The organism is Hylemonella sp. GW821-FHT10B10 (assembly GCF_059415585.1).
In genome coordinates, this window is record NZ_JBWKNN010000002.1 from 164,109 (window position 1) to 219,099 (window position 54,991).

Below are 54,991 nucleotides of genomic sequence, written 5' to 3' on the forward strand. Positions count from 1 at the left end.
CCCGACCAGTCCATCCTGGTGAACCTCTCGGGCCGGGGCGACAAGGACATCGGCACCGTGGCCGACCTGAGCCAGGCTGACTTCTACTGCCGCCCGAGTTGCAAGGGACAGGCCGTCAAGGGCGGTACCGAACAGAAGATTGAGCTGAAGAAATGAGCCGCATCGCCTCCACTTTCGCCGCGCTACAAACCAGCAAGCGCAAGGCCCTGATCCCCTTTATCACGGCAGGCTACCCCTACCCCGACATCACACCCGAGCTCATGCACGGCATGGTGGGGGCAGGCGCCGACGTGATCGAACTGGGCGTGCCCTTCTCCGACCCCAGCGCCGACGGCCCGGTGATCCAGGCAGCTGGCGACAAGGCCCTGGCGGCCGGCATCGGCCTGCGCCAGGTGCTGGAGATGGTGCGTGTCTTCCGGCGGAAGAACAACACGACGCCCGTGGTCCTGATGGGCTACGCCAATCCCATCGAACGCTACGACCAGCTGCACCAGAGCAGCGGCCCCAACGCCTTCGCCCGGGACGCTGCCGCGGCCGGTGTGGACGGCGTGCTGGTGGTGGACTATCCGCCTGAAGAGTGCGAAAGCTTCGCCGCCGCGCTGAAAACACACGGCCTGGACCTGATCTTCCTGCTGGCACCGACCAGCACGGACGAACGCATGGCCCAGGTGGCCCGTGTGGCCAGCGGCTACGTCTATTACGTCTCGCTCAAGGGCGTAACCGGTGCCGGTACGCTGGACACAGCTGCCGTGGAAGCCATGTTGCCGCGCATCCGCCAGCACGTGAAAGTACCTGTGGGCGTCGGTTTCGGCATACGGGATGCGGCCAGCGCCAAGGCCGTGGGCCGGGTGGCCGACGCCGTAGTAATCGGCAGCCGCATCATCCAGCTGATCGACCCCCTGCCCCGGGCACAAGTCGTTACCGTGGCCTCGGACTTCCTGCGGGAGATCCGACTGGCTTTGGATACATAATGCCGGTCTTGCGCCTGACCGTCGTTGGAATCTGACCCCAATTAAAGGAAGCATCCATGAGTTGGCTCGAAAAACTTCTGCCCCCGACCATCCAGCACACCGACCCGGCGGATCGCCGTAGCGTGCCTGAAGGCCTGTGGATCAAATGCCCGAGCTGCGAGTCCGTGCTCTACAAGACCGATCTGGAACAGAACCAGAACGTCTGCCCGACCTGCAGCCACCACCACCGCATCGATGCGCGCACGCGCCTCAACCTCTTCCTGGACAACGAAGGGCGCTTTGAAATCGGCCAGGAAGTGCTGCCGGTCGATGCCCTGAAGTTCAAGGACAGCCGAAAGTACCCGGAACGCCTGAAAGAGGCCCTGGAAGCCACGGGCGAGACCGATGCGCTGGTCGTCATGGGCGGCGCCGTGCATGGCATCAGCCTGGTAGCGGCCTGCTTCGAATTCGGCTTCATGGGCGGCTCCATGGGTTCGGTCGTCGGCGAGCGCTTTGTGCGCGGCGTCGAGACCGCCATTGAACAAAAGGTGCCCTTCCTCTGCTTCACCGCCACCGGCGGTGCGCGCATGCAGGAAGGCCTGCTCTCCCTGATGCAGATGGCCAAGACCAATGCCGCACTGACGCGCCTGGCCAAGAAGAAGCTGCCCTACATCAGTGTGCTGACCGACCCGACCATGGGTGGTGTGAGCGCTGGGTTCGCCTTCCTGGGGGACGTGGTGATCGCCGAGCCCAAGGCACTGATCGGCTTTGCCGGCCCGCGTGTGATCGAGTCCACCGTACGCGTAAAGTTGCCCGAGGGCTTCCAGCGCGCAGAGTTCCTGCAGGAAAAGGGGGCCGTAGACCTTATCTGCGACCGGCGAGAGTTGCGCAAGACCGTGGCCAACACCCTGGCCATGCTGCAGCGCCAGCCGGCCGATGCCGTGATCTGAAGCGCACCCGTTCCAGCAGAAGCCGGCCTCGCGCCGGCTTTTTCTTTACAGCAGCGCCAGCCCCTGCAGGTGATTCAGCACGATGGCCGCAACCTGCAGCAGCACCAGCAGCACAAGAGGCGACAGATCCACCCCACCCACCAGTGGCACGAAACGGCGGATTGGCGCCAGGAAGGGCGCCACGAGGCGCTCGATGATGTCGGACAAGACGGTATGCGACTGCACCCAGGACAGCACAGCGTAGACGATCACCAGACCGGTCAGGCCTGAGATCACGAGACGCACCACGCCAAAGGCGGCCAGGATCAGCACCGAGACATAACTGGCCACAAAGCTGGTGAACACCCAGATCAGCGAGAACATGGCCAGTTCAACCAGCCAGGCGGCCACCAGGCTGGCCAGGTCCCAGCGGCCGGCGGCTGGCACAAAACGCCGCAGCGGCAGCACCAGCCAGTCGGTCAGGGCAAAGACAAAACGACCCAGGGGGTTGCCAGACCGCGCCGACATGGGGATGCGCTGATGCTGCATATACAGACGCAAGAGACAGGCGCCGCCGAGCACGCCAGCCACGACTTCGAGCAAGAGAGAAAAGATCTGGAACAGCATGACAGGCCCGGACAGAAGGGAAAAAGCTGAAGGGATGATAGCGTCATTAAAATAGCGGGTTCTGGCCCTCTCTCAGGACCACCCCCAACCCGGCTCTCTCATGTCTGAACACAACACCGTTGCCCCCGCCCAGGACGAAAACCAGCTGATCGCCGAGCGGCGCGAAAAGCTCAAGGCCATCCGCCAGCGGCAGGCCGAAGGCAAGGGTCCAGCCTTCCCCAACGACTTCAAGCCAGCCAACCACGCCGCCGACCTCTTTGCCGCCCATGCCGGCCAGACGCCCGAGGGTCTGTTGGAACAGGCCAGCCGCGCCAGCGTGGCCGGTCGCATGATGCTCAAGCGCGTCATGGGCAAGGCCAGTTTCGCCACCCTGCAGGACAGCAGCGGGCGCATCCAGATCTACGTGAAGCGCGACGAGATCGGCGAGGAGGCTTACGAGGCCTTCAAGCACTGGGACCTGGGCGACATCGTGGCCGCTGAAGGCCTGGTCTTCAAGACCAAGACCGGTGAGCTTTCCATCCAGGCCAGCAGCGTACGTCTGCTGACCAAGAGCCTGCGGCCCATGCCCGACAAGTTCCATGGCGTGGCCGACCAGGAAGTGAAGTACCGCCAGCGCTACGTGGACCTGATGACCGACGAGGAGGCGCGCAAGCGCTTCGTGGCGCGCAGCAAGGCTGTCAGCTCGATCCGCGAGTTCATGGTCACCCACGGCTTCCTCGAAGTCGAGACGCCCATGCTGCACCCGATCCCCGGCGGTGCCAACGCCAAGCCCTTCGTGACGCACCACAACGCGCTGGACCAGGAGATGTTCCTGCGCATCGCGCCCGAGCTCTACCTCAAGCGCCTGATCGTGGGTGGCTTCGAGCGCGTGTTCGAGATCAACCGCAACTTCCGCAATGAAGGTATCTCGGTGCGCCATAACCCCGAGTTCACGATGATGGAGTTCTATGCAGCCTACTGGGACTATCAGGATCTCATGACCTTCACCGAGGGCCTGGTGCGCCACGCCGCCCAGCAGGCCACCGGAACCCTGCAGCTCAGCTATGGCGGCAAGCCGGTGGACCTGGCCCAGCCCTTCGAGCGCCTCACCATCCGCGAGGCCATCATCCGTCACAGCGAAGCCGGCAGTGCCTATGTCGACGACAGCGACTGGCTCGTCAAGGCGTTGCGCAAACTCGGCATGAGCGAAGAGAAGCACAAACTATCGGCCCGTTCGCTTTCTTCGCTGCAAGTGCTGTACTTCGAGGAGGTGGTGGAAGAAAAGCTCTGGCAGCCCACCTTCATCTGCGAACACCCGGTGGAAATCTCGCCGCTGGCGCGTGCCAGCGATACCCGTCCGGACGTGACCGAACGCTTCGAGCTCTACATCACTGGCCGCGAATTCGGCAACGGCTTCTCCGAGCTGAACGATGCTGAAGAGCAGGCTGCTCGCTTCCAGAGCCAGGTGGTCGCCAAGGACAGCGGTGACGACGAGGCCATGTTCTTCGACCACGACTTCGTGCGGGCGCTAGAGTACGGCATGCCCCCTACGGGTGGTTGTGGCATCGGCATCGACCGTCTCATGATGCTGCTGACCGACAGCCCCAGCATTCGCGACGTGATCCTCTTCCCCGCGCTGCGTCGCGAAGGCTGAGCGCGGCCGGGTGAAATACCTTACGGGCTACCCCGAGCCCATCCTGGTCCAGGTGCGACAGCTGCTGGCTCAGAACCAGTTGGGCGAGTTGCTGCGCGGCCGCTATCCTGCGCGCCACGACGTCCGCAGCGACCGGGCCCTGTTCGACTATGTGCAGGCGCTCAAAACCGAGTTCCTGCGCAGCGCCGAACCATTGAACAAGGTGTGCTTCGACAGCAAACTGCACGTCATCCAGCACGCCCTGGGCACGCACACCAGCGTGTCACGCGTGCAGGGCAGCAAGCTCAAGGCCAAGCGGGAAATCCGCGTCGCCACCCTGTTCAAGGACCTTCCTCCCGAGTTTCTGAAAATGATTGTGGTGCACGAACTGGCCCACCTCAGGGAGAAGGCTCATGACAAGGCCTTCTACCAGCTCTGTACCCACATGGAGCCGGACTACCACCAATATGAGTTCGACCTGCGCCTCTACCTGACGCAAGTGGAGATGGCGGGGCCGATGGATTTGGCCGCATCCGGGGCGGGCTGAAAGCAGCGCAACACACCCCGCCACCGCTTCGACCCAGGCTTCAGGGAAGCAGATCCAATGCGTGCATATAGGCAGGGCTGACCATCAGTTCGTCCCAGGCAGGTGCTGGCGTCTGCGGCAGCAGGGCTTGGCGGCGGGATTCACCCGCCTCGTCCGGTTGCCACCTGCCCTTGACCTGTGCCTCGGTCATGCCGGTGATCAACTCATCCACCGCCAGGCCGCCATCCAGCGACTGGTTGCACAAGAGCACCATGTCGCACCCGGCATTCAAGGCCGTCACGGCGGCTTCGGTGTAGCTGACTTGGCGGCCATCAATCAGGCGTGCCCCCGCCATGCTGAGATCGTCACTGAATACGGCGCCCTGAAACTGCAACTGGTGGCGCAGGATGTCACCCAGCCATTTCTGCGAAAAACCGGCAGGTCGCTCATCCACCCTGGGATAGATCACATGCGCCGGCATCACGCTGTCCAGTGAGGTGGTGAGCCAGCCGTAAGGGGCAGCATCATCGGCCAGGATGGCCTTGAGACTGCGCTTGTCTACCGGGATCTCGGTGTGTGAATCGGCCTTGACATACCCGTGCCCAGGGAAATGCTTGCCACAGCTGGCCATGCCGGCCAGACGCAAGCCATGCATCAGGCTTTTGGCCAGCAGGGTCACCACGCGAGGGTCACGGCCGAAGGCGCGGTCACCGATCACGCCACTCCCGCCATGGTCCAGATCGAGCACTGGGGTGAAACTGAAATCCACACCACAGGCCCGCAGCTCGCTGGCCAGCACCTGGCCGCAGGCGGTGGCGGCATTGGTGGCACCCAGCTGATCTGTCATCCAGCGTTCGCCCAGTGCACGCATGGGTGGCAAATGGGTAAAACCGCCCGACCTGAAGCGTTGTACGCGACCGCCTTCATGGTCCACACAGATTAGCAGGTCATCGCGCAGGCTCTTGATGTCGGCACAGAGTGCGGCCAGCTGGAAGCGATCCAGCCAGTTACGGCTGAACAGGATCAAACCGCCCACCAGGGGATGGGACAGGCGACGACGGTCGTCGGCGCTCAAGGCCGTACCGGCGATATCGATGATCAGGGGGGCATGCTGGCTCATACGTTTCTCTTCAGTGATGGGACGGCGCCTCGGGCATTTTCTCGACCACCACGAAACTGGCTGCGTAGTCTGCCTCGTCGGTGACGGTCACATGGGCACTCAGGCCTCGTGCCTCGAACCAGGCCATGAGCTCCCCGTGCAACACGATGACGGGTTTGCCGCTGGGCAGGTTGCTTATCTCGCAGGAGCGCCAGGTCATGGGCATGCGCATGCCCAGGCCTATGGCTTTGGAGAAAGCCTCCTTCGCCGAAAAACGGGTGGCCAGGTAGCGCAAGCCTCGCTCGGGCCAGCGCACACTGCGTGCCTTCCAGACAGCGAACTCTGCGTCGCTGAGCACACGTTGGGCAAAACGCTCTCCGTGACGCTCGACACTGAGGCGGATGCGCCGTACGTCACAGATATCGGTACCAATGCCGTAAATCATCTGGAAACTTCGGCGATGCAGCGCAGGTAGTCCTGGACCGTGGCACTGTAGCCCAGCTCCAGCGCTTCGGCGACGAGGGCGTGACCGATCGAGACCTCGGCCACGCCAGGCACCTGGCGCAGGAAGGCGCTCAGGTTATCGCGATTCAGGTCATGGCCGGCATTCACACCCAGACCGGCGTCGAGAGCCGCCCGGGCTGCCTTGGCGTAGCGCTGCAGCTGAGCGGCCTGACCGGCCTGCCCCCAGGCAGCGGCATAGGGTTCGGTATAGAGTTCGACACGATCCGCGCCCGCCGCCCGGGCTGGCGCCATCTGTTCAGGCACGGGATCCATGAACAGGCTGACGCGCACGCCCAGGGCATGGCATTCGGCAATCAAGGGCTTTAGTCGCTGGGCATCCTGGGGGAAACTCCAGCCGTGGTCGCTGGTAAACTGGCCTTCAGCATCGGGCACGAAGGTGGCCTGCTGCGGCCGCACCCGCCGGATGAAGTCCATCAGGTTGTGGAAGGGATTGCCTTCGATATTGAGCTCGCGGTCTGGCCAGTCCTTCATGAGGACAGCCAGATCGAAGACATCCTGGGCCCGGATGTGCCGCTCGTCGGGTCGCGGGTGCACGGTGATGCCATGCGCGCCTGCCTGCAGGCACAGGGCGGCAGCCCGCGTGACACTGGGGATACCCAGGTGCCGTGTATTACGCACCAGGGCCACCTTGTTGACATTGACTGAAAGTGCGGTTTTCATTTTCATAGGGACTGGATGTCCACCATCATCTGACGGGTTCGCAACGTGGACACCCCGCAATGGTAGTGGAGCAATGTGCGCAGCTGTGGCTTCAGCTCGTTCATGGCCGCCGCGCAGGCACGCAAGGTATCCGTAAAGGGCGCTCCGGATTCCAGCACCCCCTGCAAGGCCAGCCATTGCACGCCGCTCAGGCCTGCACGGTCCGATCCGCTGCGCGTACGCAGACCGCCTTCAGGCACCAGCACGTACTGGACATCGGGCTGCAAGGGCGCCAGCGTCAAAGTCTGGACATCCAGCCGCGGCAGGAGGCCGATTTCTCTGAGCAGCAGCAGCTCAAAGGTCCGCAGGGCCGCCTGCAGGATTTCATCATGTTCGGAGGCCAGCACGCGCACCACATTGGCATAGACATCGAAGAGGGCTGGGTGGGGATCGTCGCGCGCCAGCAGTTGCAGCAGCAGCTCGTTGAGGTAGTACCCCGACAGCAGGGATTCACCTGTGGGCATGACATGCCCCCCCATCCATTCCGCGCCCTTGAGCGTGCGTATCTCGGCCTCGCCGCCGTAACTCAGTTGCAGCGGCTGCAGCGGTAGCAATATGGGACGGAAACTGGAACTCGGACGCTTGGCACCCTTGGCCACCAGGGCAATACGGCCGTGGTGGCGCGTGAACACTTCCAGGATCAGGCTGGTCTCGCTCCAGTCGTAGCGGTGCAGCACATAGGCTGGCTCTTCGGAAATGCGTTTCGTCGCCATTGCGCTAGCCGGCCTGGCGACCACTCACTCGTAGCCGAAACTGCGAACGCGAGCCTCGTCATCCGCCCAGCCGGAGCGAACCTTGACCCATAGCTCCAGGAAAACCTTGGCGTCGGCCAGCTTCTCCAACTCCACCCGGGTTTCCATGCCGATGCGCTTGATGCGCTCGCCCTTGTCACCAATGACCATGGCCTTGTGGCCGTCGCGCTCCACCACGATGGTGGCAGCAATGCGCAGCAGGCGCTTCTGCCCTTTCTTCTGCGGCGGTTCTTCTTCAAACTTGTCGATGACCACGGTAGAGGTGTAGGGCAGTTCGTCGCCCGTGAGGCGAAACAGTTTTTCGCGCACCAGCTCGCTAGCGAGGAATTTTTCACTGCGATCAGTCAGCTCGTCTTCGGCGTACCACCAGTCCTGCTCGGGAAGATATTTTTCGCAAATACCCAGCAGGCGCTCGATGTCCTTGGGGTTCTTGGCCGACATGGGCACGAACTCGGCGAAGGTATGTTTGGCCTGCATCTCCTGCAACCAGGGGGCGATGTCACCGCGACGATGCACGTTGTCAAGCTTGTTGGCCACGAGCAGCGTGGGGATACCTTGCCCTATGAGAGACAGCACGCGCGCATCCGCAGGGGTGAAGCTGCCGGCCTCCACGACCAGCAAGATCAGGTCCACATCGGACACTGCGCCCACTACCGCCTTGTTCAGCGATTTGTTGAGCGCATTTCCGTGCACTGTCTGGAAGCCCGGCGTATCCACAAACACGAACTGGGTCGCGCCCTGGGTCCGCATGCCGGTGATGCGATGACGCGTGGTCTGCGCCTTGCGCGAGGTGATGCTGATCTTCTGCCCGACCAAGGCATTGAGCAGCGTAGATTTGCCGACATTGGGCTTGCCGACGATGGCCACGAGGCCACAACGGCGCGGCGACCCGGAAGACGGGAGTTCAGCTGTGTTTTCCATGGCGTCAGCCCTTGTCCTGCGTCTTGAGGGATTGCAGCATGGCGGCAGCTGCTGCCTGCTCACCAGCGCGGCGGGAGTTGCCGATGCCGCGCTCGTTGAGGTTCAACTCGGCAACCTCGCATTCGATATCGAAAGTCTGCCGGTGGGCCGCACCCAGTGTGCCCACCACACGGTACAGGGGCAGTTTGAGCTTGCGCGCCTGCAGCCATTCCTGGAGTTCCGTCTTGGCATCCTTGGCGCTGGCCTGCATCTGCGGATTGATTTCCACGGCCTGGAAGAGACGGTGCACCAGCCCCTGGGCCGCGGCATAACCGGCATCAAGGTAAACCGCGCCAATCAACGCCTCCAGGGCATCAGCCAGGATCGACGGCCGGCGGCTGCCGCCGGAGCGGACCTCGCCTTCCCCCAGCCGAACGACATCTGGCAAGCCCAACTCTACGGCCAGTTGATGCAGGGTTTCCTGCTTGACGAGATTGGCCCGGATACGTGAAAGATCGCCTTCAGGCAAGGCGCTCAGGCGCTGGTACAGCAGGTCCGCCACGGCCAGGTTGAGGACAGAATCCCCCAGAAACTCCAAGCGTTCGTTGTGATCGGCCGCGAAACTGCGGTGCGTCACCGCGCGCGCCAGCAGTGCTGGGTCAGAAAAATGATGTTGCAGGCGCTCCTGCAACGCGGTCAATCCATCAGCCACGCTATTTGGTGCTTCCTTCGTACTTGAGAGTGAGCCAAGCCGGACCGGCGAGATGGATTTCGCGCTCGTAAGCAAAGCTGACGACCACCTTGTCACCGACCTTGGTCACAGTCAAATCCTTGCCTTCGACAGACTTGATGTCATCAATTTGGGCCGCCTTGTTGAAAACAGCTTGCACCTCCGCGACGGTTCCGCCCTCGGTTGCTGCCTTCTTGGCCGCCTTGTGGATCGCCTGCAGTTCGATCAGAGTCGGAACGACTTGCGCGAAAACCACGCCGGTCACCGCCAGGATGCCCCCTATGAAAAGCAGGCCGATAAAGGTAATACCTTGCTGTCCCGACTTCAGTTGCCTTGCCATAGTTTCCCCCAAATTGGTATTTTCGATGTCAGTTGAATGCCCCAATGCGTTTCAGGTTGCCGAAATTCATCCAGACAAAAAAGGCCTTGCCGACGATGTTCTGGTCAGGCACAAAGCCCCAGTAACGCGAATCCAGCGAATTATCGCGATTGTCACCCATCATGAAATAGTGACCCTCGGGCACCTTGCAGACTACTCCTTCGACGCTGTAGCGGCAACTCTGGCGGTATGGAAAATCACCGATTTCGGCCTCTGAAAAACCGCCACGTCGCTCACTGTCGACAATCATGCGGTGCGGATTCTCACCCAGAATCTCACCGTACTGCTTGAAGTAGCGCATGGCCTCCTCGTCGAAGAACTCGGGCAGTTCACTGGTCACCACCGGCTGGCCATTGATGGTCAGGCGCTTGTTCATATAGGCCACCTCGTCACCTGGCACGCCAACGACGCGCTTGATGTAGTCCTGGCTGGGTCGCGGGGGATAGCGGAACACCATGACGTCACCACGCTGGGGCTTGTTGCCTTCGGTGATCTTGGTGTTGAGCACCGGCAGGCGGATGCCATAGTGGTACTTATTGACCAGAATCAGATCGCCCACCAGCAGGGTCGGGATCATGGAGCCCGAAGGAATTTTGAAGGGTTCGAACAGGAAAGAGCGCAGCAGGAAAACCACCACGATCACCGGAAACAGGCCGGCCGTCCAGTCCAGCCACCAGGGCTGCATCAGCAGGCGCTCACGTGCCTGACTCAATTCCCCGCCTTCGTCCACGGCGATACCCTGCTCCTGCAAGCCCGCACGGCGCGCCAGCGTCTCGGCCTCCAGCCTGGCCGCCGCCGCCTGGCGTTGCGGCAGAAAATAGAAGCGCTCGGCCAGCCAGTACAGGCCGGTGACAACCGAGGCCAGGAAGAGCAACAGTGCGAAATTGCCTTCGACGGCGCCAAAATACCAGGCACCGATATAGCTGGCGAAAGCCGCCAGCACCATGGAGGTCAGGATCTGCATCACTCCTCCACCTGCAAAATCGCCAGGAAGGCTTCCTGGGGCACCTCAACGGATCCGATCTGCTTCATGCGCTTCTTGCCTGCCTTCTGTTTTTCGAGGAGTTTCTTCTTGCGACTGATGTCGCCGCCGTAGCATTTTGCCAGCACGTTCTTGCGCAGCGCCTTGATGTTCTCGCGCGCGATGATGTTGGCACCGATGGCTGCCTGGATGGCCACGTCGAACTGCTGCCGGCTGATGATCTCGCGCATCTTGGCAGCCACAGCCCGGCCGCGATACGGGGCCTGGCTGCGATGCACGATGATGGACAGGGCGTCGACCTTCTCGCCATTGAGCAGGATGTCGACTTTCACCACATCCGACGCGCGGTATTCCTTGAACTCGTAGTCCATGCTGGCGTAGCCGCGACTCACCGACTTGAGCTTGTCAAAAAAGTCCAGCACGATCTCGCCCAGCGGCAGCTCATAGGTCAGCATGACCTGGCGGCCGTGGTAAGCCATATTGAGCTGTACGCCGCGCTTCTGATTGGCCAGGGTCATGACCGGGCCCACATACTCCTGCGGCATATAAAGATGCACGGTCACAATGGGCTCGCGGATCTCCTGGATCTGGCTCTGGTCCGGCATCTTGGAAGGGTTCTCGACCATGATGACCTCGCCATCACCCCTGAGCACCTGGTAGACCACGCTGGGCGCTGTGGTGATCAGGTCTTGGTCGAATTCGCGCTCCAGCCGCTCCTGCACGATTTCCATATGCAGCAGCCCCAGGAAGCCGCAGCGAAAGCCGAAGCCCAGAGCCTGAGACACCTCGGGTTCGAAATGCAAGGAAGCGTCGTTGAGCTTGAGCTTCTCCAGACTGTCGCGCAGGGCTTCGTACTGGTTGGCTTCGGTCGGATACAGGCCGGCGAACACCTGCGGCTGGATCTCCTTGAAACCGGGCAGCGCCTCGGTGGCAGGACCGGCATTGTTGGGCAGCTTCTTTTCCAGCGTCACGGTATCGCCCACCTTGGCAGCCTGCAGCTCCCGGATACCGGCAATGATGTAGCCCACCTCGCCAGCCCGTAGCGATTCGCGCGGCTGGTTGGCCGGGGTGAACACGCCCAGGCTGCCGGCTTCGTAAACGGCATTGGCGGCCATCAGCCTGATGCGCTCGCCCTTGAGCAACCGACCGTCGACCACTCGCACCAGCATGACCACCCCCACATAGCTGTCGAACCAGCTGTCGACGATCATGGCGCGCAGCGGGCCGTCCGGGTCACCTTTCGGAGCCGGTATCCGGGCCACGATGGCCTCCAGAATGTCGTCCACGCCCATGCCGGTCTTGGCCGAACAGGGGATGGCCTGCGACGCATCAATACCAATGACGTCCTCAATCTCCTCCTTGGAGCGATCCGGATCGGCCTGCGGCAGATCCATCTTGTTGAGAACCGGTACCACCTCCACCCCCAAGTCCAGGGCGGTGTAGCAGTTGGCCACCGTCTGCGCTTCCACGCCTTGGCTGGCATCGACCACCAGCAGCGCGCCCTCACAGGCCGACAAAGAGCGGCTGACCTCGTACGAGAAGTCCACATGGCCGGGTGTGTCGATCAGATTCAGGTTGTAGACCTGACCGTCACGGGCTTTGTATTGCAGCGCAGCGGTCTGCGCCTTGATGGTTATCCCACGCTCTTTCTCAATATCCATGGAGTCGAGCACCTGCTCCTCCATCTCACGATCTTCGAGCCCGCCGCAGCGCTGGATCAGCCGGTCTGCCAGCGTCGATTTGCCATGATCGATGTGCGCGATGATCGAAAAATTTCTGATGTGCTTCATCAAGGGAAACGCTTAAGTGGTTGAATTTAAAAAGGCGCGGGCAAGAAAAAAGGGCGCGTCGGGTAGTGACGCGCCCTGAACCAACAATCTATGGCAACTGCGATAGTTGGAGCTTCATTGTAGGCAAAAAGGTCAGGCCGTACAGCGCCAAAAATCGCAAATTTCCGTCGTTGCGACGTCACAACAGGATTTTATTAACAGTTTATCAACAGATTCAAAGGCGTGAGGCCTGAACAACTTGTGGGTGATCTGTGGATCCCTCTGTATAGAGGTCCAAAGATCCCGCATGGTGGATTTGGAGCCAGACTATATGCACCTAATGTGCGTCTTAGCCCCTTGCATTCTAACCAAACTGTCCTTTTTTGGCAATTAAGTCAGTGAATACAAACTTATTTTCCTCAAAGGGTTCGCAGAAAAATTTTTGGGAAAATTTTTCTGCCCAGGGTAAAAAATAAAAACCCCCAACCCGAGTCGGGATGGGGGCCTGGCCAGCCAGATCTCAGCGTTGCGGGCGGATCACCGCATATTGAGCCCACTCCCCCCGACGGAACAGCACGTGCACAGGCTTGCCCTTCTCGAGCTTGCCGAGCAGAGCTTCGAATTCGCGCACATTGCTCACCTCGACATTGCCCAGCGCCATGATCACATCCCCTTCGCGCAGGCCGGCACGGGCAGCGGCCTCGACAGCCGACTCGACGCGCACACCTCCCTTGAGCTTGAGTTCCTTTTTCTGCGTCTCGCTCAGATCGGTCACGGTCAGCCCCAAGGCCGGCGCGGCACCGGAGCGCGGCTTGTCTTCACGCTCCTTGCGCGCCACCGGCTTCTCGGCCTCGAATTCACCGATGGTGACCGACAAGTCCTTGCTGGCGCCACGGCGGAACACCGTCAGGACGCTGCGTGTGCCAGGTTTGAGACCCCCGACCATGCGCGGAAGATCCGTCGATTTATCGATCGCCTTGCCGTCCACCCGGGTGATGATGTCGCCAGCTTCCACACCGGCCTTCTCGGCCGGCGAGCCAGTCTCCACCCCGCGCACCAGCGCACCCTGCGGCTTGCCCAGGCCGATGGCCTCTGCCACCTCCTTGGTCACCTGATCGATCTGCACGCCAATGCGGCCGCGCGTCACGCGCCCGCTGGCGCGCAGCTGCTCACTCACGCGGATAGCCTCGTCAATCGGGATGGCAAAGGCAATGCCCATATAGCCCCCGGAACGCGAATAAATCTGGCTGTTGATGCCCACGACCTCGCCACGCAGATTGATCAGCGGCCCGCCCGAGTTGCCGGGGTTGATAGCTACGTCGGTCTGTATCAGGGGCAGGTAGTCACCGGTGTCGCGCTGCTTGGCGCTGACAATGCCTGCCGTCACGGTGTTTTCCAGACCGAAGGGCGAACCGATGGCCATGACCCATTCGCCCACCTTGAGACGGTTCACGTCGCCCACCTTGATGGCCGGCAGTCCCGAGGCCTCGATCTTCACCACCGCAACGTCGGTGCGCTTGTCGGCCCCCACGATCTTGGCCTTGAATTCACGCTTGTCGGTCAGCGTAACCACAACCTCATCGGCGCCATCAACCACGTGCGCATTGGTCATGATGTACCCATCGGCCGACAGGATGAAGCCCGAGCCCACGCCACGCGGTTGCTCTTCGGGCTGCGGCCGGCCGGAACGTGGTGTCTGACGCGGCACGTTCGGCGGCACCGGCAAGCCGAAACGGCGAAAGAACTCCAGCATCTCTTCGTCCACGCCACCGTCTTCAGCCGCGCGCGCACTGGGCTTCTCCAGTGTCCGTATATTGACCACCGAAGGCCCGACCTGATCGACCAGTTCGGTAAAGTCCGGCAAGCTGCGCCCCTGAGCGGCGGCCGTGCCGCTCAGGGCATAAGCTGCCATCGCCAGCAACAGGCCTAGCCCCAGTGTGAACAGTTTGCGCCTGGACTGTGCAGGCATCGGTAATACCATCGCAGACATCTTGAACCTCATGTGATGAAACGATAAAAGAGAAACGGAAAGCAAGCCTTCACGCCTCATGGAACGCGCTCCAACGCCTGGGCAAAGGCTTGCAGGGTCTGGGGCGGAACCTCCCCCACAAGAGTCAGCCACCAGGCAGCGTTGCCGCCTTGGACACGACGCACCAAGGCTTGGGTAGCGCCGATAGCCTGCTGCCCTTCCTGACCATGCCGACGAGGATCGTAGGCCTCGATAAAGAACGAGACCGAAGCCAGCCCATCGGAAAATACCCATTGCACAGCCTCCCCTCCCGCAGCCGACGGGCGGCGGTAGCAGCTCATGGCACGGAAGCCTGGCACCTCCTGGGCCAACCGCCAGCCCTCGGCGCCCGGCGTGGTCTTTACCAGGGCGGGGGTTTCAACCTTGTAACCCTCGGTATTGCCCATCATGCGATTGAGCTTGTCCATGCTGACCGGCGCGTCCAGCTGCAGTTCGGAGAATGCCACCTGCTCCAGCACCCGACCCTGGGCATCCAGCGTCTGAAGCTTGACCACAAGGCCCGTGCGTTTTTCGCTCCAGATGCGGTAACCGAAACGCAGACTGTCCCTGGGCTGCAAATGGACGACGTCGGCCTCGAAACCGGCCACCCGCTCACTGCCCTGCGCGCTGGCGCTGTAAAACTGCTCGATCGCCGCATCCACGGACTTGAGCAGATGCGGAAACAGGCCGAGTGCCTCCCGCTTCTCCGCCACGACCACGCGGCTCTGCGGTGAAAAAGTCATCACCTCATCATTGCGACGGAAGGTCGAGCGTGGCGCGCCGGTCAGCGACTCCACGCGCTCCATCTGCTGCTGACCGTCACACACGTGCCAGACACGCGAACTGGCCATGCTGCCGCCGGAAGACACCACTAGCGTACCGATGTAGGCACGTCGGCGCGAAGCCTCGTGCATGCGCAGCAGCCAATCGGAAATACTGCGCTCTTTCGACGCCGCCTGGGCTGGAATCGTTGCCGCCTGATCTGCCTGAGCCTGCAGCGTCAGCCCAGAAAGCAGGAACGCCAACAGCAGCAGACGAGGCCAGAAAGAGAGCAACATGCGCAACGTCATCATGGCGGGTTCAGCGGGCTGGGCGCTCGTAGGTGGCGTTGCGCAGGAAACCCGCAGGCATCTGCAGGGCGGATGTGCCTCCGAACTGCTGGTGCGCAGCGATCAGCTGGTCCAGCCTCGGGTCACGGATCATGACAGGCGCCTCGCCACTGGAATGTGCGATAGAAACCTGCGGCGCCAGCGGCAGCGGCCCAGGAGTCGCCAGCTGGACGGCCTGCGGCGATGGCAGCGCCAATTGCCAGGCCAGCAAGGCCACCACAGACAGCGAACTCAGCCCAGCCACCAGCTTCCAGCGCCAAACGCTGTCGTTGGCACTGTCCCGCGGGAGCATCTGAGCAAGCCGGACCTCGGTTTGCGGTCCGCCGACCTCGGCCAGCAGACGCTCATGCAAACGCGCCATGAAGGCGGGATCGTGCGCACCCAGGGCCGCACCGCCCCCCGCACGCATCACATCACCCACCAGGTGATAGCTGTGCCAGCAGGCTTGCGCTTCGGCGCTGGACTGCAGGACAGCCAGGGCCCGTACCAGTTCCTCACCCTGCAACTCGCCATCGGCCAGCGCCGAGACCAGTTCATGGGTCGGATCCGCGTGCTGAATTTTGCTTTGTTGCATTTCTGTTCCTACCAACGTTTACCTGTCTGGCGCTCGAGCATCGGGCGCACACGCGCCGAAATCGCCTCGCGCGCACGGAAAATGCGTGAACGCACCGTGCCGATCGGACACGCCATCACGGCGGCGATATCCTCGTAACTCAAGCCCTCGATCTCGCGCAGCGTCACGGCCTGGCGCAGATCCTCCGGCAACGCCTCCAGTGCCTCCTGTACGGCAACAGCGATTTCGCGTGCAGCCAGCAGGGTTTCCGGCGTTTCCTCTGCTATTGGTTCATTTCCTGGCTGAAAAGTTTCATCCTCATCGCCGGCCGGCCGTAGCGCCGCTTCGGTCACCAGGGGGTCGTTCTTGAGGTCAAGCAGGGTCTTCTTGGCCGTATTGACGGCGATGCGATACAGCCAGGTGTAGAACTGGGCCTCGCCGCGAAACTGGTGCAGCGCCCGATAGGCCCGGATGAAGGTTTCCTGCGCGATGTCTTCGACCAGATCGACGTCACGCACCATGCGAGCAATCAGGCGCTGGATGCGTCGCTGGTATTTGAGCACCAGCAGTTCGAAAGCACGGGTATCGCCGGCGAGGCTGCGCGCCACCAGTTGGGCGTCGCTATCGCCGTGCGGAGTCGGCAGGTCCTTCATGTTCCAGCCCCCTGGGCGGTCGAAGCCGAAGCCGGTGCAGCGGGGGCGTACAAGGCGCGCCGCAGCCCATCCCACAGTCGTGGCGCCATCCCACGCTCTATCCACAGCCAGACACCCGCCCCATCCAAAGGCCGGAACTCCAGCACCACACCTTGCTGCCAGTCAAGCCGCAGACGCAGCGCACCAACATATCGCCGCCCGCCCGCCTCCCAGACCCAGGACTGACCATCCCAAGCGAGCAGCCCTTCGGTCGGGCGGCGCAGCTCTGCCTGGACCAGCCAGGCCCCGCTCAGCCACAGGAGCAGCCCCAGACCATGGGCAGCGTAGAACTGCTCAGACTGCAAGGCCCAGACGGCACAGACCAGGCCTGCCAGCAGCCAGGGCAACAACAGGCAGGCTTCGCGCACGAAAGAACGCCCCACCGGATAGGAAACCGCTGGGGCGTTGTGCATGTCGCGAGGAGATCCGGCGCGTCAGGTGCGCTTGAAAACCAGGGTACCGTTGGTTCCGCCGAAGCCGAAGTTGTTCTTCACCGCGACGTCGATCTTCACATCACGCGCGGTATTGGCGCAGTAATCGAGATCACATTCGGGATCCTGGTTGAAAATGTTGATGGTCGGCGGGCTCTTCTGGTGGTGCAGCGCCAGCACCGTGAAAACCGACTCGATGCCACCAGCGCCACCCAGCAGATGCCCCGTCATGGACTTGGTCGAGTTGACCAGGGTCTTCTTGGCGTGATCGCCCAGGGCCGCCTTGATGGCGTTGGTTTCGTTGAGGTCACCCAGGGGTGTGGACGTGCCGTGGGCGTTCAGGTAGTCCACCTGATCGGCGTTGACGCCGGCATTGCGCAGCGCGCCCAGCATGGCACGGCGCGGGCCATCCATGTTCGGCGCCGTCATATGACCGGCGTCGGCACTCATGCCGAAACCAGCCAGTTCGGCATAGATCTTGGCACCGCGCGCCTTGGCATGCTCGTACTCCTCGAGCACCATGACACCGGCGCCCTCGCCCAGCACGAAGCCATCGCGGTCCTTGTCCCAGGGGCGCGAAGCCGTCTTGGGATCATCGTTGCGGGTGGACAGCGCACGCATGGCGGCAAATCCGCCGACGCCCAGGGGCGACACCGTGGCTTCGGAGCCACCGGCAATCATCACGTCGGCGTCGCCATACTCGATCAGGCGTCCGGCCTGGCCGATACTGTGCAGGCCCGTGGTGCAGGCCGTCACGATAGCCAGGTTCGGGCCCTTGAAGCCGTACCGCATCGAGACATGGCCGGAGATCATGTTGATGATGGATGCCGGTACGAAGAAGGGCGAAATACGGCGCGGGCCGCGGTTGGTGTACTCGGCATGTGTCTCTTCGATCAGCGGCAGGCCGCCGATGCCCGAGCCAATCAGACAGCCGATGCGCACCGACAACTCTTCCCCCAGCGCCTCGCCGGTAGGCAGGCCCGAGTCTTCCACCGCCTGCATGGCCGCAGCGATGCCGTAATGGATGAAGGTGTCCATCGTGCGCGCTTCCTTGGCGCTGATGTACTTCTCCAGTTCGAAACCCTTGACCTCGCCGGCAAACTTGCAGGCGAAAGCGCTGGCATCGAATTTGGTGATCAGATCAATGCCGGAGCGGCCGGCCAGCAGGCTGGACCAGGACTCGGCCACGGTATTACCGACCGGGCTGATGCAGCCCAGGCCTGTGACGACAACGCGACGACGGGACATAGATGGATGTGCTGGCTAGGAAAGAGGAACCACCGCAAGCGGGAAGTGCCATCTCGTTGGGCAGGCCGCTTGCAGGGTGGGCGACACGTCTCGGAGGTGCCGCCGGACGGCCATCAGGCCTTCTGGTGCGCCTTGGCGTAGTCGATGGCGTTTTGCACCGTCGTGATCTTCTCGGCGTCTTCGTCCGGGATCTCGATGCCGAATTCGTCTTCCAGTGCCATCACCAGCTCGACGGTGTCCAGGGAGTCGGCGCCCAGATCAGCCACGAAAGCCTTTTCGCTGGTCACTTGGGACTCTTCCACACCGAGTTGTTCGGCAATGATTTTCTTGACGCGTGCTTCGATATCGCTCATGTTTCCCTCAGAGGGTTGTAAATGAATCCGTGATTTTAGCTGGCTTGGGAAAAGGGTTTTCCCAGGCCGTCGGCCGTACGGATAAATCGGCTTGAACCTTGCTCGCTAATTTACATATGCATGCCGCCGTTGACGTGCAGCTCCTGCCCCGTCACATAGCCGGCCTGCGGTGAGGCCAGGTAGGCCACGGCATGCGCAATATCGGCCGGCTTGCCCAGATGCCCCAGCGGGATCTGGCCCAGCAGGGCTTTTTGCTGTTCATCAGGCAGATGGGCCGTCATGTCGGTTTCGATGAAACCGGGCGCCACGCAATTGACCGTGATGTTACGCGAACCGAGCTCGCGCGCCAGCGCACGTGTCATGCCAGCCACGCCGGCCTTGGCAGCAGCGTAATTGGCCTGGCCTGCGTTGCCCGAAGCCCCCACCACCGAAGTGATGCTGATGATGCGGCCATACCGCTGCTTCATCATGGTGCGCATCACGGCGCGGCTCATGCGGAAGACCGCCTTGAGATTGGTGTCCAGCACCTCGTCCCATTCGCTGTCTTTCATGCGCATGGCCAGGTTGTCACGGGTAATGCCGGCGTTGTTGACCAGCACATGCAAGGCACCATGCGCCTTGACGATGGCATCTATCGCGGCATCGCACCCCGCAGCGTCGTTAACGTTGAGCTTGATACCCTTGCAGCCATTGAAAGCAGCCAGGGTGGCGCTGATCTTGGCGGCGCCTTCATCGCTGGTGGCAGTACCAATGACCTTGAGGCCGAGGTGCGCCAGCTCATGGGCAATGGCAGCGCCGATGCCACGCGAAGCACCGGTGACCAGGGCCACCTGACCGTCGAATTTCATGTCGCTCATGCGAGTTGTCCTTTCACTTCCGCCAGCGTAGCAGGGTCCAGCAGGGGCAGGCCGGTCAAGTCCGGGTCGATGCGCTTGACCATACCGGCCAGCACCTTGCCCGGGCCACATTCCACGATATGGGTGATGCCATGCGCCTTGATGGCCTGCACGCACTCCACCCATCGCACCGGGCCGAAAGCCTGGCGGTACAAGGCGTCGCGGATGCGGTCGGCATCGACCTCGATGGCAACGTCGATGTTGTTGATCAGCGTGATCTGCGGCGCGCCAAACTCCACCTCTTCCAGGCGTTCACGCAGCTTTTCGGCTGCGGGCTTCATGAGACTGGAATGGAAAGGTGCGGACACGGGCAGCGGCAAGGCGCGCTTGGCACCGTTGGCCTTGAGCACCTCGCAAGCCTTCTCGACCGCTGCCTTGGAGCCGGCAATCACGGTCTGGGCCGGGTCGTTGAAATTGACGGCTTCGACCACCTCGTTCGAGTTCGACCCAAAGGACTGAACCGCCTCGGCGCAACCTGCAATCACCTTGCCAGCATCCATGCCCAGGATGGCCGCCATGGCGCCGGTTCCTACGGGCACCGCCTCCTGCATGGCCTGGGCGCGAAAGCGCACCAGCGGCACGGCCTGCGACAGGGTCAGCACGCCGGCAGCCACCATGGCCGAGTACTCGCCCAGGGAGTGACCGGCCACGGCCGCCGGGGCTACACCCGTTTCGCTCATCCAGACACGGTAGGCGGCCACACCGGCCACCAGCATCACGGGCTGGGTATTGGTGGTGAGCGCCAGGGCCTCCTTGGGCCCCTCTTTGATCAGCTGACCCAGGTTTTCACCCAGGGCATCAGAAGCTTCCTGCAGTGCTTCACGCACTTCGGGGTGCTCACCCCAGGCGTCGAGCATGCCGACCGACTGCGAACCCTGGCCAGGAAAGACAAAGGCAAACGGTTTCATGGTGTGGATTGGATGTTTTGCTTTGGAATGGAACTGCTCGTGGGCAGCTCCTGTCTACATTTTCAGCAGGACGGCGCCCCAGGTGAACCCACCGCCCACGCCTTCGAGCATGACCAGTTCCCCTGGTTTGACACGACCACTGCGCACACCGGCGTCCAGGGCCAGCGGAATCGAGGCGGCCGAAGTGTTGCCGTGCTGGTCCACGGTGACGATCACCTTGTCCATGGGCAGCTTGAGCTTCTTGGCCGTGCTTTGCATGATGCGGATATTGGCTTGGTGCGGGATCAGCCAGTCGATGTCGCTTTCCTGCTTGCCAGCCTTGGCCAGCACGGCGCGTGCGGCGTCTTCCAACACGCCCACGGCGAGCTTGAAGACAGCCTGGCCGTCCATCTTGAGGAACGGATCGCCCAACACCTGCCCGCCAGACACATGGCCCGGCGTGCAGAGGATGCCCACGTGCTTGCCGTCGGCGTGCAGATCGCTGGCCAGGATACCCGGTTCATCCGAGGCCTCCAGCACCACGGCGCCGGCGCCATCGCCAAACAGCACACAGGTGGTGCGGTCCTTGAAGTCGATGATGCGCGAGAACACCTCTGCCCCCACCACCAGCGCCTTGCTGGCCGAACCGGTCTGGATCATGGCATCGGCCACGGTCAAGGCATACACAAAACCGCTGCAAACCGCCTGCACATCAAAGGCCGGGCAGCCATTGGCACCAAGCTTGTTCTGGAGAATGCAGGCAACCGAAGGGAATACCATGTCCGGCGTCGACGTCGCCACGATGATCAGATCGATGTCCTTGGCGGCCACACCGGCCGCGTCCAGCGCACGGCGCGCAGCCTCGAACCCCAGGTCGCTGCTGGTCACACCAGTCTCGGCGAAGTGACGGGCACGGATACCGGTGCGTTCGACGATCCATTCGTCCGAGCTTTCAATGCCATCGGCAGCCAGTTGGGCCACCAGATCGGCATTGCTCAGGCGCTTGGGCGGCAGAAAACTGCCAGTACCGGTGATGCGGGAATAACGTCTCATGGATTGTTCTGTTTGGGTTCCGGAGCCGGCCTGTCGGCCCGCTTCGGTTACTGCGCGTCGGCCACGCCAGCCAGCAGGGGAGCGGCGTGCGCGATGCGGGCTTGGACTCGTTCAAGCAGCTGGTTCCGGGCTGCATCATACGCGCGGTTCAAAGCGTGCTCAAAAGCAAGCTCGTCGGCCGAGCCATGGCTCTTGAAGACCAGGCCACGCAGGCCCAGCAAGGCCGCACCGTTGTAACGGCGGTAGTCCATCCGCTTTTTAAGAGCAGAAAGAGCAGGATAAGCACAAATAGCCGCCAATTTTGTGAAAATATTGCGAGAAAACTCCTGCTTAAGGAACCCGCCTATCATCGTGGCCATACCCTCCACCGATTTCAAGGCCACATTCCCCACGAAACCGTCACAGACCACGATATCGGCAGTGCCCTTGAAAATGTCGTTACCTTCGACATTGCCATAAAAATTCAAATCACCGGAATTGGCGGCAGATCGAAGCAATTCGCCCGTCTTTTTAATGACTTCATTGCCTTTGATGACTTCTTCACCAATGTTCAGCAGGCCCACCGTGGGATTGGGTATGTCACGCAGCGCCGACACCAAGGCCGAACCCATGACGGCAAACTGCAGCAGATGCTCGGCGGTGCAATCCACATTGGCCCCCAGGTCCAGCACCGTGGTCGCCCCGCCTGCGGCATTGGGAAGCTGAGTAGCAATGGCCGGGCGATCGATACCCTCCAGAGTCTTGAGTACATAGCGGGCGATGGCCATCAGGGCGCCGGTATTACCGGCCGAGACGGCCGCTTGGGCGACGCCGGCCTTGACCTGCTCAATGGCCACACGCATCGACGAGTCCTTCTTGCGGCGCAGGGCCACTTCGATCGGGTCGTCCATGCCCACCACCTCGGTAGCCGGGACAAGCCGGGCACGCGCATGCGCAAAGCCGGCCAACTGGTCAGGCAGGCCGACCAGCAGGAGCTCTGCCTCTGTATGGCGCTCAAGAAAATGGCGGCACGCGGCCAGCGTAACGCGGGGGCCGTGATCGCCCCCCATGCAGTCCACAGCGATGGTGATCATGGGCAGGCAGCGCGATCAGGCGCAACAGGAACCGAAAAGAGGATCGGCATCAAGACAAAGGCCCGAGCTACATGCTGTGTAGCGTCGGGCCCTCTGGAACCTGAGATGGTCAGGCTTCGGATTTGGTCTTCAGCACCTTGCGGCCACGGTAGAAGCCGTTGGGGCTGATGTGGTGACGCAGGTGGGTTTCACCCGTGGTCGGCTCGACAGCGATGCCGGGCACGTTCAGGGCGTTGTGCGAACGGTGCATGCCGCGCTTGGAGGGCGACTTCTTGTTTTGCTGGACTGCCATGGTTGGCTCCTGGTAATCAGGCCGCGCGCAGAACGCTCGGCACGGGTTGTTCAAGGGTTGGACGGAATCGGCACAGGTTGGGACTGCGCGAAACCGTGAATTATAGCCTAACTTGTTGATTTGACGCCAGTTTTACAAAATGCCCCGGGCCTCAGCCCTTCTTGGCGCCTTTCAGGCCCGCCAGAGCGGCAAAAGGGTTGGGCTTGGCCGCACTGGCCGCCTCGAACCCATCATCCTGGGCGACCAGCTTGACCTCGGTCGGGCAGGCCTCATGGCGCGGAACCACGGGCAGCTCCATCAGCAGCTCGTCCTCGATCAGCTCCTGCAGATTGAACTCGCGGGTCAAGGCCAGCACATCCTCTTCGGCCTCCTCGTCCTCGGCCTCGGCCTGCTCTTCACTGGCCACGAAGCGGAAGTCGCGCACCACCTCCAGCTCTATGTCAGCCGGCCCCAGGCAGCGCTGGCAGGTCAGCGGCAGCGTGACCTGGGCGCTCAGGTGCAGCCATATCTGGGCAAAACCGCTGGCGTCGATGCGCTGCTCGCCCCGGGCATCCCAGCGCACCGGGCGCTCGGCGCCAGCGCCCCCCGCTTCTGCGAGCAGTCGCTCATATTTTGATAGCAAATCCTGGCCGGACAGGACAGCACCGGCCTGGGCAAAGGCCTTGATGTCCAGACGGTGCACATGAAACTCTTGGGTCATGCCGGCAGTGTAAGAGAATCGGCACATGAGCGCCCCCTCCACCCGCCCACTGATACTCGGTTCCACCTCAGCCTACCGGCGCGAACTGTTGCAGCGCCTGCGCCTGCCTTTCGAAGTGGTCTCGCCCGAAGTCGACGAAACCCCCTTGCCTGGCGAAAACCCGCGCGATCTGGCCCTCCGACTGGCCCTGGCCAAGGCGCGGGCCGTGGCCGCACGCCGACCATCAGCCGTGGTGATCGGCTCGGACCAGGTCGCCGACCTGGGTGGTGAACCCTTGGGCAAACCTGGCACGCACGAGCGCGCTGTGGCGCAATTGCGCCGCATGCGAGGCCGCACGGTGATCTTCCAGACCGCCGTAGCCGTGGTCTGCGTCGAGACAGGCTTCGAACAGGTCGAACTGGCGCCGGTAGGCGTGCGCTTTCGCGAGCTGACGGATGCAGAGATCGAAAACTACCTGCGTGCCGAAACCCCCTATGACTGTGCCGGCAGCGCCAAAAGCGAAGGCCTGGGCATCGCCCTGCTGGACACCATAGAGAGCGATGACCCGACTGCGCTGGTCGGCCTACCGCTGATCCGCACAACCCGCCTGCTGCGCGCGGCGGGCCTGTCCCTGCTGGGTGCTGCATGAGCAACATAAGCGCCGCCGGACCGTCCCAAGGCGCGTTGCCGCCGTCAGGGGGCAGCACAGCCCACGCAGTGGAGAGCGCGGGGGTCAACCAACTCGGCAAGCTCTACCTGGTGCCAGCGCCGCTGGACTTCGGTTGCAGCACGCAGACGCCGCTGACCGAGGTGCTGCCTGCTGGCACCCTGGCCATAGCCGCGCAGCTGCAGCACTGGATCTGCGAGAACGCCAAGAGCGCCCGTGCCTATCTCAAGCGCGTGGGTGAACTGCATCCTCTGGCAGCCCCGATCCAGGCAATGGACCTCCAGGAACTGCCACGTGAAGTCCACAAGAAAGGCGACCATGGCGGCACGGGTTTCGACGCCAAACCCCTGCTGGCCCCGGCGCTGGCCGGCCGCGATCTGGGGCTGTTGAGTGAAGCCGGCATGCCGGCCGTGGCAGATCCGGGTTCCTCGGTGGTACGGGCCGCACATGAACTCGGCATCACCGTGGTGCCGCTGGTGGGCCCGGTCTCGCTGCTGCTGGCGCTGGCCGCCAGCGGGCTGTCAGGCCAGAACTTCGCCTTCGTCGGCTACCTGCCGCAGGACGCGGCCGACCGCACCGCACGCATCCGCGAGCTGGAATCCCTGGCACTCAAGAACGGCCAGACCCAGCTCTTCATCGAGACACCCTACCGCAACGCCGCCCTGCAGGAAGCCTTGATCAAGACCCTGCAGCACAACACCCGTCTGGCGGTGGCCAGCGGCTTGACACTGGCCACCGCGCAGCTGCGCAGCAACACCATCAAACACTGGAAGCAGCAGCCGCTGGTGCCGGACAATGACACGCCTGCGGTCTACGCCATCGGGCGCTGAGCACAACGCAGGGCAACTCCGCTTGTTGCCTGAGCATTTCGTCCCCATAATGACCTCGCATGAAGCTGCTTCGACTGCCCCGCTCAAAGGTCAGGCTCGGGGAGCCTTTGCCATGGAATGTCCGTGACGAGAGCACCCGACTCCTGCTGTCACGAGGCCACATCATCGAGAGCGAAGAACAGCTCGATGCCCTGCTGACCCGCGGTGCGTTTGTCGATATCGAGGAAGCCCGTGCGGTCGCTCACCTGGAGGAGATGGCCGAAAAAGAGCGGGCCAACCTTTCCTCTCTGAAACGTCCGGAGAATCTGTTCAGCCTCTGGGACCAGAGCGCCGAAGAGATGCACCAGCTCATGGGCAAGCTGCCGGAAGCGCCCCCCTCGGCGGGTCAGATCACCGACTTTGCCACCCGGCTGATCGCCCTGGTGGACAAGGACGTGGACATGGCCCTGTACCACATGGTCCGGCAGGAATCGGCGCACCTGTATTACTACGGCTACAACCACGCCATCCATGCGTCCGTCCTCTGCCTGCTGATGGCGCGCCGGCTGGAATGGCCGCAAACCAGGATCCTGAGCCTGGTGCACGCCGCCCTCACCATGAACATGCCCATCCTGCAACTGCAGGGTTCCATGGCCGAGCAGGATGAGCCCATGCGCGAGAGCCAGAGAACGCAGATTCATGCCCATCCGGAACTGGCGGTCCAATGGCTGACCGAGGCCGGCGTCACCGATGGCGACTGGTTGACCGCTATTGCCCAGCATCACGAGCATGCAGACGGCACCGGTTATCCGCATGGCCGGACCGACGTCACCGATCTGGCCGTCGCCTTGCGCGTGGCAGACGTTTTCACCTCCAAGATCAGCCCCCGCAAACTGCGGGCTGCACTGCCGATCCAGGAGGCCGCCCGGCAACTGTTCCGCGAAGACCATGGCGGCCCGCTCTCATCGGCCGTGATCAAGGAGTTCGGACTTTACCCGCCAGGTGAGGTCGTGAAGCTGAACAACGGAGAGATCGGTATCGTGATGCGGCGCACGGACAGCGTGAAGTCCCCCATCGTTGCGGCCATCACCGATGACAAGGGCCATCCAACGGTGCACACCTTTCAGCGCGACACATCTCAAGCGCAGTACGCCATCGTCGGCAGCGTGGCCGACAAGACGCTGGTCGCCCGCATGCCACCGGAAAGGATTTACGGCTACAAACAACTCGCCCCCGCATCTCCCCAGGAGGCTGTGAAACAGCCCGACAATCCGTCTTGATGCGGGAGAACGCCGCGCTCAACGCCAAGTCGGTTGCGCCCGCACGGCCTTGACAGAGCCCTCGCCGATGGCCGAACCGAAACGCTTGATCAGGCGTTCAGCCACGTTCGGATGGCGCGTGTAATCGACGATGTCCTCGGCCTGGACCACTTCGCGCGCCACGTAGTCCAGGTTGCCGAGCTGGTCGGCCAGCCCCAGGTCCACGGCCTGCTGGCCGGTCCAAAACAGGCCGCTGAACATGTCAGGGGTTTCTTTCAGGCGCTTGCCGCGACCTTCCTTGACGACACCGATGAACTGCTTGTGAATCTGGTCCAGCATGGCCTGGGCAAAAGCGCGCTGCTTGTCGGTCTGCGGGCTGAAGGGATCGAGAAAACCCTTGTTTTCGCCGGCCGTCATGAGACGGCGCTCCACACCCAGCTTCTCCATGAGGCCCGTGAAGCCGAAACCGTCCATGAGCACGCCGATGCTGCCCACAATGCTGGCCTTGTCGACGTAGATCTTGTCGGCCGAGACAGCGATGTAATAGGCCGCCGAAGCACAGGACTCTTCCACCACGGCATAGACCGGCTTCTTGTGCTTGGCCTTGAGACGACGGATCTCGTCATTGATGATGCCGGCCTGCACGGGGCTGCCCCCGGGCGAGTTGATCAGCAACACCACGGCTTGGGCCCCATGGTCCTCGAAGGCATTGCGAATGGCGGCCACCACTAGGTCGGCGCTGGCCTCGCTGTCCGAAGCGATCTCTCCCTGGATTTCCACCAGGGCTGTATGCCGCGTGCTGGGGGCACTGCTGCCCTGACCCAGGCCAAAGGCCAACCAGACCAGCACAAGCAGGACGGACAGCGTGATCAGGCGGCTGATGATTTTCCAGCGGCGCGCGGCGCGCTGTTCTTCCAGCGCGGCAAAAGCCAGTTTCTCCAGCACAGCACGCTCCCAGCCCGGCACCGCGGCTGCCGCGGGTGTGCCGGACGCTTCTTGCTTGTGGCCGCCGGTTTCGGTGCCGAAGTAGTCACTCATGTCAGAACTCTAGAGGTTTCAGGTTGTAGGCAGTATGCCAGTGCACGACACCATCCTGCTCGGTCAGGGCTATCTTGACCAGCCCCCCGCGGCAGGGTCCGCCGCGGCAGGCACCGGATTCGGGCGAATACAGGGCCCCGTGCGTGGAGCAGATCAGCCAGTGGCCCGTCATGTCGAAAAAATGGTTGGGCTGGTAGTCCAGCTCCATGGCCACATGGGTACAGCGGTTCAGGTAGGCCTGGGCCTGGCCCTGGTAGCGGATGGCAAAGGCGCGGCAGGTCTGGCCCCCGTAGACCACGTCGAAGGGCACGGCCAGCCCGCCGTCGGCCAGATCGGCCGTATTGCACAGGGGGATCAGCGCTTCATCCGCCATGGGGATCATGCGTGGGCCAGCAGCCAATCATGCAGCTCGCGCACCGAGTGCGCCACATGCAGGGGCTGCAGGGCATAGAAGGCTTCTGGCTCGTGGGCGCCATAGCTCACGCCCACGCTGGCGCAGTCAGCGTTGAGCGCCATCTGCAGGTCGTGCGTGGTGTCACCGATCATCAGTGTGCGATCGGCCTCCACGCCGAATTCACGCATCAGCTCCTGCAGCATGCGCGGGTGAGGCTTGCCCGCGGTCTCGTCGGCCGTGCGCGAGCCGTCGAACACCCCCTTGAGCTGCACCGTCTGCAGCACCTCGTCCAGGCCGCGCCGGCTCTTGCCTGTGGCCACCGCCAGCCAGTGGTGACGTTGTTTCAGGTCGGCCAAAAGCTCCAGCACACCACTGAACAGGCTCAGGTCGTTCTGGCGCGCCAGGTAATGAAAACGGTAGCGCTCGCCCAGCAGGGGGTATTTGTCCGCCGGCACGTCAGGCGCCGCGTGGGCCAGGGCCTGCATCAGGCCCATGCCGATGACATAAGCAGCATCCTTGTCGCTGGGCACGGCGCCGCCCACGTCGCGTACCGCGTCCTGGATGCAACGCGTGATGATGGCGGTCGAATCGAACAGTGTGCCGTCCCAATCGAAGGCGATCAGGTCGTACTGTCTAGGGCGAAAACTCATGCAATCGTCAGGTCGGTTCAGAGAAGGCCTGGGCCTGGAACTGCTCCAGTTCCGGCGGCAGCGGGGCCAGCAGCTCGATGCGTTCACCGCTGACCGGATGGTCGAACTGTAAACGCCAGGCGTGGAGGAACATGCGGCGCAGGGGCACACGCCCCTGTGCGGCAGCGGGTTTCTGCAACGCCTTGTTGAGTTCGAAATCGCCGTATTTGTCATCACCGACGATGGGCAGGCCTTCGGAGGCCAGGTGCACGCGGATCTGGTGGGTGCGGCCGGTCTTGATGGTCACCTCCAGCAGGCTGTAACCGGCCGTGGAGGGTGCCACCGGGCCGTCCGAACGGGACCTCACCTTGACCAGGGTCACAGACTTCATGCCTTCCGGGTCGTCACGCGCCACCACCTTCACACGGCGCTCGCCATCGTCCAGCAGGTACTTGTGCAAAGGCTTGTCCAGCACCTTCTTGTTCAGCGGCCACTGGCCCGCCACCAGGGCCAGGTAGGTCTTGCCGGTTTCGCGCTCACGGAACTGGTCCTGCAGGTGTTTGAGGGCGCTGCGCTTCTTGGCCAGCAGCAGGATGCCACTGGTCTCGCGGTCCAACCGGTGCACCAGCTCCAGGAACCTGGCCTGCGGCCGTGCCATGCGCAACTGCTCGATGACGCCGAAGTTCACGCCCGAGCCGCCATGCACGGCCACCCCGGCCGGCTTGTCGATGGCCAGCACAGCCTCGTCCTCAAACAGCACCGGAAACTCCCGCGCTGGCGCCCCTTTGGCCACCAGGCCAGCCATGGCTTCAGCCTTTTCCGTTGCCCGCTCGGACAGGCGCACCGGCGGCACTCGCACCACATCACCCGTCTCCACCCTTGTATCCGCTGAGGCGCGACCTTTGTTAACCCTCACTTCGCCACTGCGGATGATGCGGTAGACATGGGTCTTGGGCACACCTTTGAGTTGGCGCAGCAGGAAGTTGTCCAGGCGCTGGCCAGCCGATTCCTCATCGACTTCCACCTGTTTCACTTCGGGGCTCACGGGGGCCGATTTGCCCTCTATAATGTGTTTCACTAGCGACGCGCTGTAAGTGGTTGATTTGTCTGGAGTTTAGTCCACATGACACCACCGGCCCCGCTGGAAGGTCGATGTCACCGACCGTTTTGCACGCAAACCGCAAGCCAGCTGCTTGCCGTGGCCTGCCAGGCGGAAGGCGCAACCGACGCATTGAAACACTGAACGGAATACCCAGTGCTGTCAGCCATAAGCTGGCAGCCGGATCAAAGCGAAATGTTTGTGTTGATGAGCCTGATACTCATGTGCCTGCAGCGCGTACGCGCGCTGTTCCTTGGCACGGTTCAGCCGTCAGCGCCCGCAGTGCGGGCAGCCTGGGCCACCAAGTTGGTGGTGGCCCCACACTCACCTCCCCTCGCCCCCATCCACGCGCCTATGCCGCGGCTCACCAGCTGAGCCTGCGGTTCTCCGGCAATTCCATCCGTTTCGAAGCGTCAGTTCCGGCATCGTGCGCCCGCACAGGGCATGTGTACTGATGTAAAGGAAAACATCCCATGAAACGGATGCTGATCAACGCCACGCAGGCTGAAGAACGCCGCTTGGCCATCGTCGACGGGCAAAAGCTCCTCGACTACGAAATCGAGGTCGAAGGGCGCGAACAGCGCAAGGGCAACATCTACAAGGCGGTTGTCACCCGCGTCGAACCCTCGCTGGAAGCCTGCTTCGTCGACTACGGTGAAGACCGCCATGGTTTCCTGCCCTTCAAGGAAATCTCCCGCCAGTACTTCCAGCAGGGTGTCTCGGTCAGCCAGGCCCGCATCCAGGACGCCATCAAGGAAGGCCAGGAGCTGCTGGTCCAGGTGGAAAAGGAAGAACGCGGCAACAAGGGCGCGGCCCTGACCACCTTCGTCTCGCTGGCCGGCCGTTATGTCGTGCTCATGCCCAACAACCCGCGTGGTGGTGGCGTCAGCCGTCGCATCGAGGGTGACGACCGCGCCGATCTGAAGGAAGCACTCGACCAGCTTGAGTACCCCAACGGCATGTCCATCATCGCGCGCACAGCCGGCATCGGCCGCGCCGCACCCGAGCTGCAATGGGATCTGAACTACCTGCTCAAGCTGTGGACCGCCATCGACGGCGCTGCCAAGGGCGGCAAGGGCGCCTACCTGATCTACCAGGAATCCAGCCTGGTGATCCGCGCCATCCGTGACTACTTCAACAACGACATCGGTGACATCCTGATCGACACCGACGACGTGTACGACCAGGCCCAGCAGTTCATGGCGCACGTCATGCCCGAGCATGCCGCCCGCGTGAAGCGCTACCGCGACAATGCCCCGCTGTTCAGCCGCTTCCAGATCGAGCACCAGATCGAATCGGCCTACGCCCGCACCGTGACCCTGCCCTCGGGCGGCGCCATCGTGATCGACCACACCGAGGCCCTGGTCTCGGTGGACGTGAACTCTGCACGCGCCATCAAGGGCAGCGACATCGAGGAAACCGCGACCCGCACCAACCTGGAAGCCGCCGACGAAGTGGCACGCCAGATGCGCCTGCGCGACCTGGGCGGCCTGATCGTGATCGACTTCATCGACATGGAAGAGTCGAAGAACCGCCGCGAAGTGGAAAACCGCCTGCGCGATGCGCTGCGCCAGGACCGCGCCCGCGTGCAGTTCGGGACCATCAGCAAATTCGGTCTGATGGAAATGAGCCGCCAGCGCCTGCGCCCGGCCCTCTCCGAAGGCGCTTCCATCCCCTGCCCGCGTTGCGGCGGCTCCGGCCACATCCGCGACACCGAGAGCTCGGCCCTGCAGATCCTGCGCATCATCCAGGAAGAGGCCCAGAAGGACAACACCGCCGCCGTGCACGTCCAGGTGCCGGTGGACGTGGCTTCCTTCCTGCTCAACGAGAAGCGCAACGAGATCACCAAGATCGAGCTCAAGCAGCGCCTGAACGTGCTGATGGTGCCCAACAAGTCGCTGGAAACGCCGAACTACAAGCTCGAACGTCTCAAGCACGACGACCCGCGCCTGGACCACATCGAAGCCAGCTACCAGATGGTCGAAGAGATCGAGGATCCCACCGCCGTCACGCGTCGTTCGCAAGAGCCGACCAACAAGCAGACCCCGGTCATCAAGGGCGTGTTGCCCGATGCGCCGGCCCCGATCGTGGCACCGAAGCCGGTGGCCGAGCCGCAGCCCGCAGCCAAGCCCGTGGCGCGCAAGGCCGAGCAACCGGCCAGCGCAGGCTTCGTCGGCTGGCTCAAGGGCCTGTTCGGTGGCGGCAAGCCGGCTGCCGAGCCGGTCAAGACCCCCGAGAAGAAGGAAGAAAAACGCGAGGGCCGTGGTGGCCGCGACGGCAACCGCAGCGAAGGTCGTGGTGAAGGCCGAGGCCGTGGCGGCCGCGGCGGTCGCGGTGAACGCAGTGACCGTGGCGAACGTCAGGAACGCGGTGACCGCAACGATCAGCGCGGCGGCAACCGTGGCGACCGCCAGGGCCAGCGCGGCGAAGGCGAACAACGTACGCCGCAGACGGCAGAAGTCGGTGGCGAACAGCAGCCGCGCCAAGAGCGCCCCCCGCGCAACGGCGAGCAACGTGGTCGCGGCGAGCGCGGTGACCAACAACGTGGCGATCGCCAGGACCGTGGCAACCGTGGCGACCGCCAGGGCCAGCGCGGCGAAGGCGAACAACGCACGCCGCAGACGGCAGAAGCCGGTGGCGAACAGCAGCCGCGTCAAGAGCGCCCCCCTCGCAATGGCGAACAACGCGGTCGCAACGGCGAGCGCGGCGAACGCCAGGAACGTGGTGAGCGCAACGAGCGCGCCCCGCGCCCCGAGGGCGAACGCCGTCCCGCCGAAGACATCCGCCCACAGGATGGCAACGCCGAACAGCAACTGCCCGTCGAAACCCTGAACGGTGCCGACACCCAGCCCATGAATGAAGCTCGCCCTGAAGGCGAGAGCAATGGCCAGCGCGAGCGCCGCTCGCGTGACCGTTATGGCCGTGACCGCCAGCGCGGTGAACGTGGCGAGCGCCAGGAACGTCCGGCCCAGGAGACCGCAGCCCCTGAGGCAACCGCACCCAGCGAGAGCACACCGGCACCGGTGGCCGAAATTCGCAGCGCACCGGCTCAGGCCAGGACCGCGGCTCCAGCGGCGCCTGCCGCCGCCCCGGCCGCGCGCGCACTGCCACGCGTACAAGGCTATACCCTGCCTCTGTCCGACCTGAACCAGATCGCCAGCACCGCCGGCCTGCAGTGGGTCAACTCCGACGCCGACAAGATCGCCGTCGTGCAGGCCGCCATTGCCGCCGAACCCAAGCCGGTGCACGTGCCGCGCGAGCGTCCGGCCCCGGTGGTGATCGACGAGGGTCCGTTGATCCTGGTCGAAACGCGCAAGGATCTGCGGGACATGAAGCTGCCTTTTGAGCAGGGTTCTGCTCAGGGCTGAGTCACGAGACTCTGACGAAAAAGGCACCTTCGGGTGCCTTTTTCATTTCAAACCCCGAGAAAAGCAAAAGCCCGCATCAAGCGGGCTCAGCGTGAAGCAGCGGCCAGACGGTTCAGAACACGTCCACCGATCCCGTCCGCGCCACCTCCCCAAACAAACCACGCCGCACCAGATCCAGATGACTGCAGACCTTGTTGCGCCCGTTCTTCTGCGCAAAGTCGATGGCCTGCTCGGTACGCTCCAGTGCGGTGCTCGGCGAATCGTCGGCCAGCACGCGGGTGAAGCCCGAACTGACGGTCACGCGGCCAACCTGGGGAAAGCTGAACTTCTCGACATTGGCGCGCATGCGCTCGAAGGCGCCCAGGGCCAGGGCCTCTTCAGGGCAGTGAAACAGCACCGCAAACTGCTCACCACCGAAGCGGTAAAGCCGGTCATGCGTGCGGAAGGTGCTGTTCATGATGCGGGCCACCAGCAACGTGACCTCCTCCATGATCAGGTGGCCGTGCTTGTCGTTGAGCAGATGGAAGTTGTCGATCGCGATGGTGCCCAGCCAGTAGTTGGGCGGCACGCGGTGGCGGCGCTCCTTGCCGGGGGAAGGTTCGCTCAGGGCGTCTTCCAGGATGCCGTCCATCTCCTCGAGCACGGCGCTGTAGAAGGTATCGTCCAGGGACTTGCGGTTGAGCAGGCCGGTCAGCGCATCACGGTCGCTGTAGGCCAGCAGCGTGTACATATTGCGGTAGATGTGGTGCAACTGCTCGATGGTCTGCCGGTCTGCGGGTTCCAGCACACCGGCAGTGTGGACCTCGATCACGCCCTGCTCCGCGTCAGCGCGTGAATCGGCAAACAGCGGCAGGTAGTAGATGCGCGGACCCTCGGGTCCGGCCCAGGCGACTTCGATGACCTGGCGCCCGTTGAGGCTGCGCAGCCTGTCATAGGACTCTTCCAGCTTGGGCAGGCTGTGGAAATCGATACGCAGCGGATCCACCACTTTGCCACCACCGCGCGCATCCAGCGATACGAGGTCCAGCCAGCGTTTCTCGTTGTCTTCGGCGCTGACGCGGGAGATCACCACGCGCTGGATCGGCGCCAGATCGATCAAAGCCTTGGCCAGTGTCAATTCCAGCAGATCACGATCGCGGTGATCGGTCAGCTTGATCAGGTGTTCGGTAAGCGTCCCCATGGTGCGACCCACTATAGCCGGGAAAATCCGAAACGTCACCCCCGCTTTCCCGGGAACCGCCCAGAAAGAAATCAGCCCCGGGCGGCTTGGCGCCAGGCTTCCAGCGCCGCGGCGCCGTCCTCGCGCTGTTCGGCCAGGCGGGCCAGCGCCGCCCAGGCCCGACGGCGCAGGGCCTCATCGGCCAGCTGGGTCAGCGACTGGCGCAGGAGCTGCTGGGCCTTGCCCCACAGACTCAGGTGCATGCAGGCCACGCCGGCCAGGTACTGCAACAGGGCTTCGCGCGGATTGCCCATCTGGGCCGCCTCGATGCGCGCCAGCCAGACCGCGTCGGGCTGGCCCGGGGTCTGGTGAAAACCGCGCTCAAGCACCAGCACCAGACGCAGGCGCAATTCCTGCGGCAACGCAGAGCCCGGGCGCACCAGTTGCTCCCACGCCGGCAACAGCCACTGCTGCACCAGCGCAAAGTCCCCGCCCAGGGCCAGCATGCGTTCACCGGCCTGCAGGGCCACTTCGGGGATGCGGCGCTCGGCCTCGTCCAGCTGGCTCCAGGCCTTCTGCAACTGGGCCGGATCGTGGCAGTTGCGCAGCCATTCGGTAGCCAGCCCGCGCACGATGCTGCGGCTGGCCGATTCCGAGAAAGCCCGATGCTTGCCAAGCAGGCGCGCCGTCTCCAGGGCCAGGCGGGATTGCCCCGCCAGGCGTGTGACCTTCAGGCGCAGGCGCAGCGCCAAGGTACGGCGTGCCACCCCTTGGGGCAGATCGTCCAGGCGCTGCAAGGCGACCTGTACATCGCGGTCGTCAAAGGCCCAGCGTGCCACGCGCAGTTGTACGCCTTCGCGCACCTCCTGCTCATCGCGGCGCTTGCCCCGGGTCAAGCCCAGGGCCTGGCGCACATGTTCGTCACGGCCCGCGCGGTCCTGCAAGGCATGGGCGCACTCGGCGGCCAGCAGATGCGCCAGGGCCATGAGCCGTGCGCTGTGCGGCAGGGCCTGCTCGGCGCGCGACAGGGATTCAGTCTGGGTCACCACATTTTCAGCCGCTTTGCGGGCACGGATGTAGCGCCCTGCGGTCAGATGCGATAGCGCGTCGAGCAGGCCCTGCTGCAGCACGCGTTCCTGGTGCCGGGCACGCCAGCGTCGCGCCTCGCCCGGCAGGGCCAGCAGCAGCGACATGCCGCGCAGGGCAGCGTAAAACAGCAGGAAGGCGGCCAGCAGGAGCAGCAGCACCAGATTGAGGGACAGGTCGACGCGGTACGGCGGCCAGAACAGCGTCACCGTGCCCTGGTTGTTGCCGGCAAACAGGGCCACCGCCGCCGCCATGGCGAAGAGGGCCAGGAACCAGAGCAGATTGCGCATGGGGGTCGCCTGCTGCCTTCAGCGCCCGGCAGCGGCCGTGGCCAGTGCGGTGAGCGTGTCGTCCACCCGGGGCAGTTCGAGTGATTTCATCTGTTCGCGGGTCTGCTGCAAAAGCGCGGCGGCGGCACGCAGACGGCGCGAATTGGTATCGAAATATTTTTCCAGGGCGGCAGCCGCCTTGAGCAGATCAGCCCGGGCCGCCTCGGGCTGACGCGCCAGCAGGCCCAGGCGGGCGTTGAGCAGGAGCAGCTTGAGGTTCTCGCGCACGAAGAAGGACTGCTCGGGTGTGAGCAGCACGGCCTCGGGATGGTCGATGCGGCTCACCCGTACCAGTCCGCGGACCTCGTCCAGCACGGCCTGCAGGCTGCGCTGCCACCAGGCTTGCAGGCCCGCCACAGAACGCGGCGCGGCGGGTGCTTCGGCCAGCACGGCCGGTGCAGGGGCCACCGCCACCGCGTTGGCCACGGGCAACTCGTCCACCAGCCGCACCAGTTCGTCCAGGCGTGCCAGCAGGGTCGGGGTGTCGGTCAGGGGGGTGGCCTTGATGCGTGCCATGTCTCGCGCCAGCGCGCGCTGCACCGGTGCCAGCCGGGCCTGGGGCACCCGCTGCACGCGCTGTTCGGCGGTGCGCAAGGCCGCCAGCAGCGGCTCCACGCTGCCGGTCAGCTGGGCCTGCTGCTGCGCCAGGCGCAGGGCCGATTCGATGTCCACCACCAGGTTCTCGTCGCGCGAGCGCGTCAGGCTCTGCATCAGTTCATCTAGCTGGCTGCGCTGCAGCGCCACTTCACCGAGACGCGCTTCCATCACGGCCTGGCGGGCTGCCAGTTCGCGTTCCTGCTCTTGGGTCTGGCGCACCAGCGTGCGGGCCTCGGCTGCATTGGCCCCGGCATCAGCCGTCTGACGGGCCAACTGGTCCTGCAGGGTCGACAGGCGATCCCACAGCAAGACACTGAGCACAAGCGCCAGCGAAGCAACAGCGCCCAGGATCAGCACCAGGGTCCGTGACAGTGGGGTCGCCGACGCGGCATCGGCCACGGCAGGTGGCGCAGACACCGTCGAGCCTGCAGGCTCCGTGCTGCCGGTGGCTTGGGGCTCCAGGGGCTCGGGTGTGGTCATTGCATTGATTCTATCGAGGCCCGGACATCGGCCAGAGCCGGGCGTGACTCGCACACCACGGCAAAACCGGCGGCGCGCGCTGCCTGGGCGATGCGCGCGTGCGTGGCCACGGCACGGGCGGCACGCCAGTCCTGCTGCGGCAGGCTGGTCTGCAGGTTCGCCACGGCTTCGCTGCTGCTGAACAACCACACCGAGCCGTCGCCGGCGGCGGCCTGTGCCAGCCGCGATTGGGCCGCATCGAGCTGCGGGCGCTGGCGCTGGTAACTGGCGAGAAAATCGACCACACCGCCGGCCGCATGCACCTGGCGCGCGAACCAGTCGCGCCCGGCACCCTGCGGGCCGCTTCCTGCCGCGTCAGCCCCACGCACGATCAGCACCGTCCGCCCGGACCCGATCCGACCCGCCACCAAGGCCCACAAGGCCTCGGAATCGAATTGCGGCGCGTCCGCGGGCGGCGCGGTGATCAGGGACTCGGACACGCCGGCGCGCAACAGCGCCTGGACCGTGCCGGGCCCAGTGGCCCAGGCCTGCGACGGCAGCGGCGCATCGGCCGGACGGCCGGCAAAAAAACCGGCCACCGCATTCGCGCTGACGAACATCACGCCCAGGTAGCGATCGAGTTGCCGCCAGGCCTGATGGACTGCCGCCGCATCAGGTGCCGGGGCAATGGTGATGAGCGGCAGCGCCTGGGCGTCAAGGCCCGCTTGCCGCAGCGCCTGCACCCAGTCCTGCGCCTCACGCTGCGGGCGGGTGACGATGACACGCATGGAGCTAGGCGTGGCCAGAGAGGAGAGAACCACCGGCGCGCAACACGCCATCCTTGAGCCGGGCTGCCACCTGTGTGCCCAGCACCTCGGCGGCGACCAGATCGGCCGCCGGGGCCGATGCGTCGGCACTCACCAGAGCCACATGCCCCTCGGGGTCGCCCCAGGCGGCCTGGATGCTCAGGGTCGCGCCTGTCAGCGTGGCAAAGGCTGCCAGGGGCATGGAACAACTCCCTCCCATGGCGCGACTCACAGCGCGCTCGGCCGCCACACGCAGCCAGGTGCCAGGGTGTGCCAGCGGCGCCAGCGCCTCTTGCACGTCGGCACGGTCGCTGCGGATCTCGATGCCCAGCGCGCCCTGGCCGGCGGCGGGCAGCATCTCGGAAGGCGCGAAGACCGAGCGGATGCGGTTTTCCAGGCCTAGGCGCTTGAGACCGGCTGCGGCCAGCACGATGGCGTCGTACTGGCCTTCGTCCAGCTTGCGCAGGCGCGTGTCTAGGTTGCCGCGCAGCGGCTCGATCTTCAAATCCGGTCGGCTGGCGCGCAGCAGAGCCACACGGCGCAGGCTGGAGGTGCCCACCACCGCGCGCTGGGGCAGCGCGGCGAGGTTGGCGTATTTCGGGGAAACAAAGGCATCGCGCGGGTCTTCGCGCTCCATCACACAGGCGAGGGCAAAGCCCTCGGGCAGATCCATGGGCACGTCCTTGAGCGAATGCACCGCCAGGTCGGCGCGGCCTTCTTCCAGCGCGACTTCGAGCTCCTTGACGAACAGGCCCTTGCCGCCGACCTTGCTCAGTGAGCGGTCCAGGATCTGGTCACCCTTGGTCGTCATGCCCAGCAGTGTGACACTGTGGCCCCGCTGCTCCAGCAAGGCCTTCACATGCTCGGCCTGCCACAGGGCGAGGCGGCTTTCGCGGGTAGCGATGGTCAGTTTCATTCGGTGAGCACTCGTCGTTCAAAAGCACAGATTCATCAGTCGTGGAGCACGGATTCATCAGTGGGCCGGCGATGCTAGCATGGCATCGCTCCGCCCTCCATTTAACACCACGAGCCTATCGCCATGCCCGCCCCCGCCGCCCGCTCCCGCGACAACGAACGCCCCCTGGTCGAAGACATCCGCCTGCTCGGACGCATCCTCGGCGACGTGATCCGCGAGCAGGCCGGCGCGCCTGCTTATGAGCTGATCGAGCAGATCCGCAAGCTCTCGGTAGCCTTCCGCCGCGACGCGGACCAGGAAGCCGACAAGACCCTCAAGAAGCTGCTCAAGGGCCTGAGCGACGACCAGACGGTCAGCGTGATCCGCGCCTTCACCTACTTCAGCCACCTCGCCAACCTGGCCGAAGACCGCCACCACATCCGCCGCCGTGCCGTACATGAACGCGCTGGCAACGAGCAGGAAGGCAGCATCGACGTGGCGCTTTCGCGCCTGCGCTGGGCCGGCATCAGCCCCAAGATGATCGCCAACACTTTGGCGCACAGCTATCTCTCGCCCGTGCTCACGGCCCACCCCACGGAAGTGCAGCGCAAGAGCATCCTGGACGCCGAACGCGACATCGCGCGTCTGCTAACCCAACGCGACGAGATCAAGACCCGCGCCATCGGCGTGGACCCGCGCAAGGACATGCTCACGCCACGCGAGCTAGCAACCAATGAGGCCCTGCTGCGCGCGCGGGTGCTGCAGCTCTGGCAGACCCGCCTGGTGCGCAGCAGCAAGCTCCAGGTCGAGGACGAGATCGACAACGCACTGAGTTACTACGAACCCACCTTCCTGCGCGAAATCCCGGCCATCTACGCCAATCTGGAGCGCGAACTCAACCAGCCCCATGTGCACAGCTTCCTGCGCATGGGCCACTGGATCGGTGGCGACCGCGATGGCAACCCCAATGTGGGCGCGCGCACCATGGCCATGGCCCTGGGCCGCCAGGCCGAGGTGGCCCTGCGCCACTACTTGACCGAAGTGCATCTGATGGGCGCCGAGCTGTCCGTCTCCGATCTGCTGGCGGGCTGCAGCCCCGAGATGCGCAAGCTGGCCGACAGTTCGCCCGATACCAGCGAACACCGCAAGGACGAACCCTACCGCCGCGCGCTGACCGGCATTTACGCCCGCCTGGCGGCCACGCTGCAGACATTGACCGGCACCGAGGCCGCCCGCCATGCCGTAGCACCGCAGAACCCGTATGCCAGCGCCGCCGCTTTCCTGGCCGACCTGCAGACCATCGAAACCTCGCTGAGCGCCCGCCACGGCGAAGCGCTCACGCAACAGCGCCTGCGCCCCTTGATCCGTGCGGTGGAAGTGTTCGGTTTCCATCTGGCCACGCTGGACCTGCGCCAGAGTTCGGACAAGCACGAGGAAGTCATCGCCGAACTGCTGGCGACGGCGCGCATCGAATCGCAGTACTCGAAGCTCGACGAAATGGCCAAGCGCGCCCTGCTGCTGCGCCTGCTCAACGACGCGCGGCCGCTGCGTGTAGTGGGCGTGGACTACAGCGCGCACACGCAAAACGAACTCGCCGTGTTCGAAACCGCACGCCAGATACGCCAGCGCTACGGCGTTGAGGCCATACGCCACTACATCATCAGCCACACCGAGACGGTCAGCGACCTGCTCGAAGTGCTGTTGCTGCAGAAGGAGGTGGGACTCATGCACGGCGCGCTTGACGAGCCGAACTGCGTGAACGACCTGATTGTCGTGCCCCTGTTCGAGACCATCGAAGACCTGCGCCAGGCCGCGCCCATCATGCGCGACTACTACGCCCTGCCCGGCATCGCCGCCCTGATCCGGCGCAGCGGTGGTGAGCAGGACATCATGCTGGGCTACTCCGACAGCAACAAGGACGGCGGCATCTTCACCAGCAACTGGGAGCTCTACCGCGCCGAGATCGCGCTGGTCGAACTGTTTGACCAGCTGGCCCCCGTGCAGCTGCGCCTTTTCCACGGCCGCGGTGGCACCGTGGGGCGCGGCGGTGGCCCGAGCTACCAGGCCATCCTGGCCCAGCCCCCGGGCACCGTACGCGGCCAGATTCGCCTGACCGAACAGGGCGAAGTGATCGCCTCCAAGTACGCCAACCCCGAGATCGGCCGGCGCAACCTCGAAACCCTGGTCGCCGCCACGCTCGAAGCCACCCTGCTGCAACCCACCAAACCGGCCGCCCCGGCCTATCTGAAAGCCGCTGCCGCGCTGTCGGAAGACAGCATGGCGACCTACCGTGCCCTGGTCTACGAAACCCCGGGTTTTGCCGACTACTTCTTCGGTTCCACGCCCATCCGCGAGATCGCCGAACTCAATATCGGTTCCCGTCCCGCCTCACGCAAGGCCACGCAGAAGATCGAAGACCTGCGCGCCATCCCCTGGGGCTTCAGCTGGGGCCAGTGCCGACTCACGCTGCCGGGCTGGTACGGCTTCGGCACCGCGGTGGAAAGCTTCCTGAACGCTGGTGGAGCCAAGGAACACAAGGAGCGCCTGGCGCTGCTGCAGAAAATGGCCCGCCAGTGGCCCTTCTTCAAGACCCTGCTTTCCAACATGGACATGGTGCTGGCCAAGAGCGACCTGGCCCTGGGCTCACGCTACGCCGAACTGGTGGGGGACGCCAAGCTGCGCAAAAAGGTGTTCACGCAGATCGAGGCCGAGTGGCATCGCACGGTCAGTGCGCTCACGCTGCTGACCGGCGAGAAACAGCGCCTGGCCGGCAACGCCGCCCTGCAACGCTCCATCCGTCACCGTTTCCCCTACATCGACCCCCTGCACCACCTGCAGATCGAGCTGATGCGTCGTTACCGAGCCGGGCAGGCGGATGAACGCGTGCGCCGCGGCATCCACATCTCGATCAATGGGATTGCGGCAGGGCTGCGCAACACGGGTTAGATTGGACCCGCCGGGCTCCACCGACCCGTGGCGGGGCACACCTGGGCCCGCGCGCCGTTCAGCCAGACTTGCTCATCTTCCAGCTGCAAGGCGTTGACAGGGGCTATGTCGAAAATGATCCGGAGTCCTCGTGCGACGTGAGCGTTCTCGATAGGCAGCTCCCAGCTGAGGAAGACCTGGCTGAGATCCTGATCGGGAGGGAAATCGGCCACATCAAAGCCGTTGCTGTTGCGCCTGATGACGGCGTGCGGCTGGCCCGTATCAAAGATCACGGCCGTCCCCCTGACCAGGGGGATGCGAAGACCCGTCACCGGGAAATGCAGGTCCAGGCCCTTGTCCTCGCTCAGGAAGAGATTGCAAAAAGCCGCACCGCCATAACGCTCGCCATCATGGTGGTACTTCGCGCCGCGACAGGCCATCAGGGCGACGTCAGAGGAAGCCAGCACCTCCTGCAAACCGAACGAGCGCGTCCAGTCGGCCATAGCCTGTACGCATTGGCGGTAGTCCGGCCAGCGCATACGCGCTCGTGCCAAGGGCAGAGGCTCAACATCTCCAGGCTCCAGACCTAGGCGCAGCGAAATCTCCCTTTCCCAATCGGCCACCAAACTTGCAGAAGGCGCTGGCACATCGATTTTTCCTGTCAGCACAACATCGCTCACGCTTCGGCTGCGGAGGGCATCCGCACTGCCGTAATAGGAAACAAGGATATTTCGCATGGGATCCACTCTTGCCATCTGTGTGCTGCCGCACATCACTCGCGGGGGACAAAAAGTATATTGGAACGGATTTGGGCGAACCGTCGTTCCATCTCTATCAACCTCATTTCAAACCACCTGAATGTCCGCCAAACTCCAGCCCCAACCCCAGCAAAACCATTTGCTGGCAGCCTTGTCGCCCGAAGTTCAAGGCCGTTTGTTCCCGTACCTGGAGCTGGTACCACTGCCCTTGCGCGCGTTGCTGTATGAATCCAGACGCCCCATGCGTCACGTCTACTTTCCCACCGACTCCATCGTCTCACTGCAGTATGTGATGGAGAACGGAGCGTCAACCGCGATCTCGGTGGTGGGCAACGAAGGTTTGCTGGGCATCACCTTGTTTCTGGGCGGCGAGAGCACGCCGAGCCGGTCGCTGGTACAGAGTGCAGGCTACGCCTATCGACTCCCCAGGCTGCGGGTGAAAGAAGAGTTCAACCGCCACGGCCAGCTGCTGATGCTGATGCTGCGCTACACGCAAGCCCTGATCACGCAAGTCTCCCAGACCGCCGTCTGCAACCGCCACCACTCTATCGACCAGCAGCTCTGCCGCTGGCTACTGCTTTCCATGGATCGCCTGTCTCACAACCACCTGACCATGACACAGGAGTTCATCAGCCACATGCTCGGCGTTCGCCGCGAAGGCGTCACCCAGGCCGCGTCGAAGTTGCAACAGCTTGGCGTGATTTCATACCAGCGCGGATTGATCAAGGTGCTAGACCGGTTGAAACTTGAAGCTCTGAGTTGTGAGTGCTACGCTGTGGTCAAAAAGGAAACCGATTTGCTCTTGGACTACATGCCACAGCGCCAAGTGATCACGAATGCCAACGCCATTCCCGTTGCAGCACTTTGAGCCTGCGCCCGCAAATCGCCTTGCGGCACCTCATTGAGGCCGATACACGCATTTGTCGCCCAGGGCCTGGCGCTCCACGGTCACGGCCGACAGACCGGGTACCTTGGGCTGCAGTTCCTTCCAGATGAAGGCGCAGAGGTTTTCCAGCGTGGGGATGCCCAGGCCGGCCACTTCATCAAGAAAGTGGTGGTCCAGCTTGTCCCGCAATCCTTCGATCTCGCGGCGGATGTAACCCAGGTCCAGCACCATGCCCGACTGGCCCTGCGGCTCACCGCGCACGAAGACCTCGGCGTAATAGGTGTGACCGTGCACGCGCCGGCTGCCCGCCGCCTCGATCTCGCGCCGCAGGGTGTGGGCGGAGTCAAAGAAAAAACGTTGACTGATCTCGTACATCACCGGATTCCGATCATCTTGTGCGACTGGATGCCCAGTCGCCATTGCGGGTGTTTCTGACAGTAAGCAATGGCCCGTTCCGTGTTGGCCACTCGATCTGGCCCGTCCATGGGCTGCAGGAAGAAATGCTGGAAATCCATCCCGACGAAACGCGCCGGGTCAGCCTGGGCCTCGCGCTGCGGATAGACCAGCTTGAGTTCGTGGCCATGCGTAAGCACCACCTCGGCATCGGCCTTGGGGCTGACGCAGATCCAGTCTAGTCCCGGTGGGGCGGGCTGCGTGCCATTGGTCTCCACGGCAATCGTGAAGCCGCGTGCGTGCAGGGCCGTGGTCAGCGCCTCGTCCACTTGCAGCAAGGGCTCACCACCGGTCAGCACGACGTAACGACCCACCCGACCCTTAGGCTCCCAGGCTTTTTCGATAGCCTCGGCCAGTGCGTCGGCCGTGGTGAACTTGCCTCCTCCCGTGCCGTCCGTTCCTACGAAGTCTGTGTCGCAGAACTTGCAGATGGCACCGGCCCGGTCTTCCTCTCGCCCCGTCCAGAGGTTGCAGCCCGCAAAACGGCAGAACACAGCCGCCCGGCCGGACTGCGCGCCCTCGCCTTGCAGGGTGTAGAAGATCTCTTTGACGGAGTAGGTCATAGTATGTGGGAACTGCTGACCTTCGATTTTCGCAGGTTACGGAGACCGAGGTGCTGCCCCTAGAATCCCTGCATGCCTGCCGCTTCTCCGCACCAGCCTCTGGCCGAACGCCTCCGCCCTAAAACCCTGGGCGAAGTCATCGGCCAGCAGCAGCTGCTGGGCGACGGCATGCCCCTGCGCATCGCCTTCGAATCAGGCCAACCGCACAGCTGCATCCTCTGGGGCCCGCCGGGCACGGGCAAGACCACGATTGCGCGGCTCATGGCCGATGCCTTCGGCGCGCAATTCATCAGCATCAGCGCCGTGCTGGGCGGCGTGAAGGACATTCGCGAAGCCGTGGAGATGGCGCAGGTGGCGCTGGGCCAGGGCAAACGCACCATCGTTTTCGTGGACGAGGTGCACCGCTTCAACAAGAGCCAGCAGGACGCCTTTCTGCCGCATGTGGAGTCCGGCCTCTTCACCTTCATCGGCGCGACCACAGAGAACCCGTCCTTCGAGGTCAACTCGGCCTTGCTTTCTCGCGCGGCGGTCTATGTGCTGCAGTCGCTGAGCGAAGACGACCTGAAGCAGATCGTCCAGCGCGCGCTGGACATCCAGGCCGTGCCGCCCATGGACGACGCGGCACGCGACCGGCTGATCGCCTATGCCGACGGCGACGCGCGCCGCCTGCTCAACACCCTCGAAACCCTGGCCGTGGCGGCCACACAGCAGAAGCAGGAACGCATCAGCGACGAATGGCTGCTCAAGGTGCTGGGCGAGCGCATGCGCCGTTACGACAAGGGTGGCGAGCAGTTCTACGACACCATCAGCGCGCTGCACAAATCGGTACGCGGCTCGGACCCCGATGCGTCGCTCTACTGGTTCATGCGGATGCTCGATGGCGGGGCCGACCCGCGTTACATGGCGCGCCGCCTGGTGCGCATGGCTAGTGAAGACATCGGCCTGGCCGATCCGCGCGCCTTGCGATTGGCGCTGGACGCGGCCGAGGTCTACGAGCGCCTGGGCTCACCCGAAGGCGAGCTGGCCCTGGCCGAGTGCGTGGTGTACCTGGCCATCGCGCCCAAGAGCAATGCCGTCTACAAGGCCTACACCGAGGCCAAGGCCTTCATCAAAAAGGACGGCACCCGCCCGGTGCCCATGCACCTGCGCAATGCACCGACCAAGCTCATGAAGGAACTGGACTACGGCAAGGGCTACCGCTATGCACATGACGAGGCCGACGGGTTTGCCGCCGGCGAGCGCTATCTGCCCGAGGGCATGGCCGAGCCGGGTTTCTACCGACCCGTGGAGCGCGGCCTGGAGATCAAAATCGCCGAGAAGATGCGTGCCCTGCGCGCCTTGAACGAAAACCGGCGAGATCACAAGAAATGAAGGGAGCCTGACGCAAGTGGCACAGACCTTGCGACAGGCATAGCATGGACATTTTCCTGCAGCAAATCATCAACGGGCTGGTGCTGGGCAGCATGTACGCGCTGGTGGCCCTCGGTTACACCATGGTGTACGGCATCATCGGCCTGATCAACTTCGCCCATGGCGAAGTGCTCATGGTCGGGGCCCTGGTGAGCTGGACAGTGGTTGGCCTGCTACAGCCCCTGCTGCCGCCCTGGCTGGTGCTGATCATCGCCCTCATCGTGGCCTGTGTGCTGGCCGCCGCACTGAACTACAGCATCGAGAAGGTGGCCTACCGGCCGCTGCGCAACAGCCCGCGCCTGGCCCCGCTGATCACGGCCATCGGCATGTCCATCCTGCTGCAGACGCTGGCGATGATCATCTGGAAGCCAAACTTCAAGTCCTATCCCACGCTCTTGCCCAGCACCCCCATCCAGCTCGGCGGGGCCAGCATCACCCCCACACAGATCATGATCCTGGTCGTCACGGCGCTGACGCTGGCCGCGCTGATGTGGCTGGTGCACGCCACCAAGCTGGGCCGTGCCATGCGGGCCACGGCCGAGAACCCGCGTGTGGCCGCCCTCATGGGTGTGCAGCCGGACCGCGTGATCTCGGCCACCTTCATCATCGGTGCCGTGCTGGCCGCAATCGCCGGCGTGATGTGGGCCAGCAACTATGGCACCGTGCAACACACCATGGGTTTCCTGCCCGGGCTCAAGGCTTTCACGGCGGCGGTCTTCGGCGGCATCGGCAACCTGGCCGGGGCTGTCGTAGGCGGTGTGTTACTCGGGCTCATTGAATCCATAGGCGCGGGTTACATCGGTGACCTGACCGGTGGCGTGCTGGGCAGCCACTACGCCGACATCTTCGCCTTCATCGTGTTGATCGTGGTGCTCACGCTGCGGCCTTCGGGGCTGCTGGGCGAACGCGTGGCGGACAGGGCTTGAGATGAAGCACATCCAGATGAACTCCCGCGATCGCCTGATCGCCATCCTGGTCGCGGCCATCGGCCTGCTGGTGCTGCCGCTGATCCTGCAGGGCTACGGCAATGCCTGGGTACGTATCCTGGACATGGCCCTGCTCTTCGTGCTGCTGGCCCTGGGCCTGAACATCGTGGTGGGCTACGCCGGCCTGCTGGACCTGGGTTTCGTGGCCTTCTTCGCCATTGGCGCCTATATGTTCGGCCTGCTGGCCTCGCCCCACCTGAGCGACCATTTCCCAGCTTTCGCCGCGATGTTCCCCAACGGCCTGCACACGCCGCTGTGGCTGGTCATTCCATTGGGGGCGCTGCTGGCCGGCGCTTTCGGCGTGCTGCTGGGCGCGCCCACGCTGCGTCTGCGCGGCGACTACCTGGCCATCGTGACCCTGGGCTTCGGCGAGATCATCCGCGTCTTTCTGAACAACCTGGACCATCCGGTCAACATCACCAACGGCCCCAAAGGCATAGGGCAGATCGACTCCATCAAGTTCTTCGGTTTCGATCTGGGCAAGAAGCTCAACGTCTTCGGTTTTGACGTGGCACCGGTCACGATGTACTACTACCTCTTCCTGGCACTGGTGGTGGTCAGCGTCGTGATCTGCCACCGCATCGAGTTCTCTCGCATCGGCCGCGCCTGGATGGCCATCCGCGAGGACGAGATCGCCGCCAAGGCCATGGGCATCAACACCCGCAATATGAAGCTGCTGGCCTTCGGCATGGGCGCCACCTTTGGTGGCGTCTCGGGCGCCATGTTCGCAGCCTTCCAGGGCTTCATCTCACCCGAATCCTTCAGCCTCATGGAATCTGTGATGGTGGTGGCCATGGTGGTGCTGGGCGGCATCGGCCACCTGCCGGGCGTGATCCTGGGCGCGGTGCTGCTGGCCTCCCTGCCCGAGGTGCTGCGCTACGTGGCCGGCCCGCTGCAGTCCATGACGGACGGGCGACTGGACGCTTCCATCCTGCGCCAGCTGCTGATCGCCTTGGCCATGATCGTGGTCATGCTGCTGCGCCCGCGCGGTCTCTGGCCCTCGCCCGAGCATGGCAAGGTACGGCGTACCAAAGGGGGACCGGCATGAGCGATGTCCTGCTTCACGTGAGCGGCGTCTCCAAGCGCTTCGGCGGCCTGCAGGCACTCAACGATGTGCACCTGCGCATCCGGCGCGGCCAGGTCTACGGCCTGATCGGTCCCAACGGCGCAGGCAAGACCACCTTCTTCAACGTCATCACCGGCCTGTACACACCCGACAGCGGCAAGTTCGAGCTGGCCGGCCTGGCCTACAGGCCGACCGCCGTGCACGAGGTGGCGCGCGCCGGCATCGCACGTACTTTCCAGAACATTCGCCTCTTCGCCGACATGACGGCGCTGGAGAACGTGATGGTGGGGCGGCACACCCGTTCGGGCTCAGGTCTGCTGGGCGCCATCTTCCGCACCCGCGGCTTCGAGCGCGAAGAAGCGGCCATCACCCGGCGCGCCAACGAGCTGCTGGACTACGTGGGCATCGGCCATCTGGGCGACTACAAGGCACGCACCCTGAGCTACGGCGACCAACGCCGCCTGGAGATCGCACGCGCCCTGGCCACCGAGCCGCAGCTGCTGGCCCTGGACGAACCTGCTGCCGGCATGAACGCCACCGAGAAAGTGGAATTGCGCGCGCTGATCGAGCGCATACGCCAGGACGGCGTCAGCGTGCTGCTGATCGAGCACGACGTCAAGCTGGTCATGGGCCTGTGTGACCGCGTCACCGTGCTGGATTACGGCCGCCAGATCGCCGAAGGCACGCCAGCCGAGGTGCAGAAAAGCGAGCAGGTCATTGAAGCCTATCTGGGCCACGGCGGCGCCAAGACCGCTGCGGAGGCCACCGCATCATGAGCGAAGACAAAGAAGTGCTGCTGCAGGTCCATGGCCTGAAGGTGGCCTACGGCGGCATCCAGGCCGTCAAGGGCGTGGACTTCGAGGTCAAACGCGGAGAACTGGTTTGCCTGATTGGGTCCAACGGTGCCGGCAAGACCAGCACCATGAAAGCCGTGACCGGCACCCTGCCCTGCCTCGGCCAGCTGCACTACATGGGCAAGGCTTTGCGTGGTCAGGGGCCCTGGGACCTCGTGCGTCAGGGCTTGGCCATGGTGCCCGAAGGCCGTGGCGTGTTCACCCGCATGAGCATCGCCGAGAACCTGCTGATGGGCGCCTACACGCGCGATGACAAGGATGGCATTGCCATCGACCTGGAGCGCATGTACACCCTGTTCCCGCGCCTGAAGGAGCGTCACACGCAACTGGCCGGTACGCTCAGCGGTGGCGAGCAGCAGATGCTGGCCATGGGCCGCGCGCTGATGAGCCGACCCCAGCTGCTGCTGCTGGACGAACCCTCCATGGGCCTGAGCCCCATCATGGTCGACAAGATCTTCGAAGTCGTGCACGAGGTGTCCAGCCAGGGCATGACCGTGCTGCTGGTGGAGCAGAACGCCAGCCGCGCGCTGGCCCTGGCCGACCGGGGCTACGTCATGGAGTCTGGGCTCATCACACTCTCCGGCCCGGCACAGGAACTGCTGCACGACCCGGCGGTGCGCGCTGCCTACCTGGGGGAAAGCTGATGCACATCGACAGCCTGGACCATCTGGTCCTGACGGTGGTGGACATCGACGCCAGCTGCACCTTCTACCAGCGTGTCCTGGGCATGGAAGTCGTCACTTTCGGCGCTGGCCGCAAAGCCTTGGCCTTTGGGGCGCAAAAGATCAATCTGCACCAGAGCGGTCGCGAGTTCGAGCCCAAGGCCCACAAGCCCACACCAGGATCGGCCGACCTGTGTTTCCTCACCACCGTACCGCTGGCCCGGGTCCAGGCTCACCTGGCGGCCCAAGGCGTCACGGCGAGCGAAGGACCGGTACAGCGCACTGGCGCGCAGGGCCCCATCCTCTCGGTCTATTTCCGTGACCCGGACCTCAACCTCATCGAGGTCTCGAACCGGCTCTGACGCTCCCGTGCGGGCAGTCTTACTGCCCCTTGCCCGCAGCGATATCGCTGATCAGGCGAGTGGCCAGGTACAAACGCGGCTCGATCGAATCGACCAGGATGTACTCGGAATTGTTGCTGTGGGCCCCGAAACCCTGCAGCCCCATGCGCTCGATCACCGGTGCCTTGGTCTGCAAGGCAGCGAAGGCCGCATCGGTGCCCCCGCCTTCGGGCTGATCGTCCACCACCAGCGACTTGCCGATCTCGCGGTAGATGGTCTGCGCATGGGCTGCCAGCGTGCGCGAAGCCGCCGTGGCTTCCAGCGGAGGGCGCCGGTTTTCGAAGGTCACGCTCACTTCGGAGGCCGGCAGCAGCTTGTTCTGGATGCGCGCACGCACGGTTTTCTCGACCTCCTGCAGATCGCTGACACGCAGCAGGCGGATGTCGGCCCAGGCCTGGGCGGTCGGCGGGATCATGTTGCGCACCACGCCAGCACGGGACACCGTCCAGTTCACCTTGAGGCCGCGGTCCGGCACGGACAAATCACGCAACTGCAGGAGTTGATGCGACAGCTCGTAGAGCGAATTGACACCCAGCTCGGGGGCACTGCCGGCATGCGAAGCACGGCCGCGCACGTTGAGCGCGGCCAGGGCGATGCCGCTGGTGGCCAGGGACAGCTTGTCGGATTCCACACGCGAAGACTCGAAGGACAGCACGGCGTCGTGCGCGGCGCCGAGTGCCGTCATGTGTTTGCGCGAGGCGGGTGAGCTCAGTTCCTCGTCGCCGTTGATCAGCACGGTCAGGGTGCCGTAGTCGCGCATCTTGAGCGCCTGCAGCATGGCCACGGTGTGCAGGATGGTGGCCACACCCTGCTTGTCGTCGGCAATGCCCAAACCGTAGGCACGGTTGCCGTCCACGCGATACGGTTGTTGCACCAACATGCCGGCCGGGTAGACGGTGTCCATGTGCGCGATCAGCAGGATGCGCTTGCTGCCCGTGCCGCGGAAGGTGGCTTGCACCATGCGACCGATCCCCGACGGGTTTTCCGGCGTGTCTTCCATGCGGTAGACATCCTCCGCGCGCGGCTCGATCAGCTGCACCTCGCCGCCCAGGGCCTTGAGGCGATCGGCGATGAGCACCGAAAGCTTGTCCAGGCCCGCGCGGTTGGTGCTGCCGGATTCGATGTCCACGATGCTTTTCAGCGTCTCCAGCAGTTTCGGCTTTTCGGTGGCCGCCAGCTGGCGCACCGGGTCCACCGCCTGCGCGTAGGCCGTGGAGACGAGCAAGGCGCCGATCAGGCCCGCGGTTTTCAGGCCCTGAAGGATCGCAGATGAAAGCGTTTGTGTTGGCATGGTGTGAAGTCGGGTATGGGAAATAAGAAGATGTCTGCCTGCTGCTTTGCCTGCGTCAATCTACCATGGCACCGGAGGCCTTGACCACCTGCTCGTACTTGGCCAGTTCCGCCTTCATGAAGGCGCCAAACTCCTCGGACGTCGTGGGCACGGGCTCAGCCATCAGGGCGGCAAAACGGGTCTGCGTCTCGGGCGCCTTGAGCGCGGCGACGAAGGCCTCGTTCAAACGCACCAGCACCTCCCTGGGTGTGCCTGTCGGCGCGACCAGCCCCCACCAGGTGTCCACGGCAAAGCCTTTGAGCGACTCGGCTACGGCGGGCACCTGCGGCAGCGCAGGCGAGCGTTTGAGCGTGGTGACGGCCAGGGCCCTGAGCTTGCCGGCACGGATATTGGCGGAGGCCGTGGCCAGGTTATCGAAGTTGAAATCGACCTGCCCACTGAGCAGGGCCAGCTGTGCCGGGTTGCCACCGTTGTACGGGATATGCACGGCGTAGATGCCGGCCTGGGCCTTGAACAATTCACCGGCGAGGTGGCCCGCGCTGCCGTTGCCGCCGCTGCCGTAGTTGAGCTTGCCCGGATTGGCTTTGGCATAGGCAATCAGGTCCTGCAGCGTGTTGATGTGCAAACGCAACGCGGTCTCGGCATTCATGACCAGCACATTGGGCACCCGCAGCATCTGGGTGATGGGCGTGAAATCGGCGTCGGCCCGGTAGGGCATCTTGCGGTAGAGCCAGGGATTGACGGCGTGCGTGGCCGTGGCGGCGATGCCGATGGTCAGGCCGTCGGGCGCGGCCTTGGCCACAGCATCGGCGCCGATATTGCCGCCGGCACCGGCGCGGTTCTCGATGATGACCGTGCCCAGCGTGTCCTTGACCCGTTCAGCCAGCGCACGCGCCGTGATGTCGATGGGACCTCCGGCCGCATAGGGCACGATGAGACGGATGGGCTTGGTCTGGGACAGGGCCGGGACGCTGGCCAGGGCAAACACGGCCAGGACGACGAGGGGGAGGCATAGGCGTTTCATGCCCGACATTGTGCAGAATCCCGTCACATCCCTTTACAAGACTTTGCAGAGGCTTGTCGGCTACCGGGCTGGCGTAGCGCGTTGCAGGTCCATGGAAGTCCTTTCCATGCTTCAACACCGAAGGAGATTCGCATGAAAACCAAGCTGTTGTTCAGTATCCTCGCACTGGCCGCCCTGGGCGCCCAGGCCCAATCCGCCAATATGGGCACCGCCCCCAGCCCTACGGCCACGCCGCGCGTCGACCAACGCGAAGCCAACCAGGAACGTCGCATCGAGCAGGGCGAAAAATCAGGCCAGCTCACGCCCCGTGAAGCCAATCGCCTGGAGAATCAGCAGGGCCGCATCGAACGTGCCGAAGACAAGGCCAAGGCCGACGGCAAGGTCACCGCCAAAGAGCGCGCCCACCTGGGCAATATGCAGGACCGAGCCAGCCGCGACATTGCCCGTGAAAAGCACGACCGCCAGCGCGACCTGAACCACGACGGCCGCAAGGATCGCCCGGCCCAGCATGCCGAACGCGGTGAGCGCGGTGAACACAACCGCCGTCGCTGATCCAGCGTTCGCCGGATTCCGCAAAAAGGGCTGACCGTCAGACGACTGTCAGCCCTTTTGCGTTGCGCCAGGCGCGAAAGCTCGCAGCGAGTGGCTACGCCGCCAGCACGACGGCACCATGCTTGTCTGCCTCGCTCGTGAAGGCGTCGGCGTAGAACTCCTCCTCGGGCAGGCCGGCCCGCACATAGTCCTGCCGCGCTGAATCGACCACGATAGGCGCACCACAGGCGTAGACCTGGTGGCCCGACAGGTCGGGGATGTCCTGCAGCACAGCCCGGTGCACGAAGCCGGTCCGGCCAACCCAATGGTCTTCGGGCAGGGCATCGGACACCACAGGCACATACTTCAGGTTCGGCATCTCCTGCATCTTCTGCAACATCCAGTCGTGCAGATAGAGATCCGCCGGGCGGCGGCCACCCCAGTACAGCGTGGCCGAGCGTGTGATGCCCTTGTGCTGCATCTGCTCGATCAGCGCCTTGAGGGGTGCGAAGCCCGTGCCCGACGCCAGCAGCACCATAGGCTTGTCGCTGTCCTCGCGCAGATAGAAGCTGCCGTAAGGACCTTCGATGCGCAGGATTTCTTTTTCCTTCATGACACCGAAAACGTGGTCGGTGAACTTGCCGCCCGGCATGTGGCGGATGTGCAGCTCCATGGTGGCCCCCACGGGCGGGGTGGCCGCAGGCTGGCCGGCTCGGCTGTGCGGCGCATTGGCCATGGAGTAGCTGCGGCGCGTGCCATCGCGCAAGAGGAACTCGACGTACTGGCCGGCATGGAACTGGAAGCTGTCATTGGCCGGCAGCTGCAACACCAGACGCATCACGTCAGGCGAGAGCTTTTCCATCTGGTTCACACGCACCGGCATCTTGCGGATGGGGAAAGCTCCGGCCTCGGTCACCTGGCGCGATTCCAGCACCACATCACTCTGCGGCAGGCCGCAGCAGGTCAGCACATAACCGGCGGCCTCCTCGGCCTCGCTCAGGGCCTTGCTCTGATGCGGGCCGTGCACCACGGTGCCGGAAATCTTCTTGCATTTGCAGGAACCGCAGGCGCCGTCCTTGCAACCGTAGGGCAGGCCGATGCCAGAGCGGATACCGGCGGCCAGGATGGCTTCACCCGCCAAAACCTCAAAGCTACGGCCGCTGGGCTGCACCGTGACCTGATGGGAAGACATCTTTTCGTTATCCTTGAACAGTTTTGATCGCACAAAGGCGTAATTTTGCCAGTGTTGAATTCCCCTCTGGGCGCCCTGCCCATGCGCTTCCGGCGCCAGCGCCTGCTCATCGTGGGCTGCGGCGACGTGGGCCTGCGCACTGCCGCGGCCTTGCCCTCCCGTGTACGGGTGCTGGCACTCACGTCCACGCCGGCCCGCCATGCCGAACTGCGAGCGCGCGGCATCACCCCTCTGTCCGGGAATCTGGACCGGGGCAGCACGCTGCACCGCCTGGCTGGCCTGGCCACCCATGTGCTGCACCTGGCGCCGCCCCCGGCAGAAGGACAGGACGATCCACGCACCCGTGCCCTGCTGCGCGCCCTGCGGCTGCGCTCGCCGCCAACCGCCCTGATCTATGGCTCTACCAGTGGGGTGTACGGCAACTGCGGCGGCGAATGGGTGGCGGAAACCCATGCCCTGCAGGCCGGCACGACACGCGCTCGGCGCCGCGTGGCTGCCGAACAGCACACACGCTTCTACGGTCGCAGCGCAGGCGTGCGTACCAGCATCCTGCGCATCCCCGGCATCTACGCCCCGGACCGCGCTGGCGGCACGCCGCGCGAACGGCTGCTCAAGGGCACCCCGGTGCTGCGGGCGGAGGATGACGTCTACACCAACCACATCCACGCCAACGACCTGGCGCGCGCCTGCCTGGCGGCCTTGTGGCGCGGCGCAGCACAGCGCGTGTACCACGCCAGCGACGACAGCGACCTGAAAATGGGCGACTATTTCGATCTCGCCGCCGGACTCTACGGCCTGCCACGCCCTCCGCGCATCACCCGTCTGCAGGCCGCACAGGAGCTTCCCCCCACGCTGCTGAGCTTCATGAGCGAGTCGCGCCGGCTAAAAAACACGCGTCTGAAACGTGAATTGCGTCTCACATTGCGTTACCCCACGGTGGCGACCGGCTTGCGAGCGACCTGAGATCGCCCGGATAATCCCCGCATGTCCCCTCTACGGCACACCCTGGCGACGCGACGCGGCACGCCTGGCTTCACCCTGATCGAACTGGTCATGGTGCTGATCGTGCTGGGCATCTTGGCGGTTTTCGTGCTGCCACGCATCGAGCTGACCCGGGGCTTTGACGAGGTGGGCTACCGCGATGCCGTGCGCGCCACGCTGGAATTTGCACGCAAGACGGCCGTGGCAGAGCGGCGCAATGTGAGTGTGGCCCTCGCCACCAGCAACCTGACTCTGACGATAGAAAACGTCGGCCCCGAGAGTTCCACCGGCACCTTCCCGCGCGCGCTTGCCTTGCCAACACCCGATCGACGCTGCCCGGTACCCATCCCTGTCAACCAGCTGTGTGCTCCGCCCAATATCACGCTCACAAGCGCGACAGGCACCCTGATCTTCACGCCCCTTGGCCGCCCTTCGGCTGCGGCCAGCTACACCGTCTCAGGCACCCCGCCCTGGACCATCACTGTGGAGGCGGAGACTGGCCATGTGCACTGAACCGCGTCAGCTCCGGCATCGGTCGCGCCAGCGCGGCCTGACCTTCATCGAGCTGATCTTTTTCATCATCATCGTGACAGTCGGCCTGGCCGGTATCCTGCTGGTGCTGAACCAGACCAGCAGCCGCAGCGCCGACCCCATGGTGCGC

Annotated in this window: 59 protein-coding genes (2 of these 59 only partly in view); 21 read left to right on the top strand and 38 right to left on the bottom strand. The window is 64.0% G+C overall.

What is annotated here, in order from left to right:
* The 3 genes in view from trpB to accD are tightly spaced (at most 56 nt apart) and all read left to right on the top strand, a layout consistent with a single transcriptional unit that may run on beyond the window.
* On the top strand, nucleotides 1-156 hold the 3' portion of the coding sequence (gene trpB, locus AC07NT_RS10955; protein ID WP_498598993.1) for a tryptophan synthase subunit beta. It extends 1,131 nt beyond the left edge of the window; the window shows 156 of its 1,287 coding nt (coding positions 1,132-1,287); its start codon lies off the left edge, out of view; it ends in the stop codon at nucleotides 154-156.
* Nucleotides 153-971: a tryptophan synthase subunit alpha gene (trpA, locus tag AC07NT_RS10960; protein ID WP_498598992.1), complete on the top strand. Its 819-nt coding sequence runs from the start codon at nucleotides 153-155 to the stop codon at nucleotides 969-971. The genes trpB and trpA overlap by 4 nt, the downstream gene beginning before the upstream one ends.
* Before the next feature lie 56 nt (nucleotides 972-1,027).
* Nucleotides 1,028-1,900 (top strand): acetyl-CoA carboxylase, carboxyltransferase subunit beta, encoded by an 873-nt coding sequence (gene accD, locus AC07NT_RS10965; protein WP_498598991.1) that lies wholly within the window; start codon nucleotides 1,028-1,030, stop codon nucleotides 1,898-1,900.
* 45 nt (nucleotides 1,901-1,945) lie between these two features.
* On the opposite strand, the gene AC07NT_RS10970 is transcribed toward accD, so the two are convergent.
* Nucleotides 1,946-2,506, bottom strand: a complete 561-nt coding sequence (locus AC07NT_RS10970) for a YggT family protein (RefSeq protein ID WP_498598990.1) — start codon at nucleotides 2,504-2,506, stop codon at nucleotides 1,946-1,948.
* A gap of 100 nt (nucleotides 2,507-2,606) precedes the next feature.
* Between AC07NT_RS10970 and lysS the strand changes: the two genes are divergently transcribed.
* Entirely contained in the window at nucleotides 2,607-4,139 is a 1,533-nt protein-coding gene (lysS, locus tag AC07NT_RS10975; protein WP_498598989.1) for a lysine--tRNA ligase, read from the top strand.
* 10 nt (nucleotides 4,140-4,149) lie between these two features.
* Nucleotides 4,150-4,665, top strand: coding sequence for a M48 metallopeptidase family protein (locus tag AC07NT_RS10980; protein WP_498598988.1), 516 nt, complete (start codon nucleotides 4,150-4,152; stop codon nucleotides 4,663-4,665).
* A gap of 40 nt (nucleotides 4,666-4,705) precedes the next feature.
* Here AC07NT_RS10980 and nagZ read toward each other — a convergent pair whose 3' ends face one another.
* From nagZ to AC07NT_RS11090, 22 genes are all read right to left on the bottom strand, one after another.
* A complete protein-coding gene (gene nagZ / locus AC07NT_RS10985) occupies nucleotides 4,706-5,764 on the bottom strand; it encodes a beta-N-acetylhexosaminidase (RefSeq protein WP_498598987.1) in 1,059 nt (352 codons plus the stop codon).
* Between the two features lie 10 nt (nucleotides 5,765-5,774).
* Entirely contained in the window at nucleotides 5,775-6,188 is a 414-nt protein-coding gene (gene acpS / locus AC07NT_RS10990) for a holo-ACP synthase (protein WP_498598986.1), read from the bottom strand.
* Nucleotides 6,185-6,934 carry a pyridoxine 5'-phosphate synthase gene (locus tag AC07NT_RS10995; protein ID WP_498598985.1) on the bottom strand — a complete coding sequence of 250 codons (750 nt, stop codon included), beginning with the start codon at nucleotides 6,932-6,934 and terminating at the stop codon, nucleotides 6,185-6,187. The genes acpS and AC07NT_RS10995 overlap by 4 nt, the downstream gene beginning before the upstream one ends.
* On the bottom strand, nucleotides 6,931-7,680 hold the full coding sequence (gene recO, locus AC07NT_RS11000; protein ID WP_498598984.1) for a DNA repair protein RecO: 750 nt from the start codon (nucleotides 7,678-7,680) through the stop codon (nucleotides 6,931-6,933). The genes AC07NT_RS10995 and recO overlap by 4 nt, the downstream gene beginning before the upstream one ends.
* 24 nt (nucleotides 7,681-7,704) lie before the next feature.
* Nucleotides 7,705-8,640: a GTPase Era gene (gene era / locus AC07NT_RS11005; protein WP_498598983.1), complete on the bottom strand. Its 936-nt coding sequence runs from the start codon at nucleotides 8,638-8,640 to the stop codon at nucleotides 7,705-7,707.
* Between the two features lie 4 nt (nucleotides 8,641-8,644).
* Nucleotides 8,645-9,331 (bottom strand): ribonuclease III, encoded by a 687-nt coding sequence (rnc, locus tag AC07NT_RS11010; protein ID WP_498598982.1) that lies wholly within the window; start codon nucleotides 9,329-9,331, stop codon nucleotides 8,645-8,647.
* A 1-nt stretch (nucleotide 9,332) separates the two neighbouring features.
* Nucleotides 9,333-9,689 (bottom strand): DUF4845 domain-containing protein, encoded by a 357-nt coding sequence (locus AC07NT_RS11015; protein ID WP_498598981.1) that lies wholly within the window; start codon nucleotides 9,687-9,689, stop codon nucleotides 9,333-9,335.
* Between the two features lie 28 nt (nucleotides 9,690-9,717).
* Nucleotides 9,718-10,692, bottom strand: coding sequence for a signal peptidase I (gene lepB, locus AC07NT_RS11020; protein WP_498598980.1), 975 nt, complete (start codon nucleotides 10,690-10,692; stop codon nucleotides 9,718-9,720).
* A complete protein-coding gene (gene lepA / locus AC07NT_RS11025; protein WP_498598979.1) occupies nucleotides 10,692-12,500 on the bottom strand; it encodes a translation elongation factor 4 in 1,809 nt (602 codons plus the stop codon). Before lepA ends, lepB begins: the two co-directional genes overlap by 1 nt.
* Before the next feature lie 499 nt (nucleotides 12,501-12,999).
* Nucleotides 13,000-14,391, bottom strand: coding sequence for a DegQ family serine endoprotease (locus AC07NT_RS11030; RefSeq protein ID WP_498599170.1), 1,392 nt, complete (start codon nucleotides 14,389-14,391; stop codon nucleotides 13,000-13,002).
* 134 nt (nucleotides 14,392-14,525) lie between these two features.
* The gene (locus AC07NT_RS11035) at nucleotides 14,526-15,557 is read right to left on the bottom strand and encodes a MucB/RseB C-terminal domain-containing protein (RefSeq protein ID WP_498599169.1); all 1,032 of its coding nucleotides are present in this window, start codon (nucleotides 15,555-15,557) and stop codon (nucleotides 14,526-14,528) included.
* Nucleotides 15,558-15,567: 10 nt separating this feature from the next.
* Complete coding sequence (locus AC07NT_RS11040) at nucleotides 15,568-16,170, bottom strand: sigma-E factor negative regulatory protein (protein WP_498598978.1); 603 nt, start codon at nucleotides 16,168-16,170, stop codon at nucleotides 15,568-15,570.
* Nucleotides 16,171-16,178: 8 nt separating this feature from the next.
* On the bottom strand, nucleotides 16,179-16,802 hold the full coding sequence (rpoE, locus tag AC07NT_RS11045; protein WP_498598977.1) for an RNA polymerase sigma factor RpoE: 624 nt from the start codon (nucleotides 16,800-16,802) through the stop codon (nucleotides 16,179-16,181).
* Nucleotides 16,799-17,254 (bottom strand): hypothetical protein, encoded by a 456-nt coding sequence (locus tag AC07NT_RS11050; protein ID WP_498598976.1) that lies wholly within the window; start codon nucleotides 17,252-17,254, stop codon nucleotides 16,799-16,801. Before AC07NT_RS11050 ends, rpoE begins: the two co-directional genes overlap by 4 nt.
* Nucleotides 17,255-17,275: 21 nt before the next feature.
* On the bottom strand, nucleotides 17,276-18,520 hold the full coding sequence (fabF, locus tag AC07NT_RS11055) for a beta-ketoacyl-ACP synthase II (RefSeq protein ID WP_498598975.1): 1,245 nt from the start codon (nucleotides 18,518-18,520) through the stop codon (nucleotides 17,276-17,278).
* Nucleotides 18,521-18,633: 113 nt separating this feature from the next.
* Nucleotides 18,634-18,873, bottom strand: coding sequence for an acyl carrier protein (gene acpP, locus AC07NT_RS11060; RefSeq protein ID WP_174251417.1), 240 nt, complete (start codon nucleotides 18,871-18,873; stop codon nucleotides 18,634-18,636).
* 110 nt (nucleotides 18,874-18,983) lie between these two features.
* Nucleotides 18,984-19,730, bottom strand: coding sequence for a 3-oxoacyl-ACP reductase FabG (gene fabG / locus AC07NT_RS11065; RefSeq protein ID WP_498598974.1), 747 nt, complete (start codon nucleotides 19,728-19,730; stop codon nucleotides 18,984-18,986).
* A complete protein-coding gene (gene fabD / locus AC07NT_RS11070; protein WP_498598973.1) occupies nucleotides 19,727-20,677 on the bottom strand; it encodes an ACP S-malonyltransferase in 951 nt (316 codons plus the stop codon). The genes fabG and fabD overlap by 4 nt, the downstream gene beginning before the upstream one ends.
* A gap of 54 nt (nucleotides 20,678-20,731) precedes the next feature.
* Nucleotides 20,732-21,709 carry a beta-ketoacyl-ACP synthase III gene (locus AC07NT_RS11075; protein ID WP_498598972.1) on the bottom strand — a complete coding sequence of 326 codons (978 nt, stop codon included), beginning with the start codon at nucleotides 21,707-21,709 and terminating at the stop codon, nucleotides 20,732-20,734.
* Nucleotides 21,710-21,756: 47 nt separating this feature from the next.
* A complete protein-coding gene (gene plsX, locus AC07NT_RS11080) occupies nucleotides 21,757-22,782 on the bottom strand; it encodes a phosphate acyltransferase PlsX (protein ID WP_498598971.1) in 1,026 nt (341 codons plus the stop codon).
* 109 nt (nucleotides 22,783-22,891) lie between these two features.
* Nucleotides 22,892-23,074, bottom strand: coding sequence for a 50S ribosomal protein L32 (rpmF, locus tag AC07NT_RS11085; protein WP_057676887.1), 183 nt, complete (start codon nucleotides 23,072-23,074; stop codon nucleotides 22,892-22,894).
* Between the two features lie 151 nt (nucleotides 23,075-23,225).
* On the bottom strand, nucleotides 23,226-23,774 hold the full coding sequence (locus tag AC07NT_RS11090; protein ID WP_498598970.1) for a YceD family protein: 549 nt from the start codon (nucleotides 23,772-23,774) through the stop codon (nucleotides 23,226-23,228).
* 25 nt (nucleotides 23,775-23,799) lie between these two features.
* Between AC07NT_RS11090 and AC07NT_RS11095 the strand changes: the two genes are divergently transcribed.
* The 3 genes from AC07NT_RS11095 to AC07NT_RS11105 all read left to right on the top strand — a co-directional run bounded on the left by AC07NT_RS11095 (nucleotide 23,800) and on the right by AC07NT_RS11105 (nucleotide 26,509).
* Nucleotides 23,800-24,402, top strand: a complete 603-nt coding sequence (locus AC07NT_RS11095) for a Maf family nucleotide pyrophosphatase (RefSeq protein WP_498598969.1) — start codon at nucleotides 23,800-23,802, stop codon at nucleotides 24,400-24,402.
* Nucleotides 24,399-25,250 (top strand): SAM-dependent methyltransferase, encoded by an 852-nt coding sequence (locus AC07NT_RS11100; protein WP_498598968.1) that lies wholly within the window; start codon nucleotides 24,399-24,401, stop codon nucleotides 25,248-25,250. The genes AC07NT_RS11095 and AC07NT_RS11100 overlap by 4 nt, the downstream gene beginning before the upstream one ends.
* Nucleotides 25,251-25,357: 107 nt before the next feature.
* Nucleotides 25,358-26,509 carry an HD-GYP domain-containing protein gene (locus AC07NT_RS11105; protein ID WP_498598967.1) on the top strand — a complete coding sequence of 384 codons (1,152 nt, stop codon included), beginning with the start codon at nucleotides 25,358-25,360 and terminating at the stop codon, nucleotides 26,507-26,509.
* A gap of 18 nt (nucleotides 26,510-26,527) precedes the next feature.
* On the opposite strand, the gene AC07NT_RS11110 is transcribed toward AC07NT_RS11105, so the two are convergent.
* From AC07NT_RS11110 to AC07NT_RS11125, 4 genes are read right to left on the bottom strand one after another with little or no spacing between them, the layout of a single operon-like run.
* Complete coding sequence (locus AC07NT_RS11110) at nucleotides 26,528-27,526, bottom strand: S49 family peptidase (protein ID WP_498598966.1); 999 nt, start codon at nucleotides 27,524-27,526, stop codon at nucleotides 26,528-26,530.
* Between the two features lies 1 nt (nucleotide 27,527).
* Entirely contained in the window at nucleotides 27,528-27,899 is a 372-nt protein-coding gene (locus AC07NT_RS11115; protein ID WP_498598965.1) for a Rieske (2Fe-2S) protein, read from the bottom strand.
* Nucleotides 27,900-27,904: 5 nt separating this feature from the next.
* A complete protein-coding gene (locus AC07NT_RS11120; RefSeq protein WP_498598964.1) occupies nucleotides 27,905-28,570 on the bottom strand; it encodes an HAD family hydrolase in 666 nt (221 codons plus the stop codon).
* 7 nt (nucleotides 28,571-28,577) lie between these two features.
* Nucleotides 28,578-29,627 (bottom strand): RluA family pseudouridine synthase, encoded by a 1,050-nt coding sequence (locus tag AC07NT_RS11125; RefSeq protein WP_498598963.1) that lies wholly within the window; start codon nucleotides 29,625-29,627, stop codon nucleotides 28,578-28,580.
* A 494-nt stretch (nucleotides 29,628-30,121) separates the two neighbouring features.
* Between AC07NT_RS11125 and AC07NT_RS11130 the strand changes: the two genes are divergently transcribed.
* Nucleotides 30,122-33,016 (top strand): Rne/Rng family ribonuclease, encoded by a 2,895-nt coding sequence (locus tag AC07NT_RS11130; RefSeq protein ID WP_498598962.1) that lies wholly within the window; start codon nucleotides 30,122-30,124, stop codon nucleotides 33,014-33,016.
* 112 nt (nucleotides 33,017-33,128) lie between these two features.
* Here the strand turns inward: AC07NT_RS11130 and AC07NT_RS11135 are convergent, their stop codons facing one another.
* The 5 genes from AC07NT_RS11135 to hemC form a co-directional block, all read right to left on the bottom strand.
* Nucleotides 33,129-34,196: a GGDEF domain-containing protein gene (locus AC07NT_RS11135; RefSeq protein ID WP_498598961.1), complete on the bottom strand. Its 1,068-nt coding sequence runs from the start codon at nucleotides 34,194-34,196 to the stop codon at nucleotides 33,129-33,131.
* A 71-nt stretch (nucleotides 34,197-34,267) separates the two neighbouring features.
* Entirely contained in the window at nucleotides 34,268-35,551 is a 1,284-nt protein-coding gene (locus AC07NT_RS11140; protein ID WP_498598960.1) for a heme biosynthesis HemY N-terminal domain-containing protein, read from the bottom strand.
* An 18-nt stretch (nucleotides 35,552-35,569) separates the two neighbouring features.
* Nucleotides 35,570-36,667, bottom strand: a complete 1,098-nt coding sequence (locus tag AC07NT_RS11145; protein ID WP_498598959.1) for a uroporphyrinogen-III C-methyltransferase — start codon at nucleotides 36,665-36,667, stop codon at nucleotides 35,570-35,572.
* Nucleotides 36,664-37,434, bottom strand: coding sequence for a uroporphyrinogen-III synthase (locus AC07NT_RS11150; protein ID WP_498598958.1), 771 nt, complete (start codon nucleotides 37,432-37,434; stop codon nucleotides 36,664-36,666). Before AC07NT_RS11150 ends, AC07NT_RS11145 begins: the two co-directional genes overlap by 4 nt.
* Before the next feature lie 4 nt (nucleotides 37,435-37,438).
* The gene (gene hemC / locus AC07NT_RS11155) at nucleotides 37,439-38,368 is read right to left on the bottom strand and encodes a hydroxymethylbilane synthase (RefSeq protein WP_498598957.1); all 930 of its coding nucleotides are present in this window, start codon (nucleotides 38,366-38,368) and stop codon (nucleotides 37,439-37,441) included.
* A gap of 123 nt (nucleotides 38,369-38,491) precedes the next feature.
* Between hemC and ppc the strand changes: the two genes are divergently transcribed.
* Nucleotides 38,492-41,293: a phosphoenolpyruvate carboxylase gene (gene ppc / locus AC07NT_RS11160; protein ID WP_498598956.1), complete on the top strand. Its 2,802-nt coding sequence runs from the start codon at nucleotides 38,492-38,494 to the stop codon at nucleotides 41,291-41,293.
* Here ppc and AC07NT_RS11165 read toward each other — a convergent pair.
* Nucleotides 41,290-42,009, bottom strand: coding sequence for a hypothetical protein (locus AC07NT_RS11165; RefSeq protein ID WP_498598955.1), 720 nt, complete (start codon nucleotides 42,007-42,009; stop codon nucleotides 41,290-41,292). The genes ppc and AC07NT_RS11165 overlap by 4 nt on opposite strands.
* A gap of 121 nt (nucleotides 42,010-42,130) precedes the next feature.
* Here AC07NT_RS11165 and AC07NT_RS11170 point away from each other — a divergent pair, with 121 nt between their 5' ends.
* Nucleotides 42,131-42,898 (top strand): Crp/Fnr family transcriptional regulator, encoded by a 768-nt coding sequence (locus tag AC07NT_RS11170; RefSeq protein WP_498598954.1) that lies wholly within the window; start codon nucleotides 42,131-42,133, stop codon nucleotides 42,896-42,898.
* Nucleotides 42,899-42,928: 30 nt separating this feature from the next.
* Here AC07NT_RS11170 and AC07NT_RS11175 read toward each other — a convergent pair whose 3' ends face one another.
* Both AC07NT_RS11175 and queE read right to left on the bottom strand, forming a co-directional pair.
* Nucleotides 42,929-43,294 carry a 6-pyruvoyl trahydropterin synthase family protein gene (locus AC07NT_RS11175; RefSeq protein WP_498598953.1) on the bottom strand — a complete coding sequence of 122 codons (366 nt, stop codon included), beginning with the start codon at nucleotides 43,292-43,294 and terminating at the stop codon, nucleotides 42,929-42,931.
* On the bottom strand, nucleotides 43,291-43,932 hold the full coding sequence (queE, locus tag AC07NT_RS11180; protein WP_498598952.1) for a 7-carboxy-7-deazaguanine synthase: 642 nt from the start codon (nucleotides 43,930-43,932) through the stop codon (nucleotides 43,291-43,293). Before queE ends, AC07NT_RS11175 begins: the two co-directional genes overlap by 4 nt.
* 72 nt (nucleotides 43,933-44,004) lie before the next feature.
* On the opposite strand from queE, the gene AC07NT_RS11185 reads away from it, so the two are divergent.
* The 6 genes from AC07NT_RS11185 to AC07NT_RS11210 are packed head-to-tail and all read left to right on the top strand — an operon-like array spanning nucleotide 44,005 to nucleotide 49,272.
* Nucleotides 44,005-45,303, top strand: a complete 1,299-nt coding sequence (locus AC07NT_RS11185) for a replication-associated recombination protein A (protein WP_498598951.1) — start codon at nucleotides 44,005-44,007, stop codon at nucleotides 45,301-45,303.
* 44 nt (nucleotides 45,304-45,347) lie between these two features.
* Nucleotides 45,348-46,268, top strand: coding sequence for a branched-chain amino acid ABC transporter permease (locus AC07NT_RS11190; RefSeq protein WP_498598950.1), 921 nt, complete (start codon nucleotides 45,348-45,350; stop codon nucleotides 46,266-46,268).
* 16 nt (nucleotides 46,269-46,284) lie between these two features.
* Nucleotides 46,285-47,376, top strand: a complete 1,092-nt coding sequence (locus tag AC07NT_RS11195; RefSeq protein WP_498598949.1) for a branched-chain amino acid ABC transporter permease — start codon at nucleotides 46,285-46,287, stop codon at nucleotides 47,374-47,376.
* Nucleotides 47,373-48,170, top strand: a complete 798-nt coding sequence (locus AC07NT_RS11200) for an ABC transporter ATP-binding protein (RefSeq protein ID WP_498598948.1) — start codon at nucleotides 47,373-47,375, stop codon at nucleotides 48,168-48,170. The genes AC07NT_RS11195 and AC07NT_RS11200 overlap by 4 nt, the downstream gene beginning before the upstream one ends.
* A complete protein-coding gene (locus AC07NT_RS11205; protein WP_498598947.1) occupies nucleotides 48,167-48,892 on the top strand; it encodes an ABC transporter ATP-binding protein in 726 nt (241 codons plus the stop codon). Before AC07NT_RS11200 ends, AC07NT_RS11205 begins: the two co-directional genes overlap by 4 nt.
* Complete coding sequence (locus tag AC07NT_RS11210; RefSeq protein WP_498598946.1) at nucleotides 48,892-49,272, top strand: VOC family protein; 381 nt, start codon at nucleotides 48,892-48,894, stop codon at nucleotides 49,270-49,272. Before AC07NT_RS11205 ends, AC07NT_RS11210 begins: the two co-directional genes overlap by 1 nt.
* 19 nt (nucleotides 49,273-49,291) lie before the next feature.
* Here the strand turns inward: AC07NT_RS11210 and AC07NT_RS11215 are convergent, their stop codons facing one another.
* Entirely contained in the window at nucleotides 49,292-50,602 is a 1,311-nt protein-coding gene (locus tag AC07NT_RS11215; protein ID WP_498598945.1) for a glutamate carboxypeptidase, read from the bottom strand.
* Nucleotides 50,603-50,657: 55 nt separating this feature from the next.
* Nucleotides 50,658-51,626 carry a Bug family tripartite tricarboxylate transporter substrate binding protein gene (locus AC07NT_RS11220; RefSeq protein WP_498598944.1) on the bottom strand — a complete coding sequence of 323 codons (969 nt, stop codon included), beginning with the start codon at nucleotides 51,624-51,626 and terminating at the stop codon, nucleotides 50,658-50,660.
* Nucleotides 51,627-51,758: 132 nt separating this feature from the next.
* On the opposite strand from AC07NT_RS11220, the gene AC07NT_RS11225 reads away from it, so the two are divergent.
* Entirely contained in the window at nucleotides 51,759-52,178 is a 420-nt protein-coding gene (locus AC07NT_RS11225; RefSeq protein WP_498598943.1) for a hypothetical protein, read from the top strand.
* 94 nt (nucleotides 52,179-52,272) lie between these two features.
* On the opposite strand, the gene AC07NT_RS11230 is transcribed toward AC07NT_RS11225, so the two are convergent.
* A complete protein-coding gene (locus AC07NT_RS11230) occupies nucleotides 52,273-53,349 on the bottom strand; it encodes a CDP-6-deoxy-delta-3,4-glucoseen reductase (RefSeq protein WP_498598942.1) in 1,077 nt (358 codons plus the stop codon).
* Between the two features lie 45 nt (nucleotides 53,350-53,394).
* On the opposite strand from AC07NT_RS11230, the gene AC07NT_RS11235 reads away from it, so the two are divergent.
* The 3 genes in view from AC07NT_RS11235 to AC07NT_RS11245 are tightly spaced (at most 21 nt apart) and all read left to right on the top strand, a layout consistent with a single transcriptional unit that may run on beyond the window.
* Nucleotides 53,395-54,312, top strand: a complete 918-nt coding sequence (locus AC07NT_RS11235) for an NAD-dependent epimerase/dehydratase family protein (RefSeq protein ID WP_498598941.1) — start codon at nucleotides 53,395-53,397, stop codon at nucleotides 54,310-54,312.
* Nucleotides 54,313-54,333: 21 nt separating this feature from the next.
* The gene (locus tag AC07NT_RS11240; protein ID WP_498598940.1) at nucleotides 54,334-54,843 is read left to right on the top strand and encodes a pilus assembly FimT family protein; all 510 of its coding nucleotides are present in this window, start codon (nucleotides 54,334-54,336) and stop codon (nucleotides 54,841-54,843) included.
* Nucleotides 54,833-54,991, top strand: the beginning of a protein-coding gene (locus tag AC07NT_RS11245; RefSeq protein ID WP_498598939.1) for a hypothetical protein. Its footprint extends 396 nt past the window's final position; only the first 159 of its 555 coding nucleotides appear in the window; the start codon lies at nucleotides 54,833-54,835; its stop codon lies beyond the right edge, outside the window. The genes AC07NT_RS11240 and AC07NT_RS11245 overlap by 11 nt, the downstream gene beginning before the upstream one ends.

Bases quoted from the DNA above. Each gene is read 5' to 3' on its own strand.
- AC07NT_RS11210 (WP_498598946.1), top strand. From the start codon at position 48,892: ATGCACATCGACAGCCTGGACCATCTGGTCCTGACGGTGGTGGACATC.
- fabF (WP_498598975.1), bottom strand. From the start codon at position 18,520: ATGTCCCGTCGTCGCGTTGTCGTCACAGGCCTGGGCTGCATCAGCCCG.
- AC07NT_RS11240 (WP_498598940.1), top strand. From the start codon at position 54,334: ATGTCCCCTCTACGGCACACCCTGGCGACGCGACGCGGCACGCCTGGC.
- AC07NT_RS11185 (WP_498598951.1), top strand. From the start codon at position 44,005: ATGCCTGCCGCTTCTCCGCACCAGCCTCTGGCCGAACGCCTCCGCCCT.
- AC07NT_RS11015 (WP_498598981.1), bottom strand. From the start codon at position 9,689: ATGGCAAGGCAACTGAAGTCGGGACAGCAAGGTATTACCTTTATCGGC.
- AC07NT_RS11130 (WP_498598962.1), top strand. From the start codon at position 30,122: ATGAAACGGATGCTGATCAACGCCACGCAGGCTGAAGAACGCCGCTTG.
- AC07NT_RS11075 (WP_498598972.1), bottom strand. From the start codon at position 21,709: ATGAGACGTTATTCCCGCATCACCGGTACTGGCAGTTTTCTGCCGCCC.
- queE (WP_498598952.1), bottom strand. From the start codon at position 43,932: ATGACCTACTCCGTCAAAGAGATCTTCTACACCCTGCAAGGCGAGGGC.
- AC07NT_RS11220 (WP_498598944.1), bottom strand. From the start codon at position 51,626: ATGAAACGCCTATGCCTCCCCCTCGTCGTCCTGGCCGTGTTTGCCCTG.
- recO (WP_498598984.1), bottom strand. From the start codon at position 7,680: ATGGCGACGAAACGCATTTCCGAAGAGCCAGCCTATGTGCTGCACCGC.
- era (WP_498598983.1), bottom strand. From the start codon at position 8,640: ATGGAAAACACAGCTGAACTCCCGTCTTCCGGGTCGCCGCGCCGTTGT.
- lysS (WP_498598989.1), top strand. From the start codon at position 2,607: ATGTCTGAACACAACACCGTTGCCCCCGCCCAGGACGAAAACCAGCTG.
- hemC (WP_498598957.1), bottom strand. From the start codon at position 38,368: ATGAAACTGACCATCGCTACCCGCGAAAGCCGCCTCGCCCTGTGGCAG.
- AC07NT_RS11090 (WP_498598970.1), bottom strand. From the start codon at position 23,774: ATGACCCAAGAGTTTCATGTGCACCGTCTGGACATCAAGGCCTTTGCC.
- AC07NT_RS10970 (WP_498598990.1), bottom strand. From the start codon at position 2,506: ATGCTGTTCCAGATCTTTTCTCTCTTGCTCGAAGTCGTGGCTGGCGTG.
- AC07NT_RS11140 (WP_498598960.1), bottom strand. From the start codon at position 35,551: ATGCGCAATCTGCTCTGGTTCCTGGCCCTCTTCGCCATGGCGGCGGCG.
- trpA (WP_498598992.1), top strand. From the start codon at position 153: ATGAGCCGCATCGCCTCCACTTTCGCCGCGCTACAAACCAGCAAGCGC.
- AC07NT_RS11190 (WP_498598950.1), top strand. From the start codon at position 45,348: ATGGACATTTTCCTGCAGCAAATCATCAACGGGCTGGTGCTGGGCAGC.
- nagZ (WP_498598987.1), bottom strand. From the start codon at position 5,764: ATGAGCCAGCATGCCCCCCTGATCATCGATATCGCCGGTACGGCCTTG.
- ppc (WP_498598956.1), top strand. From the start codon at position 38,492: ATGCCCGCCCCCGCCGCCCGCTCCCGCGACAACGAACGCCCCCTGGTC.
- lepA (WP_498598979.1), bottom strand. From the start codon at position 12,500: ATGAAGCACATCAGAAATTTTTCGATCATCGCGCACATCGATCATGGC.
- AC07NT_RS11215 (WP_498598945.1), bottom strand. From the start codon at position 50,602: ATGCCAACACAAACGCTTTCATCTGCGATCCTTCAGGGCCTGAAAACC.
- AC07NT_RS11165 (WP_498598955.1), bottom strand. From the start codon at position 42,009: ATGCGAAATATCCTTGTTTCCTATTACGGCAGTGCGGATGCCCTCCGC.
- AC07NT_RS11170 (WP_498598954.1), top strand. From the start codon at position 42,131: ATGTCCGCCAAACTCCAGCCCCAACCCCAGCAAAACCATTTGCTGGCA.
- AC07NT_RS11100 (WP_498598968.1), top strand. From the start codon at position 24,399: ATGAGCAACATAAGCGCCGCCGGACCGTCCCAAGGCGCGTTGCCGCCG.
- AC07NT_RS11145 (WP_498598959.1), bottom strand. From the start codon at position 36,667: ATGACCACACCCGAGCCCCTGGAGCCCCAAGCCACCGGCAGCACGGAG.
- fabD (WP_498598973.1), bottom strand. From the start codon at position 20,677: ATGAAACCGTTTGCCTTTGTCTTTCCTGGCCAGGGTTCGCAGTCGGTC.
- AC07NT_RS11095 (WP_498598969.1), top strand. From the start codon at position 23,800: ATGAGCGCCCCCTCCACCCGCCCACTGATACTCGGTTCCACCTCAGCC.
- fabG (WP_498598974.1), bottom strand. From the start codon at position 19,730: ATGAGCGACATGAAATTCGACGGTCAGGTGGCCCTGGTCACCGGTGCT.
- lepB (WP_498598980.1), bottom strand. From the start codon at position 10,692: ATGCAGATCCTGACCTCCATGGTGCTGGCGGCTTTCGCCAGCTATATC.
- accD (WP_498598991.1), top strand. From the start codon at position 1,028: ATGAGTTGGCTCGAAAAACTTCTGCCCCCGACCATCCAGCACACCGAC.
- acpS (WP_498598986.1), bottom strand. From the start codon at position 6,188: ATGATTTACGGCATTGGTACCGATATCTGTGACGTACGGCGCATCCGC.
- AC07NT_RS11120 (WP_498598964.1), bottom strand. From the start codon at position 28,570: ATGAGTTTTCGCCCTAGACAGTACGACCTGATCGCCTTCGATTGGGAC.
- AC07NT_RS11230 (WP_498598942.1), bottom strand. From the start codon at position 53,349: ATGTCTTCCCATCAGGTCACGGTGCAGCCCAGCGGCCGTAGCTTTGAG.
- AC07NT_RS11150 (WP_498598958.1), bottom strand. From the start codon at position 37,434: ATGCGTGTCATCGTCACCCGCCCGCAGCGTGAGGCGCAGGACTGGGTG.
- AC07NT_RS11200 (WP_498598948.1), top strand. From the start codon at position 47,373: ATGAGCGATGTCCTGCTTCACGTGAGCGGCGTCTCCAAGCGCTTCGGC.
- AC07NT_RS11040 (WP_498598978.1), bottom strand. From the start codon at position 16,170: ATGCAACAAAGCAAAATTCAGCACGCGGATCCGACCCATGAACTGGTC.
- AC07NT_RS11135 (WP_498598961.1), bottom strand. From the start codon at position 34,196: ATGGGGACGCTTACCGAACACCTGATCAAGCTGACCGATCACCGCGAT.
- plsX (WP_498598971.1), bottom strand. From the start codon at position 22,782: ATGATCACCATCGCTGTGGACTGCATGGGGGGCGATCACGGCCCCCGC.
- AC07NT_RS11205 (WP_498598947.1), top strand. From the start codon at position 48,167: ATGAGCGAAGACAAAGAAGTGCTGCTGCAGGTCCATGGCCTGAAGGTG.
- AC07NT_RS11035 (WP_498599169.1), bottom strand. From the start codon at position 15,557: ATGACGTTGCGCATGTTGCTCTCTTTCTGGCCTCGTCTGCTGCTGTTG.
- AC07NT_RS11050 (WP_498598976.1), bottom strand. From the start codon at position 17,254: ATGCACAACGCCCCAGCGGTTTCCTATCCGGTGGGGCGTTCTTTCGTG.
- acpP (WP_174251417.1), bottom strand. From the start codon at position 18,873: ATGAGCGATATCGAAGCACGCGTCAAGAAAATCATTGCCGAACAACTC.
- rpmF (WP_057676887.1), bottom strand. From the start codon at position 23,074: ATGGCAGTCCAGCAAAACAAGAAGTCGCCCTCCAAGCGCGGCATGCAC.
- AC07NT_RS11110 (WP_498598966.1), bottom strand. From the start codon at position 27,526: ATGAGTGACTACTTCGGCACCGAAACCGGCGGCCACAAGCAAGAAGCG.
- AC07NT_RS11030 (WP_498599170.1), bottom strand. From the start codon at position 14,391: ATGGCAGCTTATGCCCTGAGCGGCACGGCCGCCGCTCAGGGGCGCAGC.
- rpoE (WP_498598977.1), bottom strand. From the start codon at position 16,802: ATGAAGGACCTGCCGACTCCGCACGGCGATAGCGACGCCCAACTGGTG.
- AC07NT_RS11225 (WP_498598943.1), top strand. From the start codon at position 51,759: ATGAAAACCAAGCTGTTGTTCAGTATCCTCGCACTGGCCGCCCTGGGC.
- AC07NT_RS10995 (WP_498598985.1), bottom strand. From the start codon at position 6,934: ATGAAAATGAAAACCGCACTTTCAGTCAATGTCAACAAGGTGGCCCTG.
- AC07NT_RS11115 (WP_498598965.1), bottom strand. From the start codon at position 27,899: ATGGCGGATGAAGCGCTGATCCCCCTGTGCAATACGGCCGATCTGGCC.
- AC07NT_RS11195 (WP_498598949.1), top strand. From the start codon at position 46,285: ATGAACTCCCGCGATCGCCTGATCGCCATCCTGGTCGCGGCCATCGGC.